Consider the following 57,557-nt stretch of genomic DNA (forward strand, 5'->3'; position numbering starts at 1 on the left):
TACGCTTAACTAAATATATTATCTATTTATGCTATAAGGCAGGATAGACTTGTTAAATAGGAAGTAACATGGCGAGGTGTGGATATGGGTAAAAAATTGAATTGTGCTTTTAAACCATATCCATTCGCATGGATTAATGAAACAGGAAAGCGATACGAAATTTCACTTGTTGTTCTAACAAAGGAAGATCAGATAGTCAAAATGACAACATTGCATAATTATATCGGTGATAAAAAGAGAACAAAGCTGAAATACAAGCAAAATTCCGATGATGTCCGGAGAATATGCAATTTCCTAAATTATGTCCTATTTGATAACCATTGGCTATACAATACAAGCAATATTGCGGACATCCCATTTTCGGCAGTAAAAAGCTATATTTCTGACTATTCTTCAATTAGAACGCGGTTCGGATATTATCCAAGTGCTCAATCGGTAGAGAAGGAGCGAAATGCAGTTTGCCTTTTTATGGCAAATATTTCTCAATACAGAAAAGATAAAAAGCAGCACTATTATGCTAAGCAGATCCAAGGCTATTCTCTTCAAAATAATAGCGTAATTCCGGTTTCGAAATGGCATGAAAATTTTATTTGGAATTATGAGATCCAGGCGGAGTATGTTGAGAATACTAAAAATAAGATTATCCGTGATATCCCACAGGATGCCATTCATGTGATTCTAAAGTGGATACGGCTTAAGGCACCAGATCTCTATTTTGCCGTCATTTTGCAGTTGTGTGCGGGGCTTAGGGAAGGTGAAGTAGTAAACATTCGTCGAGCGACAAGCTGCTATTACGGTGGGATTCAGTACACAAAAGAAAATGGTCAGTTAACTAGTTTTCAGGTCGATTTAACCTCTGAATATCAACTGCGTAGTGATGGGAAAGCAGTTGGAAATATTAAAAGGCATCGGCGTCAGTGTGTTTATCCGCCACTTCTTTTGATTGTCCAAAAGGCATATGAAAATCATTTGAAAATTGTTGATGATTCATCTCTTGAAACGGAAAAGCCAATGTTCGCAAATACTTATACGGACAAAACGATACATAAAAAATTGGCTCTTCAGAAACAGTCTTACTGTAACAGAATAGAACGGATTGTTGAAAAGTACGTTATACCAGAATTGCTAAAATCAAATAATATTGAGCTACATGCATTTGCATTATCTGTAAATGAAAACGGATGGGGACTTCACGCATTCAGGCATTGGTACACAGTGCAACTTGTATTAAATGGAGAAGATGCCAATTCAATAGCTTTCTTCCGTGGGGATAGTTCAACAAAAACAGCATTTTGGTATATTCAAAACAAGGGAGAATTGCTAAAACGCTATACCAAAGTAAATGATCAGATTTCTAATGAATTGCTTCAAACAATTTCGAGAATGGAGTTAACAAATGATTGATACTGTGGCGGTTAAAGATCTTGCTGAGCAATTTGGCATCAATAATGTAACACTCTTAAAAAGGCTTGACCGAAAAAATGTGCCAATTGTGAATGAATCAATATCAAAGGTTGATGCAGATAAAATCTTATACATAAAGCAAAACTTCACTTCTTTAAGCTCAATTATTGAACGATATTTTTTTGAACTTAAAGGTAAAGTAATATGGCCTGATTATACAGAAAAGCTGACTGTGTATGCGACCGGTTATCATTTTTGGGGAGCAGTATATATTAAAAACCCTGTTCATCGAAAAGATAAAAGTGAAGCATTTTATGTATTAAATACAAACATTGAGGTTGTAAAAAGAAATATTCGTGAACAAATTTTACTATATTCTGTTTTGCCTCATGAAAAGCTAAATTTTCTTATCAATGAGACAAAACTCAATACCTATTCTGATACTATAAATCTCATAAAAAAGCTTTTGCTTCAGATGGATAAGAAGAATCTAACAAATGTTGCAGAGGTCTCAAATTATCTTAGATACAAGCTACAAAAGGAATTTAGAGATTATAATGACGATGAAATGATTCAGCTAATGGCAGCCACAGAATCAGATTTATCCGGCCCAGCAAGAGCCTTCATAATTGATTTATACAATTTTGCTAAGGAACAGGGGAATTGCAAAAGCAACCTTTATTTTAACTACAATAAACATTTAAATGAACCCGTCACTTCTCAAATACACCCATATGACTTAAACACCTATTTTAGCATAGCATATATGACACTCAATAAATCTTATTGGGTCGAGAACAATATGCTTCAAAAGGCGGTTCATAGCGAATATGCAGCAAAAATTTGGCTATATCATTTAATGCATTATATTTGTGCTTGGCGAAGCAAAGACATTCTTAAACGTCTCCCTAGAATAGAAATCAATGATGATCCGAAAAATTTATTACAAAAGATTCTCGAAGAAAACTGCAGCGAAGCATACTTTAGAAATATTGCAGAACTAGTTTTTTATCAATTCCGATATAACGGATATCAAAAGCCGCTTAAAACAGCAGCTGGTGTAAACACTCCTTCTTTAAAATTTAATGTTCCTGAAAGTATAAAACCAGTGTTTGGAATGCTCGCCCTCATTTGTGAATGCCACAATAGAATCAATAATAAAAACATGGCACTTTGTGAGATAACTCGGCTAGAGGCAACGCAATGTATTAAGCTTTACGGAGAATCATATTGTAAGGTTTTAAGTGGCAAAGTATTTTCAAACCGTCGGGCAAACAAAAATTACATGAACATGCTATCCGAAAAAGCTGAAAAAACTGGCGTAGATGGGTATCTGTTGGCAGCATTCGTAAGAAGCCACACTGGCGGGATTGATAAAATTCCTGAAGTCACATCCAGATATCTGAAAGCCAAAATGGACGGCTACTCTCCAGACGAAATCGTGAAATGTCTGATGGAACGGGGAGTCTGCAGTTTTGTTCCATATATGTTATGTGCTGCAATAGAAGGTAACTCTTTTAAACAGAAGAGGATAACACAACAGACTTTAGAAATGAAAGCAATTGCTTTGTCTCCGGCACAAATAGAGAGTATTCTGAACACAGACGCTGAACTTGCGACAATTTGCCGTGAAAGAGTACAAGAAATCATAAAGTTGACAAGTTCTCAGAATGTTGATGAGATTGCAAAGAGAATGCTGTCGAACATTATTGACGGAGAATGCTACGGAAAGACAGAAGGCATATATTGTCTCTCAAAAGCATGCTACATGGGATGTCAGCAAAAGCAAAGAGAAAGCTGCATAGGTTGTGGATACGAGATGTATATTAAATCTCTATTGCTTGAATTGAGTATAGAAATTACGCGTCAAGAGACTCTGTCAGCTTCTGCAAAAACTACAGCTGAAAGAGTAAAGCACACCATGATTCTGAAAGGTAAACTTTATCCAGCGTCGCATGAAATTCTCAAAACTATTAAACATGTATATGGTCAAGATACGAGTGATTTTATAAGTATCCTAAAAAGGAGCGGGGAATATGGCGTTATTGGCGACCATTGAGTCTAGTCAATCAATTGAGCAACGCTATTATATTGAATGCCTGTCTAAAGATGAAATGGCGTTTGCTATGCGGCAATTTGAAGCCATGAGAGCCAATAATTCGCTTATAGGTAATTTTGATGAAGATGTTTGGTCAATAAATAATGAATCGATAAGTACAAATGTACATTTTAAATTTAATCAACTTGCAATAGCCCATCAGGAAAACACAACATATGATGAATTTGTTAAGCTCGTCAAATGCTATATCTGCCTTTGCTTTGGAAAATATACCGCGGTCATGTACCAAAGAATTACTAATGCAATAAGTAACGCTGTCAACGAAACAAATTGCTTTACTGTTCTTCCAAAAAATGTTTCATGTCTGCAGAAAATAGGTGTAGCAGATTTCATTGGGCTTCTTCCATGGGCAGACGACCAATTTATTTATCCGCTTGAAATAAAAGGATATGATGCCGTAAGGCGACGTAGCCTTTCCGAATATCAAAGTTATTTCCTATTCAACGACATTATGAACCATTTTTGGGCTTCTGCAACAGACCAAGAAAAGGATTGTTTTTACCCCCTTTATCTGTGGTGGAGTATAAGCATGATTATTCCTATTCGTGTTACAGAATTCACTGTTATCCCAAAATCATGCCTCACGAACAAGGACGGAAAATGGTACATAACGATCCGCAGAACCGCAATGAAAGGCAACAAAGGTATATCGCATAGATATAAGCTTGATTCTGACTACAAAAAATACACCTATGAAATCACATATAAAGCTGCTCTGGATATTCAGGATTTTCAGGAACGTGCGAAAAAGTACGAACCCGCAAAAATTGATAGTTTATTCTCTGATGATATGTTTTGCAAAACGGCTTCCTCTGTAATGAAAGCGAAGGTTCAATATTTCTATCCACACATGAGAGTTTCTCATTTTTATGTGTTGCTGGATTGTTTTTTTAAGTATGTTGTCCGTGGGAAATTTGGCTTTAATATTTTACCTCTGGACGAGGTCAATGCCTTAGATAAAGATGGTGAACAGCATGAACTCCCTCAAAAGAGTATTATTAACCTGAATCTTGGCGACACAAGACATATAGCATTGCAAAATCTACTTTTGAATGGATGCAATCTTTTAATGGCAAGAGAAATCTCCGGTCATGATACAATCGACATGATCTTCCATTACTCCGGAAACATGGAAAACCTCATTAAATGCCGTGCTTACAATTTGTTCAAGTTGTCACAGGATAAGAAGCACGCAGCCAATACAGTGGCATCGCTGCAGAATGGAACTGAAGAGAAAAATTTGTCGGCACTTATAGTATCAAGAACCAATACTAGTGGAATTGCAGTTGACAACGGTACCTGCTATTCGCCAAAGTTTACGAGCAATTATGACGCGACGGATTGCTATGCCGTCGGCGGGAATTGCAGTATTTGTTGCTATCATAAAGGCATTTCTGATATGGAACTTCTCAAAAAGCAGAGAGAAAGAGATTTCAAAAACAAAATAGCTCGTGTAAAAATATGGATGAATTCCGCAAAAAAGTTAAAAAGCAGTGAGCAAATTATGATTATCTCCGAGAATATGTCCACTGCAGCCGAAAACCTTGAAGCGATATATTTAAAAATCCTTGAAGGTGGCGGAACTATATGAGTAAAAAAGGGCAGGGTCGGCCTGCAAGTTTCACGACCGAAGAAATCAAAATGGTAATTAATCAGTATGTAGAATTTTCAGAGGGACGCTTATTGTTCACAGCATCGGATATCGCCCGCTTTGCACAAACAAAGCTTGGAATGAACAACTTTAAATACTATGTAATTCAAAGGAATGTGGAAGCAAAGCAATACCTTAAAGAAACCAACGAACGTATTAAACAAGCTGCTGGCGTTCCCTTAAAAAATACAACTGCTATATTTAAAACCCTTGACATTCCAGCTATGCTTCAAATGGACAAGTCAAGTCTTGGTAATGCGTTATCTGTCCTGAATATAGCGTTTGAAGAAATTACTGATAAACAGGCAAATACTATACAAGATAACTTTCAGTTAAACAAAAAGGTAACGGTGTTAAAAGGCGAATTGGCAGCGTTGCAAAGTGCTCTTTTCAATGAAAACGAGCTTCATCGTTCGGTCATGATGAGGCGTGATGATGAAGTATCTGCTCTAAAACAAAGAATTTCTGATTTGGAGCAAGCAGTTCATGTGGCTTGGGACAATGAAGCCGAATCTGTTCTAAAGCAACTCGGACTGCTTGAAAGTGACGGCACACCTATAAATTCACAAAAGACAATTGAGAGTCCCGATACCGATCTTGAACAGATCATAGGAGTTATTCCAGTTATTACAAAAGAACCTTCGACAGAATCAAACATAGTAGACCTTCGTAAAAATTTTCTGGAAAGGCTTGAGGATATCTAATGTCAAAGATGGTAAGTGAAATTCCTAAACTTGTGGATATTTGGGCAGAGGATTTGAATCCCGTGCCCGCTACAGATATGTCCGCCGGAACTAACACGAAAGTTTGGTGGAGATGCAAAGAAAAAGGGCACTTATATCAGCGAGGGCCGTATCAGGAGAACATTTGTCAGTCGTGTCCTATTTGCAAAAAGGAGTCTGTTGTTAGAGTAGCAGACAGACCTGACTTGATGGGAAAATGGGCTACAGAGGAAAATGCTGCCGCAGGCATGTACGCAAATATTGTAACAATAACCTCAAGAATAAAGACGTGGTGGAGGTGCAAAGCAGAAAAACATCTATATCAGCGTTCACCGCTTGATGAGGTACATAATAGAACAGGGTGCCCTATTTGTTCTGTAACAACGGTTTCTGACAAACCAGATTTGTTAGAGAAATGGGCTACTTCAGAAAATGCCCAGATTGGACTTTTTGCCGATAAAGTGAGTGCCATGTCCAATAAAAAAGCATGGTGGTCATGCAAAGCGAAAAGGCATTTATATCAAAGATCGGTTAACGATGAGAATAAACGTGGCTTCTTATGTCCTATATGTAAATCTGATGCTCAGAAATATTTATCCGACTATCCGGAATTATTGTCAGAATTTGCATATGATTTGAATAGTTGCAGCCCGGAAACAATTACAGCCGGGAGCGATGTTCCTGTCTTTTGGAGATGCAAAGATTGCGGCTATGTATGGAAGGCTCAACCTTATCATAGAATATCAGGCCACACAGGATGCCGACTTTGTCGTGGACATTTTTTTATTAAGGGCCATAATGACATTGCTTCTTTAAACCCTCCGAATTTTCGATACTGGGATTACGAAAGAAATGCTGCAAATGGTATTCACCCCGAAAACTTTTCTTCCAAATCACATCAACCTGCCTGGTGGACATGCAAAAATGGTCATCACGAGGAAGTAACGATAGCAAATTACTTAAATAGAGATTTTCCGTGCAAAGAGTGTAGGCGTATAGCCCTAGAAAATCATCGGAAAGACTCAGCATTGGTCAAGAAGTTGGCAAAAGAGAAAGAACCAAAACAAAAAGTTGTTATAAAGAAAGAAAGGCGAGTGACACCTCGTAAAATAAAAAAACCATTGCCTGACACTTTATTGTGCTTTTGGGATGCAGATGATAACCTGCAAAGAGGTTTCTTCTCTGATTCTGTAAATTATGCTAGGGTATATTCATGGAAATCTGATTGTGGTCACTCATGGCGTAGCGATCTAAGAAAAATGATTTTATTTCCGGAATGTCCAATTTGCAAAACGAAAAGGAATTCCATAGCCGCCATATTCCCATATCTCATTGATGTGTACGATGTAGAAAAAAATGACGGCGTACCTCCGGACATGGCAGAAGCAAAAGAGACGAAATATTATTGGTGGACTTGCCGAAAAGGGCATTCGTTTGTTGCTACATTGGGGTCAGTTGCATCACATAAAGAAACTGGTTGTATGTTCTGCGATAAAGAAAAGTCTTTCTATTCAATATAAAATGTGGAAAGCACTGGGATAATTTCTGTTTTGGTAACCTATTTGGTTCGAAGTGTAAACAAAATGCGTTAATTCCAATATATACTTATTGGACGGGCTGTCCGTGGCTCTGGAGTACCGGGACGGCGTATTCGTCAGCGGCGCCACCCGGGGCGACGGTCGGGTAGGGGAGGACGTGACGGAAAATCTGCGCACCGTCCGCTCCATCCCCATGACGCTGCCGGAAAAGCTGCCCCGGCTTATCGTCCGGGGCGAGGTCTACATGGCCCGCTCTGTGTTCGACCAGATCAACCAGCAGCGGGAGATCGAGGGCAAGCCCCTCATGGCCAATCCCCGGAACGCCGCCGCCGGCTCGTTGCGCCAACTGGACCCGAAAATCGCTGCGGAGCGGCGGCTGGACATCCAGGTTTTCAACCTGCAGTTGGCGGAGGGACGAGAATTCACCACCCACTCAGAGACGCTGGACTATCTGGAAGGCCAGCATTTCCGCGTCATTCCGCATCGGACGCTCCACACGATCGCACAATGTCAGCAGGAGATCATCGACATCAATGAGCGGCGCATGAGCTACCCCTATGACATGGACGGCGCAGTCATCAAGGTCAACAGCCTTGCCGAACGGGAACTGCTGGGCAGCACCGTGAAATACCCAAAGTGGGCCATTGCCTACAAGTATCCGCCGGAGCAAAAGCCAAGCGAGGTACTGGACATCGTGGTCCAAGTGGGACGAACTGGCGTACTGACGCCCCGGGCGGTGCTTTCCCCGGTCCATCTGGCGGGGACCACCGTCCAGAGTGCCACGCTGCATAATCAGGATTATATCGCCGAAAAGGACATCCGCATTGGGGACACCGTGCTGGTCCAGAAGGCAGGGGAGATCATCCCGGAAATTGTGGAGGTTGACCTTTCCAAACGGCGGCAGGGGGCTGTTCCCTACGAGCTGCCGAAGGTTTGCCCGGTCTGCGGTGCACCGGTGACACGGGACGTGGACGGCGCGGCGGTGCGTTGCACTGGTGCGGAGTGCCCGGCCCAGCTGCTGCGAAACATCACGCATTTCGCCAGCCGGGACGCCATGGATATCGACGGGCTTGGCCCCGCCGTACTCCAACAGCTGATCGAAACCGGATTGATCCGCTCCGCCGCCGATCTATACAGTCTGACGGAACAGGACTTTGCCCAGCTGGACCGAATGGGGGAGAAGTCCGCCGCCAACGCAGTGTCCGCCATCGAGAAGTCCAAGGGAAACGATCTTGGAAAGCTGCTGTACGCTCTGGGCATCCGGCAGGTGGGCGCAAAAGCGGGCCGGGTGCTGGCGCTGCACTTTAAGTCTTTGAACGCGCTGGAGTGTGCCTCCTTGGAGGAATTGACCGCCATCGACGACGTGGGCGGGGTCACAGCCGGGTTCATTCTGGACTGGCTGACAAGCCCCCAGTCTCAGGACCTTCTCAAAAAGCTCCGTCAGGCCGGGGTAAACATGACGTGTACGGAACAGGCGGTGGATGATCGCTTCGCGGGCAAGACGTTCGTCCTCACCGGCACGCTGACTCGGTTCGACCGCAAGACTGCCGAAGCCATGATCGAATCCATGGGCGGAAAGGCCTCTGGCTCCGTGTCAAAAAAGACCGCCTACGTGGTGGCGGGGGACACCGCCGGGAGCAAGCTTCAAAAGGCGCAGGAGCTGGGTGTCCCCATACTGACGGAGGATGAGTTCGCAAAAATGTTGGAATAAGGCCCTGAAGGTCTCCTGAGAGAGTAGGAAAAAGGCGGTATAGCTGTAAAGCTATACCGCCTTTCATATATTGAGCTGTAGCTATTTGTCGAAGGATGGGTTCATATAGTACACATTTTTCTCGTTCAACCGGTCCTTGGCGAGCCGCAGTCCCTCACCGAAGCGCTGGAAGTGGACGATCTCTCTGGCCCGCAGGAAGCGAATGGCGTCGGTGACATCCGGGTCGTCGCTCATGCGCAGAATGTTGTCATAGGTCAATCGGGCCTTTTGCTCTGCGGCCAGGTTCTCGGTCAGGTCCGCAATGGTGTCGCCGGTGACGGCAATGCCGTCCGCGCTCCAGGGGGAGCCGGAGGCGGCCGTGGGGTAAACCGAGGCGGTATGATCAATAAAGTAGGGGGCAAAGCCGCTCTCCTTGATGTCGTCCTCCGTGAGGTTCCTGGTAAGCTGGTGGACGATGGTTCCCACCATTTCCAGATGGCCCAGTTCCTCGGTGCCTGTATTGTTTCAGGTTTCGCCCATTCCGAATCCGAAGCAGAGTGATTGATCAGAAGGGAGGACTCGAATACTCGCCTCGCAAATTCATTTACTTCAACAGATTTTGTGCGTCGCTGGTGAGTGGAATAAGGTCGCTCTGGTCCAAAAGTGCCAGATTGAACTTTCGGTTCAGCGCCGCAAAATGGGCAATGCCAAAGCCGATTTTTTTCAAATAGGAGAAGACGCCAATCGCGCCGGTGGGATAGCTGCGTGCCTCCGTTCCGTAGATCGCGCAGAGGTCCGGCAAATCGCCGAATATTTCTTCCACGGTTGAGCCGTACTTTTGGAACAGGGGACGAACAGTTCCGTTTTTAATTTCATTTCCGATTCTGTCACCCGTCATAGCCGCCGCCATAGAAGCGCGGCACAGGCCCACGCTAGTCACCAGCCCATCCCCGAAGGCAAGCGCCTTGAATACCTGGTCTTCGCTGGAAAAGCCGCCGGTTATGGTAATCGCCGGAAGTGGCAAATTCTCGCGCCGGAGCTTTTTCGCCAAGCGCACCACTTGATTTTCAAGCATGATGGTGGGATAGGACCACTCGTTCATCATTTTTGACGGACTGTAGCCCGAACCGCCGCCCGCGCCGTCGAAGGTCACCATATCAACGCGGTTGGCGCTGGCCATTCTCAACACCCGCTCCAAATCAACCGGGTCATAGCCCGCCATTTTGAAGTAAATGTTTTTGGCACCCATGGAGCGAAGCAGTTCAATGTGCTTTGAAATCTTTTCTTCCGTCCACATGGGAAGTCTGCCGTATGTATAAAAATTGGGGCAGACACCGTTTTCATATGCTTTTTGCACCGCCGGGTCCTCCGGGTCGGGATGAACCAGATTCCCCAGTGCTTTCTTTTTCAGGGCGGTTTCAATATCTTTTACCTTTATCACAGGCTGGATACCCTTTGCCGACTGCCCGAACTTAATTTCAATCGCATCAAAGCCGTACTTTTGTAAAGCGATCTGAGGAACGCCCATCAGATCGTCATCGGGGTTGCACTGTAAAATCATTTGACCTTTGCCGCGATAGTATGGCTCATAGCTTTTTCTGATGGAGGCGAGAAGAGGGAAGTCCAAAACATGTCCATTCTTAATGACGTGCTCGGGGTCGTTATTTCTGGCGTGCTCACCGATTACACAGCTTACGCCCGCCATGGCCGCGCCAGCGAAATAGTCTTTCCAGTTGAGCTTAATCAGCGCCGGCAGAATCAGCGGCAAATCCATATCAATTTGATTATGCGTTCCGTAGGACGTGGATAAATCCATATTAAAAACCGTGGCCTGCTCCATATCCTCCGCAATTCCCCGCGCACCGAATACCCTTCCGTTGATATTAAAATGAGAGTAATCAACTGGATAATTTTTTTCAGAGGCAATCTGATTTTCACCGGTGGTTATGGGGTACACGGTTTGAGCACCCAGCACCGCCGAAAGCGCAATTTCACAGGTACCCGGGCAGTCTCTGGTACACATGGAGCACATTCCGGATGAGGAACAGGTCGTTTCGCTCTTGTTTTTTCCGCCGGTGAATGGGGAACTCAAATTTGGTGAATACGACATTTTAATACCTCCTCAAAATTATATGAATCAAATTGTATGCTCATTTTAGCGGCAGTACCATCCTGCAACGCTCCTATATACGGCTGAACTGTCATTTTTCCGATCATTTAACGGATAATAAGCTCCTCAGGAAACGCATTGACCCGCATCAGATTCCACATCTGGTCAATGTATGACAGCGTATAATAATTTTCGTAGTAGTGATAAAAGTAAGCACCCTTTGGCGTCATGGTATAGCAATCACCGTCTTTTTTGGCAAACCCCAGCATTCTTGCAAGCAACAGCTCAAAGCCGTAACAGTGCGTTAATTTTTCTCCAAAAAATTGCTTAAAAGCGGATGCATCAACCTTGGTCGTATAAGCCGTCCAGAAAAGATAGTAGAGCATTCGCTGGCGGGGTGTAAATTTCAGAGTCAGCGCGGTTGGAAGAAGCCCATTTTCAACTTGCTTGATATAATCGGGAATAGAAAACGTATTGATTTTAAACTGGTCCATCAACAGAGTCGTGGCGGAACAACCGAACCCCAAAAAATTCTCCCTTGTCATGGAGGAGTACTTTTTCACACTCGGCTTTGCAAACGTCCAGATGGAATCCCGCACATAGCCCTGCTGGTCACAATACTCTGTTATATCCGCCAGCAACTTCTTTTTTACTGCCTCCGGCATCTTTTCAAATTTTCGTTTTGTATAGGTGAAGTCAATAAACGGATAGATTGCGATATGGTTTGCTCCGTTGGCAAAGGCCGTGTCAATATCTTGCTTGACACGCTCAAGTGTTTGCCCCGGAAGCGCAAAGATAAAGTCCATTGAGACAGTTTCAAATGGAACGGACTGTAATTCCCAAAACATCTGCTGATAATCAATCTTTCCGCGCCCCAGGACATCCAGGTATTCATCCGAGAAGGACTGGATGCCGATACTGATTCGGGTGACGCCCGCTTTGTGTAGCATGCGAAGGGTTTCTTCCGTCACATCGCAGGGGTGCAGCTCCAGACCGATTCCCTCCGTGATTTCAAAATACTTCCCGACAGTTTCAACGATTCCTCCAATCTCATCTGCTACCAGAGCGGGACTTCCCCCGCCAAAATAGAGGGTTGTGACTTTTTTACGCTCCATGCCGTCCGCGCCAACCAGCTCAATTTCCCTTTTCAGCGTCGCGATGTAAGATTTCGCCAGCTCCTCACGGTAAACCACTTTGCAATATGGGCAAAAGTCGCACAGGCTGCGGCAAAAGGGAATGTGAATATATAACCCCAGATTTTCCGTATTCTGATAGGGAAGACTTCGATCGTTTGCATTCGTAAACCGGAAGGCCCGGAAAGAGCGGGTCAGCCAGCTACGGGTGAGTGAGGTAATGAAACTCATAGGGACTCCTTATATGTATTTAAAGTAGGTTCGGAGCATATCTGCGACTACTCACACATTTCCGTGTAGGGCAGCAGATTGTTTCAGCTCAGCTTTTTTTCAAGGCAGACAAGCTGCACTCCGGGAATTCCATTGAAAGCGCAGGGAACAACACCTATTTCGCTGTAACCAAGCTTTTTATAAAGTGCGCGTGCGGCGGTATTGATTTGATTTGTATCCATCCGTAAGTAGTGGCATCCATGCTTCAACGCAAGTTCTTCATAAAAGCGTACGAACTTACTGCCAATTCCATAGCCGGAAGAGTCCGGGTCAACTACCAGCGTGTGGAGGACCATAATCTCAGAATCGGGAGCATCATAGGTCCAATGGCCGTATGTGTATTCCGGCACCTGCTCCTGATTGATTCTGGCGGCCGCGAGAATGCACCCATCTTCCTCCAAAACAAACAACTCGTTTTTCATGAATGCATCCTGCGCGGTCTTTTCTGTAGGGTAGATATTCCTTTTCCAGCCAATATGAGCTTTTCCTTTTTCCTCTAGCTCCAAAATTTTATCATAAATCTTTACAACTTGTGAAATGTCATTTTTCGTTGCTCTTCGAATCATAAAACCTACTCCTCTACTCGTTCGGTATGCACTCGTGCTAAATAAGATTCGCCTCATTGCTGAGACTATTGCAATAAATGGCGGCTCCTGGAGCTCGGGCCTGTCATAGCCACTTCAAGAACCTTTTTCCTATGCAATAATATTAAGTGTATGACAAATTTTCAAATATATCAACCTACTGTTTAAAGGATTTAATAAAAATGCTCATCATCCTATTGGATCGTAAGCATTTTTATATAAATCCATTCTAACTGCTTCAAAAGTATAAATGGGATATAAAAAAATGTTTTAAAAACAGTTTCAATCATGGAATAAAAGCTCTACAGTTATAGATTTGATAACCTCCGCATACATCTGGACTACTGGATGTGATGCAGATGGGATTGGATTTCAGTTTATCATATTTTGAGCAACAACGGTTAATTGCAGCCATCAAATCTGGAATTTATCAAGAACTTTGTCAAGATGGACTGCTGCCAGAAGATCAGGCCGACCGGCTTATAGCTCGTACCCGGCTGCCCTTTGTGGAAGGAGGGTAAGTTCATGTTGGAGAATGAACCTAGTAAGCCGCTGCGTGTAGCAGCGTATGCCCGAGTTTCAACAGATCGTGACGATCAGGCAAACAGCTTTGAAAGCCAGGTGAATTACTTCAACGACTGGATTACACGCCAGGAAGGCTGGAATCTGGTCAATGTCTATGCCGATGAAGGTATTACGGGAACCAGCACTCAAAAACGGCAACAGTTCAATCAGATGATACTAGACGCCTTATCAGGCAGAATCGATGTCATTTTGACAAAAGAGGTTTCGCGTTTTGCCAGAAACACGCTGGACTCCATTGCTTATATAAGAAAACTGAAGGAACATGGAGTCATAGTGATATTTATGCTGGATGGCATAGATACCAGCCAGCCGGACGCGGAGCTTCGCTTAACAATCATGGCAGCTTTGGCACAAGAGGAAAGCAGAAAGACCTCTGAACGTGTCAAATGGGGACAAAAGCGGCGCATGGAGCAGGGTATTGTGTTTGGCCGGGATATGTTGGGGTATACTGTAAGAAATGGACGGTTAGAATTAGAGCCGGTGGGAGCGGAGACAGTCCGGCAGATCTTTCATAAATATACAATTGAAGGCAAAGGCAGCTATGTGATTGCCCGAGAATTAAAAGAGGCGGGCATAAAGCCCATGAATCCGGACGGAAGGATTCATTATGAAAATGACTGGTCAACTACGATAATTTTGCGGGTTCTGCGCAATGAAAAGTATGTAGGGGATCTGTGCCAAAAGAAAACCTGGACGAAAAACTTTCTTGACCATAAAAAGCGTTATAATCATGGAAATGAAGATACGGTTTATATCAAAAATCATCATCCTGAAATAGCAATTATCAGCAGGGAACTATGGGATGCAACACAAGCTGAGTTAAAACGCCGGGCACTCACGAAAGAACAGAAGTCAAAACACTCCAATCGTTACTGGTGCAGCGGGAAGATATGGTGCGGGGTTTGCGGGGAGCGCTTTGTAAGTAAACGGAAACCGTTGAAAGACGGAACGACCCATGTATCATGGAGATGCTTCAATCATACCAAAGCGGCCGCTTTCAAGTCGGCTGAATGCAAAAATAATTGCTCTGTAAACGAGAAAACTTTGCTCAGTATCATGAGATACATTCTGGAGTTTTTGGTTTCAAACAAAGAGCAAATTAAGCAGGAGTTATTAGCAGAAATTGAAGCCTTTGGAATTGAACATGCACCAGCCCCAACAGACACGACCGCATTGCAAATTACTCAGATTGAATCTCGCAAAAGTAAACTGATGGACAGTTTATTGGATGGGCTGATCAACAAAACAGAGTTCATCTTTAAAAATTCAGAACTTGATGCTAAATTAAATGCTTTAAAAGGCCATTTGGATTGTATGGAATCAAAGATTCAAACCAAGCAGCAGGGGATTGAAAAAATCAACCGTATTTCTGAAAAGATATCCTCGATTTTAGACTTTGCTTTCAAAGAAGGCAGCTGCGTCTTAAATTCTACAACATCTAAGATTGTTGTTTATCAGGACAAGCGCGTTGAAATTTATATGGTTGGAATCCCATGTAGTTTTATAGTGACGTATAAAACGAGCGGAAGATCAGAAACATATAAAACCACGATTACAGGTTTTGACATAAATCGTCTATAGATTGTGTATATAATTAAGAAAAATACTTACATTTCTAATGATATGGCTGTTGACATATTAGGAATGCTTTGTATAATATAGCTAATTAAAAACTAAGGAGGTTATTTATGATGGAAGAAGAAGTACAGGTTACAAAAAAGCGCGCTCCCAATAAGACGATTGAGGCGCGGAGAGAACTCATTGATCAGAAAATTCAATGGCATGAGAGATCCATTGAAGCTTTGAAAGCGCAAAGGGCAGAACTTGGCAAGCCGCGGTTGAGCAGAGCCGAAAAGATTCAAAAGCTGCTGGGGGAAAAAGTTGCTGCTGGAGTACTTTCTTTGGAAGATGCAAAGACACTGGGCTATAAAGGTGCATAACTCATCCTTGTCAATCCGTTCAAAAATATTTCATGTCCACCACCGATAACGGTGGTGGACATTTTTATTTGGAAGCACTTTTAATCTGACAGCATAGGGGATCATAGGCCGGATCTATGCGGATACACCGATGTCGGTCAGCAGCCCCTTCAGTTCGGGGTAGGGCATGGAGTATCGCTGGCTCAGATACCGCAGCGACGCGCCCAGCTCTCCGTGCGGTCCACCGTACTGACTGATGATGAGCGACGCCAGCTTCGGGTTCGTGTTTTTAATACTGACGGGATATTGCAGCTTTTTTTCATAGACAAACATCAGCTGTTCCCTCCTTCATCCCAGGGCCATGGGTCGTTCAACCAGATATAGCCGTCATCTTCCGTGATATCGGTTTGAAGCAAGGGACCGTACATCTTCTGGTACCTCTTCCGACCTTCCTGAGAAAGCTTAATATAGGACCAGTAGAGATTCAGAACCTCCTGGTCCTTCGGGTGAGTCGTGAGATAAAGCCCTAACTCGTCAATGGCAAAATCCAGTGCCATCAACTCCGCCATCGCGGTATTGGGGGTCTTCAGTTTATCGGTCATTGCCGCTTTAAAGGGCAGGTTCAGTCCTGGAAACAGAGTACCGGTCTGAAGCGCCACTGGATTTTCATAGCGAGGTGGGTTCTGCTCCTGCATGGGGACATAGGGAAACGCGAGCGGAGCACATTGACCGGGAAGACTCCCGGCGTTCTGTCCGCAGGAATTCATTTCGGGTTTCTCCATCTGCAAATAGACTCCTTCCTTTGCATAGGTAGCGCGCAACATCGCGCGCTCATACCATTGTATGCCGGAGAATATGAGCAGGTACATCTTGCGGGACTGAACAAAACGGTGTTATAATAACGTAAAGCGGCAAATATAGCACCGTCTTGCGCGGACATATTGGAAAAGCTGTCTGTCATATCCTTCACGGGAGGTGATGGCCATGGTTGTTCTGATGCGCAAGACCCATCTGGGCTTTTCCGCGCTGCTGCTGGCGGCAGTGGCGGGGATGGCATTGATCTTATGGCAGGGAAGGGTGGGCATTGCCGCATTCTCGTCTCTGACCGGTACGGAGCCGAGCCGTGTCGTGGTGGTGGACCCCGGCCACGGCGGGGAAGACGGCGGCGCTGTGGCGGCGGATGGCACGGTGGAAAGCGGTCTGAATTTGCAGATTGCCCTGCGGCTGAATACGCTTCTTCGATTATTAGGGCAGGTCACGGTGATGACCCGGACCGAAGATGTGTCCATCTATTCCGATGGGGCAGAGACGCTTCACCAGAAGAAGGTGTCCGATCTTAAAAACAGGGTGGCGTTGGTGAACGGCTTGGAGAATGCAGTCCTCGTCAGCATCCACCAAAACACGCTGCCCGGTTCGCCGCGGACTCATGGCGCACAGGTGTTCTATAACGGTGTGGAACCCGCGTCCGCCATTGCCTTGTCCATGCAAGAGCGGCTGAACAATAGCGTGAATACCGAAAACGGGAAAACGCCCAAGCGCATTTCGGATTCCATCTATCTCACCAAAAACGTAATGACCCCGGCCATTATTGTGGAGTGCGGGTTCCTCTCCAACGAGGGAGAAACAGCTCACCTGAAGGAGCCGGGGTATCAACTGCGGCTGGCGGCAGCGGTGGCTGCCGGATATTTTTCTGCGGAGGAAGCGCCATAAATGAAGGAAAAAACAGTGTTTTACTGCACAGAGTGCGGGAATGAGACGCCCAAGTGGGCGGGGAAGTGCCCCGCCTGCGGCGCGTGGAACACGGTGGTGGAACGACCGGCGGAGGCCGCACCGAAAAAGTCCAGGGGGATTGGAAAGGCGGCGGCCTCTGTGGTCCCCGCCGTTGGAAATTCACGCCGCGCCCGGCCTGTGACGGATTTAGAAACCGCGTCGGAGATTCGCTTTCCCACCGGCATGGGGGAGTTGGACCGGGTTCTGGGCGGCGGCGCCGTCAAGGGGTCTCTGGTGCTGGTGGGCGGAGCACCCGGTATTGGAAAATCTACGCTGATGCTGCAAATATGCAGTAAGCTGTGTGAATTTTCCAAGGTTCTGTATGTATCCGGCGAGGAATCGGAACACCAGCTGAAGCTCCGGGCAAAGCGACTGAATGTGGAGAGCGGACAGTTGTTCGTGATCTCCGAGACCTGTCTGGGGGATGTTTTGGAGACCGTGGCGGAAGAGCAGCCGGACATCCTCATCATTGACTCTATCCAGACCCTTTACAACGACGCGCTGGAATCTCCCGCCGGGAGCGTGGGGCAGGTGAAGGACTGCACCATGGCGCTGATGCAGCTGGCCAAGGGGCAGGAGATCACCGTTTTCGTCATCGGGCATGTGAACAAGGAGGGGTCTATCGCCGGGCCGAAGGTCCTTGAGCACATGGTCGATTGCGTGCTGTACTTCGAGGGGGACCAGCACAGCTCCTATCGCATCCTGCGGGCGGCAAAAAACCGCTTCGGCGCCACAAACGAGATCGGGGTTTTTGAGATGGAGGACGCCGGGCTGCACGAGGTGGAAAATCCCTCCGAAATGCTACTGGCGGGCCGTCCGGCTGACGCGCCGGGGACCTGTGTCACCTGTGTGATGGAGGGAGTGCGGCCCGTGCTGGCGGAGATACAGGCGCTGATCGCCCCCAGCGGCTACGGTACGCCCCGCCGCACCAGCAACGGCTTTGACTACAACCGGGCGGCCATGCTGATCGCAGTGCTGGAAAAGCGGGGCGGGCTGAAACTCTCCACTTGCGACACATATCTGAACATTATCGGAGGGCTGTGGCTGGACGAGCCTGCCGCCGATCTGGCCGCCGCCGTGGCGCTGGCATCCAGCTATCTTGACCAGCCGATTCCCGGCGACCTGGTAGCCATCGGGGAGGTGGGTCTGACGGGGGAAGTGCGCAGCGTAAGCCAGCTGAGCCAGCGGGTAAACGAGGTGCAGCGGCTTGGCTTTAAGCGATGCCTGATCCCGGAGCGCCGCTCTCAGACGATCCATGCGCCGGCGGGGCTGGAGTTAATTCCGGTGCGGAATATTGGGGAGGCCCTGCGCTCCGTGATGCGCAAACAGGGATGAAGTGTACGCAACCGCCACCGGTGGGCGGTACACCTGCCGCCGCCGCGCAGTCCAGATTACACAGTCCGTCTTTCTGGTACATGCAGGGAGAGGTACATGGAATGAGGCCCATAAAAATCAGTCCGTTTCCTTAAATTTTGTATATCTGCGGGCGGTTTGACCTTTCGCAGTAGGATGTGCCGGAACGGCTGAGTTTATGTCCTATGAAAAAACTGTGTTGCTCTGAGTAGGCGGGAACCGTTTCGGGGAAACGCTTTAAAAAGGCAGCTCTTTGAACAAAATAAAAATTTTGTTCAAAGAAGGGTAGGAGCAAATGCTTTTGAACGCTTTTTTAGCAATTCCGCTTGCCAAACCGGTTGCAGCAACACCAATGCTTCTGTTGGGCGGATTGCTGCCGCATATGTCTGTTCGCGGCAGCCGCTTTTTCTCTGCTCCGCCGTCTGGTCCTCAACGCTGCGGCGGGTTGAACCGGTTTCCAGCGATTTGAGCGGTTATCTATGAAGACTTCATCAATCTCAGACCGCTCCAGCGGCTGAAATTTTTTCGTTGGCGATCTCTAAATAAAATTGCAAAAATTGAGGGTGATTTTTTGAATGATTACCGTACCGAAGCGCCGCCGGTTTTGCGGGACTTTCTAGCGTACCATGAAACCATCAAAGCCCATTCCAGGCGGACCGTGGACGAGTATTTTCTGGATCTGCGAAACTTTTTTCGCTACATGAAGCAGATTCGGGACCCATCGCTGAAGGACAAGCGACTGGACGAAATCTCTATTTTGGATGTGGATCTTAACTTTGTTAAAACTGTGACACTTACAGATATTTACGGTTACATGACCTATCTTAGCCGCGACCGCGTCCAGCATCAGAATAGTTCTGCATCGGATTACGGACTGAATTCCGCGTCAAGAGCGCGAAAAATTGCAACTTTTCGCTCTTTTTATAACTATTTGACCAACAAAGTTCATTTGCTCTCCGAAAATCCCGTCAAGGACATCGACTCCCCAAAAACGATGAAATCATTGCCAAAATACCTGACTTTGGATCAAAGCATTCAGCTTTTAGGGTCTGTGGATGGAAAAAACCGCGAGCGGGACTACTGTATTTTGACACTGTTCTTAAACTGCGGCCTGCGGATCTCAGAGCTTGTGGGGCTGAATTTAAATGACATCCAGGACGAGGCCCTCCGGATTCTAGGCAAGGGCAACAAAGTCCGCATCGTCTATTTGAACGATGCCTGCAAGGATGCCCTGCGGCAGTATTTGGCGGTGCGTCGGCCCATTGTGGGCCGGGATTGCAATGCCATGTTCCTGTCGGAGCAGAACAAGCGTATCAGCCGCTCCGGTGTCCACGCACTGGTGAAAAAGCATCTGGGAGAAGCTGGACTGGACGCGGCGGAATACTCCGCTCACAAGCTCCGTCATACCGCAGCCACGTTGATGCTGCAAAACGGTGTTGACGTGAAAGCCGTTCAGGAGGTTTTGGGCCACGAGCATCTGAATACCACTGAAATCTACACCCATATTGATAATGAGGCGCTCCGCGTTGCAGCAAGGGCAAATCCATTGTCTAAGATAACCAATAAAAAAAATAAATAGAAATAAAAACGGGAGCTATACCTTCACTTGAAAGGGTAGCCCCTGTTCTTTTTTGGGGCCTCTCTTCCCTGCTCAAATTAGATAATATAGTGCTTTGCTGTTGTGATAACATATTGATCGTATAATTTTTTGCATGGTTTACCCTTTTCCCCGCATACTAAACTGGGGTGATAAAATGAAATATGAAGATCCGAAAATGGAAGCGTATTTTAAATCCCTTCCGGGTGCAGTCCAAAACTATATCAACCAATCCGGCATTGATATTTGCTCTCTGGGCGATCTTACCTTAATCGGTGAACACTTTACAAACAATCAAAGGGATGACACTTCCGCCACCAATCGGACTCCTTAACCTGCGCCGCCCCTAAAATTTTAGGGGCGGTCATTATCCATAATTACAGCGTTGAGGCCATCTTCAAAGATTCTTTACTCGTTTTATGCTTTTTCCCACATTCTCTCTTTGACCTCCCGGCCAAAGGGAGTATCCGCAAGACCGCCCAGAGCAGTCTCTCGGAACTCCGCCGGCATCCGCCGCCCCACCGCGCCCATGCAGTCAATCACCTGGTCTACAGGGATACGGCTCTCGATTCCCGCGATGGCCATGTCTGCGCAGCTGACGGCGTTCACCGCGCCGATCACGTTTCGCTTCACGCAGGGAACCTCCACCAATCCCGCCACCGGGTCGCAGACAAGGCCCATCAGATTTTTCAATGCCATCGCCACCGCGTGGCCGATTTGGGCGCAGGTGCCCCCCCGCATGGCCGTCAACGTCCCCGCAGCCATAGCGGAGGCGGTGCCGATTTCTGCCTGACACCCGCCGGAGGCTCCGGCGATACAAGCCCTGTAGCCCACCACAGCGCCGATGCCCGCCGCCACATACAACCCGCGGACAATGGCATCCTCGTCAAAATCTCCCCGGTGATACAACGGGATCAGCACCGCAGGCAGAACTCCGCAGGCCCCCGCCGTGGGTGCCGCCACAATTTTGCGCATACAGGCATTGGACTCGCCGGTACACAGCGCCGCGGCGATAACCTCCGTCAGATACTCGCCGGAAAGGGCTGCCCCCTCCGCCGCGTAACAGCGCATCTTTTTGCCGTCTCCCCCTACCAGACCACTGGCGGAACGGCGGTCGCCCCGATAAGTGTCGTCCGCCTCCAGCATAGCCCACCAGGAAGCTCTCATCTTCTCCATGGACTGCTCCGCCGTCACCTCCCGCTCTTCCATGTCGGTGTCCAGCACCACTTCCCAGAACTGCTTATTACCCGCCGCCGCCGCGTCAAAAATCTCCTGCATGGAATCCAGCGCCATTATGTGTCCTCCCTCTCGTAATACGTGACACGGGTCACATCTTTCAGTTCCTCGATCAGCGCCCGCACCAGCGGCGGTACCTTCTGGTCGGTCTCAATGACCATCAGCACACTGCCGCCCCGCTTGGCCCGGCAGAGATTCATGTTTGCAATGTTCAAATTCCCCTGCTCCAACTCCCGGGTCACCTCCGCCAGCTTGCCGGGTACGTCGGTGGAGTGGATAATCAGCGTGTTAAACGCGCCGGTGAAATTCACATCAATGCCATCCAGCCTATCCACTCGGATACGTCCGCCACCGGTGGACGCGGCCTGCATTTCAAGCGTCCGCCCCGTCTCGTCGGAGATGGTCAGCAGCGCCGTGTTGGGGTGGGCCTCCTTCAGCTCCACATTGTGGAAGGAATACGCAAATCCCTTCTGCTTCGCCAGTTCAAAGCTCCGGGGAATTCGCAGATCGTCCGGCTTCATACCAAGCAGCCCCGCCACCAGCGCCCGGTCCGTGCCATGACCGCGGCCGGTCTCCGCAAAAGAGCCGTGAAGCCCGATCTCCGCCGCCTTCGGCTCACTGCCAAGCAATGACCGGGCCATGTTGCCGATCCGCACCGCGCCCGCCGTGTGGGAACTCGATGGCCCCACCATGATGGGACCCAGAATATCAAAAATATCCAGCATATGACACTTCCCTTCTCCCCCTAAAAATTTTCTTTAAGCTTACAGCAAATTTTATCAGGTTTCAAGTTGTTTTTTTTTCTATACCTGCTAGAATAGGAAAAAAGCTATCCCAATTTGAAAGGAGCTGGTTCGATGCCCTCTCTGCTGATAAAAAATCTGTCCGCCGTGGTGACCTGCGACGACGGAGACCGGGTACTCAAAAACGCGGACCTCTACTGTGATAACGGCGTAATCTGGGCCATTGGGGAAGCGCTGCCCCAGACCGCCGACGAAGTGATCGACGGTTCGCACTTCTGGTGCTATCCCGGTCTTATCAACACCCATCACCACCTATACCAGACCTTTTCCCGAAACCTGCCTCAGGTCCAGAATCTGGAGCTGTTCGATTGGCTCACCGCCCTGTACGAAATCTGGAAGGGGCTGGACGGCGAAGTTGTCCGCCTTAGCACCCTGACGGGCTGCGGTGAGCTTTTGAAGCATGGCTGTACCACCGTATTCGACCATCACTACATCTTCCCCTCCGGGGCAGGCGACCTGATGGGCGTCCAATTTGCCGCGGCAGAGGAGCTAGGCGTCCGGTTTCACGCCTCCCGTGGCAGCATGGATCTCTCAAAAAAGGACGGTGGGCTGCCGCCTGACAGCGTGGTCCAGTCAGTGGACGAAATCATAAAGGACTCCGCCCTGTGCATCGAGGCATATCACGACTCCGCGTTCGGCTCCATGTGTCAGGTGGCGCTGGCTCCCTGCTCGCCCTTTTCCGTCTCGCCGGAGCTACTGCGCCAAAGCGCGGTTTTGGCCCGGCAATACGGCGTCCGGCTCCATACCCATTTGGCGGAGACGCGGGACGAGGAGCGTTTCACACTGGAGAGGTTTCATATGCGGCCGCTTGAATACATGGCGTCTCTGGGCTGGACCGGCCCGGACGTGTGGTATGCCCACGGCATCCATTTCAACGGCGAAGAACTGCGGGAGCTTGCCCGAACCGGCACGGGCGTTGCCCACTGCCCCATCTCCAACATGAAACTCAGCTCCGGCGTGGCAAGTATTCCGGAAATGCTGGAGCTGGGCGTTCCCGTGGGCCTGGCCGTGGACGGCTCCGCCAGCAACGACGGCTCGTCCCTGATGGAGGAACTGCGAGTTGCTTATCTTCTCCACCGGCTGCGCTCCAGCGCCGCCGCACCGTCGGGGTACGGCGTTTTAAAGCTGGCCACCCGTGGAAGCGCCCGGCTGCTGGGCCGGACGGATATCGGTTCCCTGGAGGTGGGCAAGTGCGCGGACTTCTTCCTGGTGGACTCCCGAAAACTTGAATTGGTGGGCGGCGGGTACGACCCCGCCTCCGTTCTGGCGACAGTGGGCCTCCGGGGTCCGGTGGACATGACGGTGGTCAACGGCAGGATCGTCGTCCGGGACGGGCGGCTGGTCACCGTGGATGAAGATTCAGTCGCCGCCGATGCCCGGCGGGTCTGCGGGGAATATCTTGCCCGGGTATAATTTCAGGCGATCCCCCGCAGTCCGTTCGGGCTGAGGGGGATCGCCTTACACTCAGTGTGTTTCCCGGTACTTCTCCATAAGCTGCGCAAACAGCTCTCCATTGCTGGGGGGCGTGTAGGTCATGGCGTTGGCTCCCGCACGAATGGTCTCGAGGATGCTCTCATCCGAGGGGCCGCCGGTGGCGATGATGGGGACCTCCGGGAACTGCCGGCGGATATGGGCCACGATCTCCGGGGTCCGGGCCGCGCCGGATACGTTGAGAAAATCGGCCCCGGCATCTATCCGTGCCCGGATGTCCGTATGTTCCGACACCACGGTGATCACCACCGGAATATCCACCTCTTCCTTGATCTGGCGAATGATCTCGTTGGTGGTGGGCGCATTCAGCACCACTCCATAGGCTCCCTGATGCTCCGCCTGAATCGCCAGCCGGATAGCCCGCGCGCCGGTAGTAATACCGCCCCCCACCCCCACGAACACCGGCACGTCCGATACGTTGATAATGGCCTGGGAAATCACCGGCTGGGGCGTGAAGGGATACACGGCGATGATGGCGTCGGCATTGATGTTTTTTATGATGGCAACATCCGTAGAAAAGGCCAGGGATTTGATGCGTCGGCCAAAAATGCGGATACCGCTGCACTCGCTGATACACTGAGGCAGCGTCACCGAGTGGCTGCGCAGTGTTCCGGTATAGATTGGAATGAATTTTGGCATGGAAGGCCTCCTTTCTGGCTCCACTGATATAATGGGAAAAAATAACAAATTTATGTATGTATTCTACCATGATCACAGTGCAAGCACAAGTAAAAGTGTACGAAAAAAATGCTTGTATTTCCTCCATCGGAGGTATATGGTAAATTTCAAGAGGAGGCGCGTTTATGGACCGTTTTTCCATCGTTGTGGGCGATATTACAGAGTCGGATGCGGAGGCCATCGTCAACGCTGCCAACGAATCTCTGTTGGGAGGCAGTGGCGTGGACGGAGCCATCCACCGGGCAGCGGGACCGGAGCTTTTGGCGGAGTGCCGTACGCTCCACGGCTGCCCCACCGGTGAGGCTAGGCTGACGAAGGGATACCGGCTGAAGGCAAGCTATGTCTTCCACACACCTGGCCCGGTCTGGCAGGGCGGACAATCCGGTGAAGCGGAAAAACTGGCCTCCTGCTATCGCTCCTGTCTCCAGCTTGCGGCAGAGAACGGCATTGGGTCCGTGGACTTTCCCTGTATCTCCACAGGGGTCTTCGGCTATCCGGCGGTTCAGGCCGCCGCGGTCTCTCTGCGGGCCATCATGGATTTCCTCCGGGATCATGACACGCCCCGACGGGTGCGGATGGTCTGCCGCACGGAGGACGTGGCCAAAATCTGGCGTCAGACGTACAATTTCTGGTTTGCTGAAACTAAGGATGACCGGCTGTGAGCCAAATCGCAAGAAGCGCCCGATTCTGGAAGTTCACCGGAATCGGGCGCTTTTTATTTCATCTGGGGACGGACATCGCGGAGCGTCACGCGTCGAACACGCCCAGAATCACAATGCCCAAGAGCACAGCAGCCACCGCCGCATAGTGCTTTCCGGAGAGCTTTTCCTTCAGAAAGACGCGGCTCCACAGCACGGAGGCCACGCAATAGGCGGAAATGATGGGCGCGGCCATCATCACGTGGTCCTCGTCACCGATGGCGTAGATATAGGCGAACTGGCCCGCCGTCTCACAAAGGGCGCCTACATACTTGGGCGCTTCCTGTCTGGGAATCAGAGGTTGCTTTTTTACCGGCACCACATAGATGAAGCACACCACAGCGCAGAAGAAAAACGTCAGCTCATAGGCCGCGTTGGCGGAGTCCTCATTCAGCGTCCGCAGCACCAGTGAATCCGCAAAGGTCCCCAGCGCGTCCAGCAGACAGTAAAGCACCGGCAGCACCAGCGCCAGCGCCGACTTTGCATACTTATAATTGGACGCCTCCTGCCGCAGGGACCGCAGACCGTTGTCCTCGCTGGCCTCCGCAGCGCCGAGACCCACCACACCCGCGCACACCAGCGCCACGGCGGCCAACTGCCAGCCGTTCACGCCGCCGATGCCGCTGGTAATCAGGATCAGCACGGCCACCAACGCGCCGGAGGAATTGCAGATGGGGGACGAGATAGAAAGCTCGATATATCGAAGGCCCACATACCCAAGCGTCATGGATAAAATGTACAGCGCGGAGACAGGCAGATACGTCAGCAGAATAGAAGCGGAAATCTCCGTTCCTCCCACAAAGATCTCATAGACCGCGTGGACGCCCATGACCAGACCCACGGCCATGACCATTTTCAAGTGGGCGTACTGATCCTGATCCCGGCAGCCGATTTTGGAAAAGAGGTCCGACCCGCTCCAGCAGAGCAGGGCGATAATTGAAAGCCAAAACCACATAAAACAATGCTCCTAAATAATAATATTCATGGGTTTTGACCCGGAGGCGGACACCGCGGGGAATACGTTTTGAATAATGCCATGTTTACAGCTTCACAATGCCGGCTTCCACCAGCTTTTGAAGACTCATGAGAATGCCCAGCTTTGCGTGGTACCATGTCAACCCGCCCTGAAAGTACACAGCGTAAGGCTCCCGAATCGGTCCGTCGGCTGACAGCTCGATGGAGCTGCCCTGCACAAACGCCCCGGCAGCCATAATGACGTCGGAATCGTATCCCGGCATAGCCCATGGCTCCGGGTTTACGTAGCTGTCTACGGGCGCGGCGGACTGGATACCCTTGCAGAAGGCCACCATGGCCTCTCTGCTCCCCAGTGTCACCGCCTGAATGATGTCGTGGCGATCCTCGGCGGCATTTGGGACGCAGGCAAAGCCCAGCTTTTCATAGACATTGGCGGCAAAGACCGCGCCTTTCAGCGCGCCGGACACCACCGTGGGCGACAGGAACAGCCCCTGATAAAACGCGGGCATCAACCCCAGATTGGCGCCCACCTCCTGTCCAAGGCCCGGGGCGGAGAGCCGGTAGGCGCACCGCTCCACGCACTCCCTCGTGCCGCAGATGTAACCGCCGATTGGTGCAAGACCGCCGCCTGGATTTTTGATGAGGCTACCCACCACCATGTCCGCTCCCAGATCAGAGGGTTCCAGCGTCTCCACAAACTCCCCGTAGCAATTGTCCACCATGCATTTCACGTCCGGCTTCACGGACTTGCAAAAGGCGATCAGCTCCCCGATCTGCTTCACCGAAAAGCTGGGACGGGTGGCATATCCTTTGGAGCGCTGGATGGTGATGAGCTTTGTGCGGCTGGTGATGGCGGCGCGGATGGCGGCGTAATCAAAAGTCCCGTCCTTCTTCAGGTCAGCCTGCGCATAGGTGACGCCATACTCCTTTAAAGAGCACTTGCTCTCCCGGATTCCGATGACCTCCTCCAGCGTGTCATAGGGCGCGCCCAACGGTGAAAGAAGTTCGTCCCCGGGTAGGAGATTGGCGGACAGAGCCACGGTCAGCGCGTGGGTTCCACAGGTGATCTGCGGGCGGACCAGAGCCGCCTCGGTGTGAAATACGTCGGCATACACCCGCTCCAGATTATCCCGGCCCTCGTCGTTGTAGCCATAGCCGGTGGTGGCGGCAAAGTGAGTGGCGTTCACCCTGTTTTTCTGCATGGCCATCAGCACCTTGCCCTGATTGTGCTCCGCAACGGCGTCGATGGCTGAAAACCGTTCCCGAAGAGCGGCCAGCACCGTCTCTCCGTATTCATACACAGCCCGGCCAACGCCCAGCTGCTCATACATGATCTTGTTGTTCAAGTCTCTCAATTCCTCTGCCGTCTCCGAATTTGCCGGGCGGTCCCGACGGAAACCAACGGCTTCCTCACTTTACCATATACATTAAAAAAACGCAAGGAAAATGGGGAGCAGTCATTGCGCGGCAGGCTCCATTCTGTCAAACAGCAGCTGTTGTAAAATGGAACAGTCCAGATTTGTGCAAATTGGAAAATTCAAGAAAATCCCAAAAAAATTAATGACAAACAATGTATTTTCTGATATTCTAAAATCTGTATATGTCTGCGGCATAAACCAGACTCATATTTTGAGAGCGGGGGGGCGCAGGATGTCTAAGCGAAGATTGACAAACAGTCAAATCGTGCAGATGAAGTATAAGGACATTATCAACGCCTGGATGAACATTCATCTTCTGATCATGTTCGGCATGATCCTCGTGGCCGTGGTCATGGAGTGTCTGGTATATTTTATGTTGGGTTCCTTTCATGTCCCTGTCACCACCGCCGCGCAGTATATGCGGCGGTATATGCTCACGCCGCTGTGCCTTAATCTGCTGCTGCTGTCCGTTGCCCTTCTTATCCGACGCAGCGCAAAACTCAGTGAAACCGTGCGCGCCGGGGCGGTTTCACTGTCTGCCGCGGGGATGGGGCTGGTCCTTTATACGGTGCATCGGATCTTTCCGGCCATGTCTCTGGCACTGATCGTACCGGTGATACTGACCATTTTCTATGGGCGGGTGAATCTGACTGCGCTCATCGGGGCCGTCTGTATCGTGGGGAAGCTGTTCTCCGACCTTTTTTTTAACTGGGATCCTGACGTAACTCCCTCCGGCCTGACTGGAGAGGCCGCAGTAGATCAGTTCGTCTGTCTTTTTTTGTTGGCTATTTGCAGCCTTGTCTCCATCCTGCTGGTGCGGATGTACCGGCAGCGAATTGATTCCAGCGTGAATGCCATGCTGGAGCAGCAACGTCTGCGAAAAAAAACGATCACCGACAGCCTCACCCGCGTGGGGAACCGGCGGGCATTGGAGGAGACCCTGCGAAAAATGGAGAGTCGGAACTGCGGGCAGTGGTTTTTCGCTATGATGGACATCGATCAGTTCAAGCATGTCAACGACCAGCTTGGCCACAGCCGCGGCGATCACTATTTGCAGTGTCTGGGCCGGATTTTGCTGTGCTATGAGGATGGCACGTTCCAGCCCTTTCGCTTCGGCGGCGATGAATTTTGCGCCATTATGCAGAAAAAGAGCTTAGAGGAAGCAATTGCCGTCTGCCACCGACTCCAGTCCGACTTTATCCACGCGGTGGAGGAAGACGCCAAGCTGATTTCCTCCGGCATCAGCATTGGGCTGACCGCCTGCGACTCCAGCGAAGACTCACAGTCGATTCTGAACCGGGCCGACGCAGCGCTGTACCAGGCAAAGAAGGTCCAGCGAGGCGGCGTCTCCCTCTGGGGGCCGGAGCAGGAAAAAGCCGAGTGCATCTGAGGGGCTTTTCAGAACATGCATTACAAACAAAGATACGCCGCCCGTTAGCTGCGGGCGGCGTATCTTTGTTATGCCTTCATATTTTTTTCATTTCTCAGACCCCGACAGCCTCCCGCTCCGGATCCATTCGTTCCGGCTCCGCCATGTCCGAGGGATTCTCCAACCGCTCCCGGCCCACCGCCAGCATCAGCTTGATGCGGTTTTCCTGATTGACACGGGTGGCGCTTGGATCGTAGTCGATGGGCGTAATGTTGGACGTGGGATACAGCTCCCGGATCTTATTCACCATGCCCTTGCCGCAGATGTGGTTAGGAAGGCACCCGAAGGGCTGGGCGCAGACGATGTTCTCATAGCCGGAGCGCACCAGCTCGATCATCTCGGCGGTGAGCAGCCACCCCTCCCCCATCTTATCCCCGTGGCCGATCACACCGTCAGCCAGCTTCGTCAGCTCTTTGAAGGACAAGGGCGCGTGATAGCCGTTCTTTTTCAGCGCGTCGATCATTACGCGTTCCGTCCCGGCCAGATAGTTCAAAATCAGACCCGACAGATGCTTTTCATAAAAACTCCCGCCGTACAGCCGCGCAGTCTCCGAGGGGTTGTAGGCACAGTACTGTACAAAGCCCATCAGCCCCGGCAGGTTTACCTCGCAGTCCTGGGATTCCAGAAACTTCTCCAGTTCGTTGTTGCCTAGAGGAGAGTACTTCACATAGATCTCCCCCACCACGCCCACCTTCACCTTCGGCGTCCGGTGGACGGGAATTGAGGCGAAGTCCGCGGCCATTTCAGGCATGGCGGAACGCACCTCACGGCTGGAGTAGCCCTTTCCCGCGCGAATGCGGTTGCAGATAACGTCCAGCCACTTTTCAAGCTTCGCATCCGCGTCGCCTCTATGCAGCTCATAGGGGACGGTCTGGGCCCGCAGAGTCACCAAAAGATCTCCGTAATAAATAGCCGCCAGCAGCTGGCGCATCAGCAGGAGCGTCATGGGAAAGCCGGAGTCCTTTTCAAGGCCGGAGAAATTCAGGCTGGCCACCGGTATCTGCCCGAAGCCGGCCCGCTCCAGCGCTTTGCGCAGCAGGTGAATATAGTTGGACGCCCGGCAGCCTCCGCCTGTCTGAGTGATGATGAGGGCGGTGTGATCCAGATCATATTGCCCCGACTCCAGTGCGTCCAGAAACTGGCCGATCACCAGCAGCGCGGGATAACAGGTGTCGTTGTGGACATACTTAAGTCCGTTTTCCGCCACTTGTGAGCCGCAGTTACCCAGCAGTTCGCAGGTGTAGCCCTGCTGCTCAAAGGCAGCTTCCAAAATCCGGAACTGAACCGGTGCCATGCTGGGGATCAGAATTTTGTGTGTTTTCTTCATCTCCGGGGTAAATTTGGGAAAATTCATTTCCATGGCTCAGTCCTCCTTCCGCCGCTTCTCGTCCTGCTCATCCAGTGCGGCAAACAAGCTTCTAAGACGGATGCGCACCGCGCCCAAATTTGTAATCTCATCGATCTTCAGTTGGGTATAGAGCTTTCCGCCGCTCTGCAAAATTTCCCGGGTCTCGTCGGTGGTGATGGCATCCACGCCGCATCCGAAGGACACCAACTGGACAAGGTCCATATCCTTCTGCGTGGTGCAATATTTTGCCGCCGCGTACAGCCGGGAGTGATAGGTCCACTGGTTCAGCACAGAGGTGGGGAACCGCTCTACCCGGTCGGAAATAGAATCCTCCGTCACTACCGCCGCGCCGAACTGCGTCAGCAGCGTGTCGATACCGTGGTTTACCTCCGGGTCCACGTGATAGGGCCGTCCCGCCAGAACGATGATGCGCCGTCCCTCCGCCCGGGCCTGATCGATGACACGGGCACCCTCTTTTCGGACTTGGGACATGTGGTGAGCGTACTCGGCATAGGCGGCGTCGGCGGCCTGCCGGATCTCCCCGCGGGAGATACCGGGAAAATGTTTGCCCAAAATCACGAACATCTTTCGTACAAAGTCCTTGGGGCGGTGAATACCGACGTAATCATAGATAAACTTGACGTCTCGGATCTCTGGGCAGTTTCCGGCGATGACCTCCGGATAATAGGCCACCACAGGGCAGTTATAGTGGTTGTTCCCCTTGCCTTCGTCGATGTTATAGGTCATACAGGGATAGAAGATGGCATCCAGGTCGAGTTTACATAAAAATTCAATGTGACCATGAACCAGCTTTGCCGGAAAGCAGGCCGTATCGCTGGGAATAGTGGCCTGCCCCTTCAGGTACAGGTCTCGGCTGCTCAGCGGGCTATGGTACACCGCAAAGCCAAGCTTGGTAAAAAACGCATGCCAGAACGGCAGTAGCTCATAGTTATTCAGGCACAGAGGCAGCCCGATCCTCCCTCTCTTCCCGGGAACAGGCTTATAACTCAGCAGAAGCTTGCGCTTAAACGCGTAGAGATTCCGTTCCCCCGTGTCCGCCTTACCGGTGACGGGGCGGTCGCAGCGGTTGCCGCTGAGAAAGGTGGAGCCGTCGGAAAAGGTGTTGACGGTGAGCTGGCAGTTGTTTCCGCAGCGGCCGCAGGTTTCGCTGCGCGTCTCCTGCGTGAAGGAGCGGAGATGCTCCGCGTCCAGAAGCATGCTCTGCTGCCCGGGCTCCGCCTTTCCTATTCCATACAATGCCGCGCCGTAAGCGCCCATCAGTCCCGCGATGTCGGGGCGGATAACCTCCACCCCCATTTCCTTTTCAAAGGCCCTCAGAACCGCTTCATTATAAAAGGTGCCGCCTTGAACCACGATATTCCGCCCCAGTTCTTCCGGAGAAGCGGCGCGAATCACCTTGTAGATGGCGTTTTTTACCACGCTGATGGAAAGCCCCGCCGAGATGCTCTCGATGGTGGCCCCGTCCTTCTGGGCCTGCTTTACACTGGAGTTCATAAACACCGTACACCGGCTCCCCAGATCCACCGGCCGCGCGGCAAACAGTCCCAGCTGGGCGAACTCCTTCACGTCCTTACCAAGGGCCTGCGCGAAGGTTTGCAGAAAGCTTCCGCAGCCGGAGGAGCACGCCTCATTCAAAAAGATGTTGCTGATGGCTCCATCCTCGATTTTGAAGCACTTCATGTCCTGTCCGCCAATGTCAATGATAAAATCGACGTTGGGCAGGAAGTGCCGCGCAGCGGTAAAGTGAGCCACGGTCTCCACCACGCCGAAATCCGCGTGGAACGCCGCTTTTGCCAGATCCTCGCCATATCCGGTGGTGGTGACGGAGGCGACCTGCAAAGCCGGATGCTCATCATACAGCCGCTGAATCACCTCCCGAATCAGGGAAATCGGATTGCCCTGATTCGGACGGTAATCCGTGAACAGCAGCCGAGCCTCCTGGTCGATCACCGCCACCTTCACAGTGGTGGAACCGGAGTCGATGCCGATGTGGACCGGAGCGGCATAGTCCGCACCGAAGGGAACGCGGGGCACCGCCGCCCGGGCGTGCCGCGCGCGAAACGCCTCGTATTCCCGCTGGTCGGCAAATAGCGGGGGCTGGGAGCGGTAGGTCTCCGACGCGCCCCGTTCCTGAAGCCGCCGGGCAACCTCCGCCAGGTCAAACTCCTGATCCGAGTAAAACGCCGCGCCCAGAGCAACGAACAGCAGACTGTTTTCCGGGCATTTTCCGACAACGTCCAGCGTCTTGTCAAAGCTCCTGCGCAGGCACCGGGAAAAGGTCAGCGGCCCGCCCAGATACAGGACGTTCCCCTTGATGGGCCGTCCCTGCGCCAGACCCGCGATGGTTTGATTCACCACCGCTTGATAAATGCTGGCGGCAATATCCTCCGACCGTCCGCCTTGATTGATGAGAGGCTGCACGTCGCTCTTGGCAAACACGCCGCATCGGGACGCGATGGTGTACGTCTTTTCCGCCCGCTGGGCGGCGGCGTCCAGCTCGTCGGCGGACATTTTCAAAAGGGTCGCCATTTGGTCAATGAACGCCCCGGTACCGCCGGCACAGGAGCCGTTCATGCGAACCTCCAGGCCGTTGGTCAGAAAGAGGATCTTGGCATCCTCGCCGCCAAGCTCGATCACCACGTCGGTGCCTGGGGCAACCCGATTCACTGCCACGCGAGTGGCAAATACCTCCTGAACGAACGGTACGGACACGCCCTCTGCCATGCCCATTCCGGCAGAGCCGGAGATTGCAAACAATGCCCGTCCACTAGGTACATACTGCTGCGCCGTACGGCGCAGCAGCTCTTCCGATTTCTCTAAAATATGACTGTAATGGCGCTCATATGTAGAGTAAACGATTTTATCATCATCGTCCAGCACCACGCATTTGATGGTGGTGGAACCGACATCCAATCCAACACGCAAGAGTATATTCCTCCTAAAAATGTCCGGGAGCGCAAAAAGTGCCGTGCACTCCAAGCTATAGACACGATTGATTTTACTCTCTTTCAGTTGAATATGCAATTGCAAAAATCGCCGCTTGCGTTAAGTGAGTGTTAAAATAGCTTCATAAAATCGTTTATCTTCCAAGAGATCAAGCCCTTGCGCGGGGTTGCGCGGTCTGCTATACTGGTCATGAGGTGACACGCTTTATGGAATCTGTTTTACTGCACTGCTGCTGTGCGCCCTGCTCCCTGTCCTGCGTCGAGCCCCTGCGGGCAGAGGGTATCGAGCCCACGGCCTTTTGGTATAACCCCAACATTCATCCCTGGAAGGAATATCAGGCCCGCCGGGATTGTCTGGCGGAGTACGCACCCACAATCAATATGAAGCTGATCGTCCGCGAGGAATACGGCCTCTGGGACTTTGTCCGCCATGTGGCGGACGACATCGACCACCGCTGCGCCTTCTGCTATGAGCACCGCGTGGAGGAGACCGCGAAGTTTGCCGCCGAGCATGGGTACGGGGCATTCACCTCCACCCTGTTGGCCTCCGTCTACCAAAACCACGACAAGATTGCCGAGGCGGCGGAGCGGTTTGCAAAACAGTATGGGGTCAGGTTCCTGTACCGGGACTTTCGCCCTAATTTCCGCACTGGGAACCAGCGGGCGCGGGAGCTTGGTTTTTACATGCAGAAGTATTGCGGCTGCGTCTTCTCCGAGGCCGACCGCTATCAAAAGCAGATCGACCGGGACCGCGAGAAATACGCGGAGACCCCTTATAAGAATATACCCATATCTCAGCCGGGAGAGGGTACGGTTTGAATGGGTAAGGTCAAGAGTTCGGTCTCTCTTTTCATCTCCGCCGGAGCTTCAGAAAATTTGCGATGCCATGCGGTCTAAGCCGCATGGCATCCGTCTTTCCTCCGTATCTCAACTTATTACCCCTGAATTTTGCAGATACCATTCGAGATCTCATCCGTACGCAGAGGTTCAAAACAGAACTGCTTTTTTATATCCGCTTTTTATAAATCTTCATCATCGCCAAAAATATGCTGCAAGCATAACTCCGATATTTTCTCTGGGAAACCGCTGATTTAATGGCGCATTGGGGCCACAATGTGATAAGTTAGAAGAAAAACGCAGGCATGGCGAAATAAGACAGCAAAGCTTTTAGTAAGTTTTGTATTATTCTTTTCAATTTTCTGCCGATGTAGTATCTATGTAGTATTTATACTGTGTAAAAGGAGAGACTGGGATGCTTAAAATTAAAAAGCTCATAGCCCAAAGATTTACAAAACCCAAGCAGAGGGGCACAGGAACCGAACAAAAAGCCAAGAAAGTTAAGCAGATACGAATAAACCTTAAACAAAAGGGGATCAAAGGGCAATTAGTCACATTTACAATGTGCTTTATTGTTTGCATTATTATTTTGCTCTCTCTTAGCTCGGTTTATTTGTCTTACAACTCCACAAAGCAGACTTTGGTCAAAAATCTTACCGCAACATCGGAATTGGTTTCCGAAAAAATTTCTCAGCAGGTTAATGAATATGCTGTAATAGCACAAGCGGCTTATTTGTATGTCGATAGTGTTGATATAACACAGGTCAGCGTTACAAAATATCTTCGAGACGCATGTAAGCAATATGGCCTTCTATCTATTGACATCGTCAACAAGGATGGTTTGTCTATCATCCAATACAAAAAATATAACGATGATTCTGTATTTCAACAGGCTACAAATGGAACCGCCACCTTATCAGACCCGATCATAAATGGCCAAGATGCCTCTTTTGAATATATATACCCTGTTAATGAACAACTTGTAGTGATCCAATTCCCATACGCTGTAATTGGGGACATGATTTCCGCTGTCAAAATTGGAGACACCGGCAGCACCTATATTTTGAATCACTTGGGCACAAAAGTTGCGCATAGTGATTTTTCACTGGTGCTAAGTCAGCAAAATAATATAAAAGATGCACAATCCAATCCTTCCCTATATAAAGAAGTTTCTGAATTGGAAACTAAAATGATTAGCGGTGAGACAGGATTTGGATTTTACACATGGAAAGGAGCCAAAGAGTTCGGGTCATATGCTCCTATTGCCGGAACCAATGGATGGTCTGTGAATGTCACGGCTTTGACATCCGAATTTATGTCGGGTGTAACGCTGACAATTTTCATTTCACTGATTCTGGGCATCGCGGCTGTTCTTCTCGCAACCTTGGCCGTTCTAAAAATTGCCGGAAACATCACCCGTCCAATCGAGCAAATTGCCAAGTCAGTAGAGCAGCTGTCTTCCGGCGATCTTGGAATTAAATTGGACATTACACGCCATGATGAAGTCGGTTTAATTGCGGATAAGGTCAACAACATGGCTCAAAAGTTCAGAGAATTAATCTATGATATTACGCAGTTCTTGAATGCGCTTTCGAAGGGAGACCTAACTGCTGGCAGCCAATGTGATTATCCGGGTGAATTTAATGCTATTCACACAGCGATGACAACGATTGCAGATGGATTAAACGAAACCATGTCCATCATCAGCATTGCAGCAGATCAGGTGAACAGCAGCTCCGAGCAAATCTCCGGTGCCTCCCAAGAACTCGCTTCAGGCACCGCAGAACAAGCTGCTTCCATAGAGCAGCTCAGCGCCTCCGTTACAAATATTTCCGAGCAGGCTGGAAAAGCATTAGACAGCGTAGATACAACGACAAAATTTGCACATCAGATTAGCGAAAAGATGGAGGTCAGCAATGCGCGTATGCAGGATTTGAACGCAGCAATGATCGAGATAAGTTCCTCCTCAGAAAAAATATCTTCCATCACGAAAGCAATTGAAGACATTGCATTCCAAACAAATATTTTGGCGCTCAATGCAGCAATTGAAGCAGCTCGTGCCGGAGAAGCCGGAAAGGGTTTTGCTGTAGTAGCTGACGAAGTTCGCAATTTGGCCGCTAAATCGGCGGAGGCTGCAAAACAGACCTCTGACTTGATTCAGAATTCTGTCAGCACAATTGAAAATGGCAAGGCTCTGTCGACACAGACCGCTGTGGCTTTGCAGGAGACGACGAATCAGTCTGAACTTATCGTAAAGGCAATTCAAAACATTCAGCTGGCAACGGAAGAACAGACTCAGGCCATTGAACAAATCACACAGGGCTTGTCGCAGGTTTCTTCTGTGGTACAGTCCAATGCTGCCACGGCTGAGGAGACCTCGGCATCCAGTGAAGAAATGGCCGCACAGGCAAATACCTTGCGGCAAGAAATTGAGAAATTCCACCTATGTAAGCATGAAACTATTTGACATGGTCTTTAGAGATTTTCAAGAATAACACAGCATCCCAAATGTCTGGAATAGCAGAATCCTGACAAACAGCATGAACATGCCGAGCAATGAAAAAATCTATGAGCAAACAGACATCAGGCGGCTGAAGGCCTCCTGATGTCTGTTTGCTCTAGCCAGTCCGGCGCAGCTTCCAGTGTATCGGACGAGCTGACTTTCGTAGCCGACCCGTAAAATTCAGCAACCAGTACAAATACTACCGGATATTTTAAAACCAATATGTGCAGCTTCTCCACGCTCAATCGCAAAACACAGGCATACTTGAATCCCCGGCGTAAGGGAGTTAAGGCAATCGTACTTTTGTTCAACGCTAAGGCAGGCTTGTAAATTTGGGTTTGTCTCTTCCCGGATTTGTTATAATACTATTCCAAGGAAGTGACAGCATGGGGACCTAGCAAGGAAATTTCACTATAATACTTGAGTGTCCAAAAATCATGTCTTTGGGTATTTGCTGTATGGTTTGGCAGGTGCCCTCACCATACACACTAAATTAAGGCGGCATGACCTTCGGGCCATGCCGCCTCTTACAAGCAAAATTAAAGCGCAAATGAATCGACTATTCTGCCGAAAAGGTCGCTTTAGCCGTTGCTCGCCTGGATCAGATCACGGGAACGGCCCGCTCGCAGGATATAACTATCTGTGTCATGCCCCAGCAGTTGCTTCAGCTGGCGAGAAAGAGCAATCACCTTGACGATGTCAATTCCCGTGGCAACTCCGGACTCCTCACACATATGGAGCACGTCCTCGGTGGAAATATTGCCGGCAGCACCGGGGACAAAGGGACAGCCGCCCAGCCCGCCGAAGGAGCTGTCAAACTGAGTCATCCCAGCCTCCATGGCGGCCATAATATTGGCCATGGCCAGCCCGCGGGTATTGTGGAAATGCAGCCACCAAGAGGCCTGCGGATACGTCTCCCGCACATGGGCGCACATATCGTAGACTTGGTTGGGAACCGCCATGCCGGATGCGTCTGACAGCGAAATCTCGGTAATTCCGACCTTCAAGTAGGCTTCAATGATAGCATCCACATCCTCCTGAGGAATGCGTCCCTCCCAGGGGGAGGCGAAGGGCATAGATATAGAACCGGAAATTTCGATTCCATGTTCCCCGGCGGCCTGAACGCAGGATGCAAATCCAGCGACGCTCTCCTCGGGGGTCATATTCAGATTTTTCAGATTATGCTGCCGACTGGCAGAGACATTAAGCTTGACCTTTTTGCAGCCGCAATCCACTGCACGCTGCACTCCACGCAGGTTCGGAATCAGTGCACGGAGTTCCACACCCGGCACATCCCCAATCAGCCGGTATACCTCGTCGGTATCTGCCATTTGAGGAACCGCCTTGGGGTGCATGAAGGAGCCAACCTCGATTACACGGAAGCCGGCATCGATCAGGCCGCGCAACAGCTCCAGCTTTTTCTGAGTGGAGAGCAGTACCTTTTCGTTTTGCAAACCGTCCCGCAATCCAACCTCGCACAGAGCCACTGATGACGGTAATTTCATGATTTATCCCTCCTAGCTTTACTTTTTTCTTTATATTAAGGGAGACGAGTCAAAGATTCCAATACATTTTTTTTATCATCACATAGATTTCCTTTATCAAGGCAATAATATTGAATCCACAAGCTCACCTTTTTACTCTCACGCAAAGGATACATTAAAAATGGTACTTGTTAAAACCCAATATTTTGGAATATGCGACAATTAGCTTATGCAAAATTTTAAGCAATAGGCAAAATAAAACAAACAAATCAACTGTTATTATGAAAATTATCGATTAATAAATAGAAAATAAGTATTAGACTAGATTGATAGTTTCAATATAAAATCTGGCTGTATCCAAACAGAAATTAGCAATATTGCCAAGCGCACATGAAAGGAGTCCATAATGAAGCAATTTTCGTTGGCATATCTTACGGTTCCGGGGATTAATCCCGTGGATCAGATTGCCTTAGCCAAAGATGCAGGTTTCGATTATGTCAGTTTGCGGACTATCCCCATGGGGCTTCCAGGTGAACCTCCCGTCTGCCTGGAACGGGATCCGGATTTGGCTTGCGCCATTCGTGACAAGCTCCGGGAAACGGGTATGAAGCTGCTGGACATCGAGCTGGTTCGTATTCGGGAAGATCTTCCTTCCGACTACCGTGGAGCTTTTGAACAGGGCGCCAAGCTGGGTGCGACCCAAGTACTGTCCAGCGTTTGGACGCAGGAGTACGCCTTCGCAGTTGACCGTCTGGGTATGATCTGTGAGCAGGCAAACGAGTTTGGGTTGACCATCAACCTTGAATTTCCAATCGTCTCCGGACTGACCACCTTAGCCGATACGGTGAAAATTCAGGACAAGGTAAATGCTCCGAACCTCAAGATTCTGATGGACATGATCTATGTTTATTGGGGCAAAGTCACACCGGAAGACATCCGTGCGCTGGAACCGGAACGGTTCGGCCTAATTCACCTGTGTGACTGCCCCAAGGAGATTAACACTGAGTTCATGCAGGTTGTCCGAGAGGGCCGCGCCTACTGTGGCGAGGGTGCGGTAGATCTGGCAGGGCTGCTGAAGGCGCTACCTGACAATCCCTGTTCCATTGAACTGCCCAATATCAAGCGCATTGCAGAGCTGGGCGCAGCCGGACATGCGGCCCGCTGTTTGGATACTGCCAAGGCATATTGCCTTCAGCACGGTCTGTAACCGCTTATCTGAAATATGGAAACGAGGTTGCTGTATGAAAATCGATATTAACACGAAAATGGTTACGCTGATTGGTACGCCTCTGGGTCAGTCCTTTGCCGCTCGGATGCAGAACGCCGGTTATGAAGCTGCCGGTCTGAACATGCTCTACTTTTATACCGAGGCGGACAAGGAGCATCTGGGTGAAATTGTAGGCGGACTGCGGTACATGAATTTTGCCGGTTTCGCCGTTACAAAACCCAACAAGGTTCGTGTACTGCGTTACCTCGACGAGCTAGATCCCCTGTGCCGAAAGATGGGCGCCAGCAATACGGTGGTCAAGACACCGGAAGGCAAGCTGATTGGTTACAACACCGACGGCATAGGCTTTTACACATCGCTTACCCAAGATGGCGGCATTGAGGTAGATCAGTCCGTGTTCTTCTGCTTCGGCGGCGGCGGCGCCGGACGGGCCATGTGTTCCGTCCTTGCCCACTACGGGGCTCGGAAAATTTATATCACCGATGCCTTTGAACCCTGTGCCAAATCGCTGACCGCAGACATCAATGAGAGTTTTGCCCCGGTGGCCGAATTTGTGCATTATGGAGACCTGTCCAAGCTGGCTGCCTGCGATGTGGTGCTGAACGCCAGCGGCATTGGTATGGGAGCTACCGTTGGGCAATCTCCGATGCCCCCCGAGTACATTCAGCCCAGCCAGTTCTATTTTGACGCCTGCTACAATCCAGACAAAACACAGTTCTTGCTCAACGCTGAGGAAAAAGGCTGCCGGGTTCTCAACGGCCTTGGCATGTCGCTCCATCAGGGTGCCGCGCAGATTGAGCTGTGGACTGGGCAAAAGGCGCCTGTGGAGGCCATGCGTCTGGAGCTGCTGGCCATCCTGGCCGAGCAGAGACAGTAATTCCTTTAAATTACAAGGAGGTAGAAAATGAAAGCAATCAAATGGCTGGATGACCACTTTGAAGAATCCCTTCTGGTTATTCTGCTGGTGGTGATTTTCAGCGTCAGTCTGATTCAGGTCATCATCCGAAATATCCCGCAGCTCGCCGCGTTGCAGTGGGCGGAAGAATTCTGCCGCTTCTGCTGGATCTGGAGCGTGTTCCTCTCCCTTCCTTACACCATCCGAAAGGGCAGTATGCTCCGTGTCAGCGTGCTGCTGGATCTGGTACCCGGAACCCTTCGCAAGGTCGTTAATATCTTGGTGGACCTGATTGTCACCGCCTCTATGGGTCTTCTGACCGTGTACTCCGTGTCGGTTCTCAAAGACGTGCTGAAAAGCGGCGAAGCTTCTCCAGCTATGCTGTGGCCCATGTGGATTGTATATATCGTCATGCTCATCGGCTTCGCACTTGGAACCGTCCGCGGCTTGCAGCAGGCGATCATCCATATGATTCACTTCCACGAAAAAGAACTGACCACCCTGGAGCAAACCATAAAGGACGCAGCCGAAGAGGCCGCGATGGCCAAGGGTGAGGAAGGGGAGAACGAATAATGGCAGCATTATTGGTATTTATCGTGTTCCTGGTGGCCATTGCGGTCTCCGTCCCCATCGGTATCAGCATGATCCTGGGCTCCGCCGCTCCCATCCTTCTGATGGACAAGGGCGGATCCATTGTTCAGCTGCTGAATAACGCATTCTCCGGTGCCAACTCCACCCCCATTCTGGCGGTCCCTCTGTTTATTCTGGGCGGCGTCATCATGGCTGAGGGCGGCATCTCCAAAAAGCTCTTCAACTTCTTTGCCTATTTTGTGGGCCGCCTTCCCGGCGGCGTCCCCTGCGCGGTGATTCTGACCTGCCTGTTCTACGGAGCCATCTCCGGCTCCGGACCGGCCACCACCGCCGCCGTGGGTTCCATGTGCATCCCCTTCATGGTCAGTCTGGGCTATGAGCGCCGGTGGAGTGCCGGATTGGTTGCCGTAGCCGGCGGCCTGGGCGTCATCATCCCGCCCTCCATTCCCTTTGTGCTCTATTCTTTGGCCACCGGCGTCTCCACCGGCGACCTGTTTCTTGGCGGCGTGTTCCCCGGCATTCTGATCGGCCTTTTCCTGATGGCCTATGCCGTTTATTACTGCATACGCAAGGGTGAGGATCGGACACTGATTGACCAGAAGATGACCGAACTGAAAGGCCAGGGCTTGGGGAAGCTGTTTCTGGATAGTTTCTGGGCGCTTCTGTGCCCTGTCATCGTTCTGGGCGGTATCTACACTGGCAAGTTCACCCCCACCGAGGCTGCTTGCGTTTCCGTATTTTACGCGCTGATTGTCTCTTTGTTTATTTACAAATCCATTCAGTTTAAAGATCTGATTCCTTTCCTGTGCAGTTCCGTCAAGACTTACGGCGGTCTGGCTTTTGTTCTGGCCTTTGCCACTGCCTTTGGACGCGTACTGTCTCTGACGAAAGCCACCAAGGTCGTGGAGAGCTTTATTCTGAACAACTTCCACTCCAGTTTCACGGTACTCTCCGTTCTGGTTCTGATCTTCCTGATTCTGGGTATGGTCATGGACACCGGCCCCGCCATTATCATTCTGGCTCCCGTACTGCTGCCCGCTGTGCAAAAGCTGGGCGTGGATCCGGTCCACTTCGGTGTAATTCTGGTGTGCTGCCTGTCTATCGGCCTTGCCACGCCTCCCTTCGGACTGGATCTGTTTGTGGCTGGCAACCTGTCGGAGGAACCCCCTATGGCCGTGGCACGGAGAGCCGTCCCCTTTATCATTGCGTTTCTGATTGCCCTGGCCTTGATTACCTATATTCCCTGGTTCAGCGTAGCCCTGGTAAACATGCTCTGATCGTCCCGTTTTGTTTGTCCCTCCCCGCCTCCGGCTTTCGGAGGCGGGGGACAAAATATAAAGCGCATTGGATTAAAAGAAGGAGGAAAAATCAATGAAAAAGTTTACAGCTCTGTTCCTGTCCCTGGCAATGGCACTGTCCTTAGCATCCTGTGGCAGCAAGCCCGCTGCTGGCTCCGCTTCCACCTCCGGCTCCGCTTCCACCTCTCAGGGTACCGATGATCCCTACGCCAAACTGGATCCCGTGGAACTGGTGGGTGCCGACTCCACAGGCAAGGGTGCTGCCGGCCAGCTCTTTGGTCAACTGGTGGCTTCCAAAGTGGCTGAAATAACCGGCGATAAGCTGACCATCGATTACCATCCCAACGGCGACTTGGGCGGCGATGCCGACCTGCTTCGCCAGATGCAGAGCAACGACATCCAGCTCGTAGTCTGCCAGACCGCTCCTGTGGTCTCCTTTGTTCCCCAGATGGCGGTTTTTGACCTCCCCATGGTCTTCTCCAAGTACGACGGCGATACCATTGACAAGGTGCTCAATGGCTCCGACTCTCAGTTCAAGACGCAGATATCCGACGCCTATGAAACCGCCGGCTTCCATCTGCTGGGCTTCCTGCAGAACGCTACCTATCGTCTGACCACCGCCAACAAGGATCTAAAGGATTTGGCTTCCTTTAAGGGGCTGCAGATCCGTACCATGGAAAATAACAACCACATGGCTTTCTGGACCGCCATTGGTGCTGAGCCTACTCCCCTGGCCTTCTCCGAGCTGTATTTTGCCTTGCAGAGCGGTGCTGTGGATGCGGAGGAAAATGCTGCCGACACCATCGTGGGCAACAACTTCAATGAGGTTCAGAAGTATCTGGCCTGCACCAACCACATCCTGTATGTTAACCAGATTTGCATCAACAAGGACGCCTATGATTCTCTGGATCCCGCTTATCAGGCTGCTCTGGACCAGGCTGTGTCCGAGGCTTTGAGCGAGATGCGTCCCCAGCTGGCTAAGATCGACACCGACAATAAGGCTGCTCTGGAGAAGGCCGGCATGACCATTATCCAGTATGATAACTCTTTCTTTGATGAAGTTTTGAATCTCCAGGGCGTGAAGGATCTGTACACCAAAATCGACGGCGACGTTGGCGGCCTGGGTACCACCCTTCAGAGCGCTTTGGCAGCGGGCTGATTTGGGATAGCATACATTCTTGCATGATGTGGCCGGGCTGGCGCCTTTTGGCGGCGACGGCCCGGCCGCTCATTTCATAGCACAGGAAGGAGTCCCTCCATGGATTCTGCACCAAACAACCGGGCTTTTTTCCCGTTGCTGCTCACCTTCTTCTTTTGGGGAAGTGTGTATGTTGCCGGGAAAATGATAGCCAAGGATATCCCACCTCAGTTATTGGCTTGCCTTCGGTGTACGGTGGCGATGGCTCCCTTGCTTCTGATGGCCCGCGGACATCTTAGCACAAAAATTGCCCCGAAGGATTGGAAATATTTTATTTTGGTGGGCTTCCTAGGCTATTTCCTTACAATCTCGCTGATTCAGTTGGGAATCTCCCTGACCGGCGCTTCCATGGCCTCCCTGATCAACTCGCTGACCCCGGTATCAGTTACAGTGATGGCTGCCTTGATTCTCAAGGAGCGGATCACACGGGCTAAGGTTCTCTGTCTTATCTTGGCACTGGCGGGAACCGCAGTCGTCACCAGCGGCGCAGGCGGTCAGAGTGATCTGTTGGGCATTGCCGTGGTGCTGATCTCCGTATTGTGTTGGGGAACAGCCTCGGTGTATATGCGCCGCCTTACAGCGAGCTATCCGGCCATTCTGGTCACAACGTACAGTATGGCAATCAGCCTGATCTTTCACATTCCGGCCGGGATCTTCAGTGCCCTTCATCAGTCAGTCGTCATTTCCCCCAAGGCTGTGGCTGTGGTGCTGTACTTAGGGTTGATTGGCTCAGGCCTGTCCCAGTTTACCTGGACGAAGTGCCTGTCCCTCCTTCCTGCCAGTACTTGCTCGCTGTTTTACCCCCTGCAGCCCACTTTTTCAGCGCTGCTGGGCGCACTATTTTTGGGGGAGCAATTTCGGCCCACCTTTTTTATCGGACTGCTGCTGATCTCCGTCGATGTGGTTCTGAGCACCCGGGAATCCAGTCGACAGGTTGCAAATAAGTTATAAAATTTTTTAAAAGTACCTGACAAATTGCTGTCCGTAAGCGATAATAGCAGGAGAGGATCACCGATCCCGTTTTATTGCGGAAGGAGCGACAGCCATGAACCTAAAACAGTTGCAGTACTTTCAGACCATCGCAGAGTTAGAACACTACACCCAGGCAGCGGAAAAGCTGTATGTCAGCCAGTCCACTCTCAGCCACGCCATTCAGGAACTGGAGGCGGAACTGAATGTGAAATTATTTACGCGAAACGGGCGTAACGTCAAGCTGACGAAATATGGTGAGCTGTTCCTCCCCCATGTTCAAAAAACCCTGGAATCTTTGGAGACAGGAATCTCCACTCTGCAGGAGTATATTAACCCCAACTCCGGCACAGTGACTCTGTCGGGCTTCCCCTCTCTGGCTCAGTTTCTGCCAGATCTTATTGTCCGCTATCTGTCTGAGACTAACCGAGTGGGCGTTCGCTTTCAATTTTCTCAGGACAGCTTCTATACCATTCAGGATCGTCTGCTGTCCGGAAAAACAGACTTGGCCTTTGCCACCTGGATTGACGACCCCCGGGTGGAGCACGTGAAGCTGGGCACCCATCCATTGGTCCTGCTGGTTCCCTTTGCGCACCGATTGGCCAGGTGTGAGAGCGCGAGTCTGAAGGATCTGGACCAGGAATCTTTCATTGATTTTGACAGCACCTCGCAGCTGCACTATCAAAACCGCGAGATGTTTGAGTCCCTGAATATCCATCCCAATATTTTGGCTGAGACGCCGCAGGATATCGTCATGTACGGTCTTGTGGCCGCAAATCACGGGGTAGCCATTACCCCCTATCCTCTGGGCGGCGCGCCTTATAACATCAAGATTCTCCCCATTTCTGACAACATCCCTCAGCGGGATTTGTACCTGATGTGGTGTAAAGACCGATATATTCCCCCTGCGGCTGAATACTTTCGGGATTTTATTATCCGCAGCGGCAAGGTGTTTGATCAATTCCGAGCCCGCAACGGCCCAAGCCTTGTCTGAACTGTGGAAGTGCGCGTTTGACCCGGCGGTCTAATATTTCGTTTATTAAACCCGGCTCTGCCCAGCAGAGCGCCGGATCTTTAGGAGGCAGCAACAATGAGCAAAAAATTAGTATCCGAACTGATGGTAGATTACCTGGAGCGCAGAGACGTGAAATATGTGTTCGGCCTGTGCGGACACACGGTCATCGGAATGCTGGATGCTTTGTCCCGCAGCACAAAGGTGACTTACGTCTCCAACCGCCATGAGTCTGTGGCCTCTACTGCCGCGGACGGCTACGCCCGTGTCACCCACAAGGCTTCCGTAGTTATGTGTCACCTGGGGCCCGGTCTGACCAACGTACTGACCGGCGTGGCAAATGCCGCCTTTGACTCTATCCCCATGGTGGTCATCGCGGGCGACGTGCCCAGCTACTACTTCGGCAAGCATCCCCATCAAGAGGTCAACATGCACGGCGACGCCACCCAGTATAAGATTTTGGAGCCCGTGGTCAAGCGTGCTTGGCGGGTGGACGATCCCGAGGCACTGCCCGATATCATGGACAAGGCATTCCGGTTGGCGGAGTCCGGCCGCCCGGGCCCGGTGCTCATTGATATGCCCATGGACATGTTTTCTCGGGAAATCGATGATGATCTGTGGTCCAGAACCTACAAGGATAGCCACATCACCATGCGTCCCGCGCTGGACCCGGCCGCTGCCAAGGCTATCGCCGCCAAGCTGGTTGAGGCGAAGAACCCAGTTCTTCATGCAGGCGGCGGCATTCTGCTGGCCCAGGCCTCTGACGAGCTGGCTGCGCTGGCCGAGTTCCTGGACATTCCCGTCTCCCGCACTCTGATGGGACAGGGCTGCCTGTCCGACCGTCACCCTCTGATGATCGGTCAGACCGGCTTCTGGGGCATGGAATTCACCCACTCTCTCACGGTCAACGCCGATGTGATTCTGGGTTTAGGCACACGCTTTGCCGAAGCGGACAGCTCCAGCTGGTATCAGGGCGTCACCTTCGACCCCGACAAGACCACCTTCCTCCAGATTGACATTGATCCCTCTGAAATAGGCCGCAATTATCCTGTGGAAATCGGCGCGGTGGGCGATTTGAAGCTGGGTCTGGCCCAGATTTTGGAAGAGGTCAAAAAGCTCTGCCCTCAGGGAAAGAGCCACCCCGAGTTGCGGGAAAAGATCGCTGTCGCCAAGGCCGCGTTTAAGAAATCCAACGAGGCTATCTCCAACGACAGCCGTTTCCCCATGACCCCGCAGCGCATCCTGAAGGACGTCGAAGCGGTATTTCCCGAGGACAGCCTCATCTTCACCGATGTGGGCTGGAACAAGAATGGTGTGGCGCAGCAGTTTGACATCACCGTTCCCGGCAGCATCCATCACTCCTCCGGCTTGGCCACCATGGGCTTCGGCGCTTCTGCCGTCCTGGGCGGCAAGCTGGCCGCTCCCGACCGCATCTGCCTGACCCTTACCGGCGACGGCGGCTTTGGTGTAAATCCCACCTGTCTGGCTACCGCCGTGGAGCAGGGTATCGCCTGCACCTGGGTGGTAATGAATAACTCCGCTTTCGGCACCATCGCCGGATTGGAGAACGCCAATTATAAGACCAAATTTGGAACTGTGTTCCAAACCCCAGACGGAAATGCGTACAGCCCCCGCTGGGCCGATGTAGCCAAGGCTTATGGCGTAGAGTCCGTTTGTGTCGGCACCGCTGATGAATTCAAGGGTGCCCTGGAGCAGGCTCTGGCCGCCAACAAGGCCGGCAGGCCCTTCCTGGTGGAGGCCCCCATGGAGAACATCGTCGTGCCAACTCCCGGCTGCTGGAACATCAACGATATATACAGTCCCACTGGACTGGTCCGGGACGGCAAACTGGTCCGCAAGGAAAACGGGTGCTATGTGGCCCCCAGCCACTCCAAATCCCACAACGCTAAGTAACTGACGCCTTGCTCGCAAAAATGTGGCGGGACCGTATCTCACAGATACCCGTCCCGCCACATTTTTCAAAGCAGTGATTATTCGGCCCCCGTGGGTCTCGGAGCCGGCGGAGTAGCATAATGCTCAAGGATATATTGCTTTACCCGCTGCGCAGCCGGCGAGAGCGGCAGATTTTTCGACCAGGAGAGGTAGACCGTCCGCACAAACGCCTGCTCCGAATCTTCAATGGGAATAACCGACACCTTCCCGTTTTCCATGGCCGGCACCCGGGGCAGAATGGATACTCCAAATCGCAGCGCCACATACTGCAGTGCAGCATTGCACTCCCGCACCTCGAATACAACACTGGGGATCACCCCCCGCTTGGAAAACTCTTGATCCACCAGTGTGCGCAAGTTGCTGGGCTTGTCCAACATGACCATTGGCTCCCGTGCAAACTGGTCGAAGGTGACGCTGTCCCGCCCCGCCAGGGGGTGGTTAGCGGGTACCGCCAAATAGAGCGGCTGACGCATAATCATCACCGATTCAATGCTTTCATCCAGATGCAAGCAAAAGGCCAGGTCCAACTCGCCATTCTTCAATTGCGTATAGATATCGAAGGAGGGCGCTTCAATAAACTGAAAACGAATCCCCCGATTTTCCTCCTGGCTGTATACTTCGGCCATTATAGATGGGATAAGCGAGGACGAGATGGAGTGGAAATACCCCAGGTTCACCACCTGCAGGGCAGTCCCCGCCATCTGGTGCAGCACATCCGCTCCCTCGTTCAGCAAGGCCAGCGCCTTTTCCACATAGGGCAGGAATTGCTCGCCGTACATGGTCAGACTGACCGTGCGATTTTGCTTGTTGAACAGTTTAACATCCAGCTCTTTTTCCAACTCACTGATGGAATAGCTTAAACTGGGTTGAGCAATATGCAGTTCTTTGGCCGCATGCGTATAGTGAAGCACCCGTGCCAATGTCTTAAAGTATTGCAGCTGAAGCAGTGTCATTCGTCTCTCTCCAAATCTTCACCCCTGCCGATGTCCTTTTAATATGTGTCGGGTTTTTTCTTATTATAACATAGAAGCAACTCGTCAAAACAAATAAAGATACTGCGCATTTTTGTGCATTATGCGCTTCTGCTTTGTTGTTCCTCTGATTCCTCATAGTCTCTTTCTATAAACGAAAAAGAAAGTTGGTATTGGACACAGCGATGCAGACGGGCTAAGATAAATCATAAGAATTCCTTCCCATGAAATTTTAATATAACCAAAAGGAGAATGTGATTATGTCTAAAGAAGTAACTGCGGAACAGATCCAGATGCTCGATGAAATGGTAGCCCGTGCCAAAGCTGCTGCCGACATCATCGCCACATACGATCAGGAGCGGGTTGACCGTCTTTGTCAGGCTGTCGCCGCAGCTGTGTGCGATATGAAGTTCTGGGGGCCCATGTGCGATGAGGCCGTGGACGAGACCAGACTGGGCGATAAGGTTACTAAGCGCAACAAACGCAACAAGGTCAAGTTGATTCTGCGTGACTGCCTGCGTCAGAAGAGCGTTGGCATTATCGAGGAGATTCCCGAGAAAGGCCTGGTGAAATATGCCAAGCCCGTAGGCGTGATCGCCACTCTGGTTCCCACCACCAATCCCTGCCTGACGCCTGCCGGTCAGGTGGTTTATGCCATAAAGGCCCGCGACGTTCTGATCTGCTCTCCCCATCCCCGTGCGAAGAATGTGACTAACAAGTGCATCAACGTTATTCGTGAGACACTGGTTCGCGAGGGTGCCCCCGCCGATATCATTCAGGGTATTGCTGAGCCTTCCATCGCCCTGACTCAGGAATTGATGAAGAAGGTCAATCTTGTGATTGCAACCGGTGGCCGTCCGATGGTTAAGTCCGCCTACTCCTCCGGCACTCCCGCTTACGGCTCCGGAGCCGGTAACGCCACCGTCATCATCGACGAAACCGCCAACACCCCCGAGCGTCAGGCTGAGGCCGCAATGAACTCCCGCATCTCCAAGTGCTCCGACTTTGGCTCCGGCTGCTCCTGCGACGGCAACCTGTTGATCCATGAGTCTGTTTATGATGGCTTCGTCGCAGCTCTTGTCAAGGAAGGCGCCTATCTGGCCAACGAGGAAGAGGCCGAGAAGCTCAAGGCCGTTATGTGGGACGAGATCGGTCACCGTCTGCCCAACACCGTGGCTATCAGCCCCCAGAAGCTGGCTGAGGCTGCCGGCTTCACTATCCCCGATGACCGTAAGTTCATTGCTGTCACCGGCGGTGGCAAGAATGACATCGGCAAGGAGCATTATTTCTCCAGCGAGAAGCTGACCACTCTGCTGTCTCTGTTTAAGTACGAAGGCGAGTTTGAAAACGCTCTGGATATGATGCGCGCTATTTTTGAAGTCGGAGGCAAGGGCCATTCCTGCGGCATCTACTCCTGGAACGATGAGCACATCCATCGTCTGGGCATGGCTGCTCCGGTCTCCCGCATCATGGTGCGTCAGCCCAACAACCGCGGCAACTCCGGCTCCTCTACCAACGGCATGCCCCCCACGTCTTCCATGGGCTGCGGCACTTGGGGCGGCAACATCGTCTCTGAGAACATTGCACTCAAGCATTATATGAACACCACTTGGGTGGCTCGTCCTCTGGCCGAGGATATGCCCTCCAACAAAGAGCTGTTCGGCGACTTCTTCAAAGAGGGTATGGACGAGGAATAAACGGCTGTACCGTGTTGGCTGTTTTGCTGCGCCAACGATAAACGGGACATGAGCCAACTGAATTCAAGTTCGCACCGCAGAACAAGCTGATGGGGCCATTTGATTCAATGCCACCACGAAAGGCGCCAAAACCTTCCGTGGTGGCATTTTCTATATTGACCGGAAAGGGACTATTAAGATGGACGAATTTAAGGGAAGTCAGAATTATGTGGCCTCGGAAGAACTGATGCGCGCGGTAAACATTGCCATGGTACTCCAGAAGCCGCTGCTGATCAAGGGAGAACCGGGCACGGGCAAAACCATGTTGGCCGAGGCCATTGCCACCACTCTGAAGAAAAAATTGATTATCTGGAACATCAAGTCCACCACCAAGGCGCAGGACGGACTGTATGTTTACGATGTGGTCCAGCGGCTGTACGACAGCCAGTTTGGCGGTGAAGGAGTCAATCACATTGAAAAATACGTCAAACTTGGTAAGCTGGGAGAGGCATTCACCGATCAGGAGCAAGTGATTTTGCTGATCGATGAAATTGACAAGGCGGATTTGGAGTTTCCCAATGACCTGCTTTGGGAGTTGGACCGCATGGAGTTTTATATTCCGGAGACAGGGCGCATCGTCAAGGCCAATCACCGCCCTGTAGTAATCATCACCTCCAATGCTGAAAAGGAACTGCCCGACGCCTTCCTGCGCCGGTGTGTGTTCCACTATATCGAATTCCCCGACAAGGAGCTGATGGCTCAAATTGTCCGGGTTCACTTCCCTCTTATCAACGAGAAGCTGCTCGATCAGGTGATTGAGGCCTTTTACAAGATCCGTAAGCTACCTCAGATCAAGAAGAAACCCTCTACCAGCGAAATTATCGACTGGATCCAGGCGCTGATTCACGAGGGTGTGGACCCCGACCGAATTGTTAGTGAGGTTCCCTACCTGGGTGTTGTTCTGAAAAAAAACGAGGACATGGACGCTCTGCGGCACAACTGGCGGTGAAGTATGTTCGAGGAGTTTCTTTACCTGCTGCGAAAAAGAGGTCTGAAGGTCTCGCTCACCGAGTGGGTGAGTCTGATGGAGGCCCTGGATAAGGGACTGCACAACTCCAACTTTACCGGATTTTATTACCTGTGCCGCTGTCTGCTGGTGAAGAACGAGGCCGACTTTGACTGCTTTGACCGCTGCTTTCTGGACTACTTCAAAGATGTCCCTTTCCATCAGGAGCTGTCTCAAGAACTATTGGACTGGCTTGAAAAGCCCAATTCCCCCACGGGGGAATATGACGAGCAGCAGGCAGAGCTGAACGATCAGCTCCGCCGCACTGAGATCGAGGCACTTTTTCAGGAACGGAAAAACGAGCAGCGGGAGCAGCATAACTGCGGTAATTATTGGATCGGTACCCATGGCATGTCAATTTATGGAAACACGGGCATGAGCCCCAAGGGAATCCGAGTAGGCAGTCAGGGTATGTACAAGCGCGCTTTCCGCGTGGCCGGAGAGCGAAGATTCCGGGACTTTCGTGAGGATAGCACCCTGGATATTCGACAGTTCCAGGTGGCCCTGCGGAAGCTGCGGCAATTCTCCGGGTTGGTGGATCTCCCTCGTACCCAGTTTGATGTAGACGATACCATTCAGGTCACCGCCCAGCAGGGCGGTATGTTAAAGGTGCGCTACAAGCGCCCTCGGGAAAACACAGTCAAAATATTGCTGCTGATGGACTCAGGCGGCTCTATGGAATATTACAGCTCACTATGTTCCGCGCTGTTCCAGGCAGTGAGCAAGTCTGGACATTTCAAGGAATTAAAGATCTACTATTTTCACAACTGTATTTACACTCGACTGTATAACGATCCCATTATCGACCCCAGGAACTCCATTCCCACCGACATGGCAATCTCCAATCTCTCAGAAGAATGGAAAGTAATCTTTGTCGGGGACGCTCAGATGAACCTCCGCGAGTTGGAGGGCCACTACTATGGACACGGAGAAGAAGGTCCCCGCTGTGGGCTTGATTGGCTGCATTTTTTTCGCCAGCGTTATCCTCATATTATCTGGCTCAACCCCAGCGACCGACCCAACTGGGGCGAAGAGTGGTCCCACAGTTACGATGCTATTGCTGAGCTTTTTCCCATGTTCCCCTTAACGGTGGACGGTTTGGAAGCAGGTATGAGGAAGCTGCTGGCACGTTGAGCCCGGCCGTGTTCATATCGGAGTCGTTGACAACAGCTTGATTTCTCGCTCATATCCGTCAATGATTTTGAATTGGTCAGGCCCTTCCCCCGCTCGCATCTTTTCGTTATTGCCAGTCAACATACTTGCAATCCGCTCGGCGAGAGCAGAAACGGCTTCCCTGCTCGCAGGCCATCATCTACCGCTAGCTGAGCAACCTCAATCAGGGATAGCGCCAACCGGAACCGTCGGCTATCCGGTCAGGGCGTGGCCGCGGCATAACACATTGCGTTGAATTGAAATTGCAGTTTCGTCGAGCGCATTGAAGCCGAAGAGCGGGACTGTTTAACAGGCAAAGGCAGACAGCAAATTTGCTGTCTGCCTTTGCTAAATACCCACAGTTCCGTTTATGTTCCTATTGGCTCGCGCCTACCATCGCCCTCTTTTTCATTTTAAGACCGTTCCATCGGCGTTGAACAGCGGCAGCGGAGCCAGATATTTGATGTCGTCCCGTTTTTGGGCGTCCCCCTCGGCAAAAACCGCGATGCGGCCCGCCACGGTTCCTCCGGCCAATGCCACCAGTGCCTCCATTGCCTGCATGGACCCGCCCGTGGAGATCACATCGTCCACCAGGAGTACCCGCCTTCCCCCAATCAGTTCCGCGTCGTCCCGGCCCAGATATAGCTTCTGCGTCCCGCTGGTTGTAATCGACTGGTCCTCCACATGGATGGGGTCTGGCATATATGCCTTGGGGCCCTTGCGGGCAATAAAATATCTGCCTGCGCCGGACTGGCGGGCCATCTCATGGATCAGGGGGATGCTCTTAGCCTCAGCCGTAAGCATATAATCATAGTCGGCTGCGGGAACCAGCTTCAGGAGCTCCCGGGCGCAGGCGACGGTGATCTCCGCGTCGCCAAAGCAGATGAACGCCCCAATATACAGATCGTCAGTCACCTTGCAGATGGGCAGTTCTCGTTCCAGCCCCGCAATCGTCGTCTTATAAGTGTGCCGCATGTCAAAACGCCTCCAAAAAAACAGTCAAATTTCTAATTTGTCGTTACTTCCCAAACATTTATATTATATAATTTCATGGAAAAATGTCAATCCAGAAAAGACAATCTTCCGCTAAAAGACGTAAATCTTGCATTTTTTATGGTGAAATGCACAAAAACCTGCATTGATTTTTTCGTTATACCAAAAGAAAATAGCCCGTATGAAGAAATGTAGGCTTGCTTCTATGCATAAGAAGTGCTAGAATGCCCTTAGTGACAAATGGAAGCTTTGGTTAATTTGTACAAAAAAACCGTTGTATAAAAATGAAGGAGGAAGTTTTTAATGAATGCATACCTCGCTAAGGTGCTCGAAAATGTGAAGGCCAAAAATGCCAACGAGCCTGAGTTCCTGCAGACAGTGGAGGAGGTTCTGACCTCTTTGGAGCCTGTGATTGACGCGCATCCCGAATATGAGAAAGCCTGCCTACTGGAGCGGATGGTCGAACCCGAGCGCACCGTGGAGTTCCGCGTTACTTGGCTGGACGATAAGGGCAACTATCAGGTCAACCGCGGCTACCGCGTACAGTATAACGGAGCGCTCGGCCCCTACAAGGGCGGTCTGCGCTTTGATCCCTCCGTTAACCTCTCTATCATCAAGTTTCTGGGCTTTGAGCAGGTTTACAAGGACGCTCTGACCGGTCTGCCCATCGGCGGCGCCAAGGGTGGTTCCGACTTCGATCCCCGCGGTCGCAGCGACGGCGAGGTCATGCGCTTCTGCCAGGCCTTTATGACCGAGCTGTATCGTCACATTGGTCAGGATATCGACTGCCCCGCTGGAGATCTGGGCTGCGGTGGCCGTGAGATCAATTATCTGTACGGCCAGTATCGCCGTCTGGTGGGTGCCTCCGAGTTTGGCGCTCTGAGCGGCAAGTCTGTCGCTACCGGCGGTTCTATTCTCCGTCCCGAGGCCACCGGCTACGGTGCTGTCTATTATCTGTGCGAAGTGCTCAAGCACGACGGTGAGGACATCAAGGATAAACGCATCGGCGTCTCCGGTTACGGCAATGTGGGCTGGGGCATCATGAAGAAGGCCGCAGAGCTCGGCGCCAAGGTCACCTATATGGCTGGCCCCGATGGCTATGTCCACGATCCCGACGGCATCACCACCGAGGAGAAGTTGAATTTCATCCTTGAGATGCGCGAGAAGGATCCCATGCACTGCAAGCCCTACGCTGACAAGTTCGGCTGCGAGTTCGTCGCCGGCACCAAGCACTGGGGCCACAAGGACGTGGATATCATCATGCCCGCCGCCACCCAGAACGACGTCAACATGGAGTGGGCCAAGAAGATTGCCGAGTCCGGTGTGAAGTATTATATTGAAGTCGCCAATATGCCCACCACCAACGACGCTCTGGAGTTCCTGAAGAAGCAGAAGCACATGGTGGTTGCTCCCTCCAAGGCTGTCAATGCCGGCGGCGTCTCCGTCTCCGAGTTGGAGATGGCTCAGAACGCCGAGCGTCTGTACTGGACCGCAGAGGAAGTGGATAAGAAGCTGCACGGCATCATGAAGAACATCTACGCCTCTTCCGTCGAAGTCGCTGAGCGCTACGGCTTGGGCTATGACTTGGTGGCCGGTGCCAACATCGCGGGCTTCCAGAGAGTGGCTGACGCCATGATGGCTCAGGGTATTTTCTAAGAACCAGATCTTTCGTTATAGTAACATCCGCGCCGTGCGGGACCAATTTGGTCACGCACGGCATTTTTGATTCTCCCCTGCAGCCGGTCAGGTTTGCTTGCTCCGCGTAGGAAACAGAAAAGCGCCCGTCAGATAGTCGGAAAGCGGCAGGAGCATCGCTGCGGAGAGCAGATTGAACGCCGTGTGGACGGCGGCAATTTCCATCGGGCCGATGGGACGGTTTCTAAATTTCACACCAAAGCTCAGCCACAGCGGCAGAAGCACCGCCGTCCCCAGCAGATTGAACCGTAGGTGAGCCAAAGCCGCACGCTTCGCGTTAGGCCCGCCGCCGATGGAAGCCAGCAGCACCGTAACACAGGTGCCGATATTTCCGCCCAGTACCAGCGGCACACCCACACTCCAGGGCACCGTCCCCGTGGCAGAGAAGGCCTGCAAAAGTCCAATGGCGGCACTGGAGCTCTGAAGAACGCCGGTGACCGCCGTTCCCACCAACACAGCCGGCAGCGGATGAATCGCCAACACCATCAAACGATGGAATGTTGCCGTCTCCGCCAGCGGTGCGGCCGAGGCAGCCATCCGCTCCATCCCGGTCAGCAATAGATACAGGCCCAGCAGTAGCCCACCCCAGGCCCGGCGTTTCGGCACCAGCAGGTAGAGCAACAAGCCCACACACGCCGCCGCTACCGTCAGTGCCGAGGCGGAAGCAGAGGCCCCCGTGCGAAGGCACAGAAGCCATGCCGTGGCGGTGGTCCCCACGTTGCTTCCAATCATCACTGGCACGATCTGCCGGAGGGTAAGAATTTCCGCGTCCGCCAGGGACACCGCCAGCACCGTGACTGCGGACGAGGACTGGACCACTGCCGTCACGGCAAACCCCAGCAGTGCTCCACGCTGACGGCTGTCCGTCACGCGGCGCAGCGCCCGTTCCGCCCGCCCGCCGCTCAGCTCCCGCAAGTGCTCTCCCAGCAGCGTCATTCCGAACAGAAATAGAACCATACCGCCAAGCATCGACCACAGACAATCCATGCCACTCCCCCCTTCTGAACGGAGGATATGAACGCAGGGCAAAAAAAAATACCGGAGCAGGCGCAATTCAAGCACTCCTACTCCCGTATTCTCATTATGCACTCAGGCCAGGAACCCCAGATGCTCCAGCAATATCTTTGTGCCCAGTAAAATCAGGATGACGCCTCCGGTAAGTTCCGCGCGGCGCTTGTAGCGCGTTCCAAAAAGATTTCCAACCGCCACGCCAATCAAAGACAATATAAACGTGATGCTTCCGATAATGGAGACAGCCGGAACGATCTCCACATTCAGAAACGCAAAGGTCACGCCCACCGCCAGCGCATCAATGCTGGTGGCCACCGCCAGCACCGTCAAGCGCTTCAGGTCAATGCGCTGATCCACAGCACACTTTGTCTCCTCTTCTTTCCCCAAACTCTCCCTCACCATATTCCCGCCGATTGCCAGCAGTAGCACAAAAGCCACCCAGTGATCCACACTTTGGATGTATCCGGCAAACCGAGACCCCAGAAGCCAGCCAAAAAATGGCATCAGCGCCTGAAACCCGCCGAAAAAAAGGGCAATCACAAATGCATATCGCCAGTTGAATTTTCGCATGCACAGTCCCTGACAGATCGCCACGGCGAAAGCGTCCATGGACAGCCCCACGCCAATCAGAAAAAGTTCAAATAGTCCCAAAGAAGTTTGCTCCTATCCTGAAAATTATAAAATCACGGGAATTTCCCGCCGGATTACCACGCTGTCCGGTGTCACCGCGCAGTCATATGCCCGCACATGCACGCCCGAGGCCACCGCTGCCCGCAGCGCCGCGCCGAAAGCAGGGTGTGTCGCGTCGTTGGGCGCCACATCTTCCATGCCCTCCATCTGTACCACAAAAAAAAGGGTAGCCTCCAGTCCCTGCCCAACCGCAGTCTGCAGCTCGTGGATGTGCCTGACGCCCCGTTCGGTGGGCGCGTCTGGAAATTGGGCGTGACCGTTTTCCTCTAGTGTTACCCCCTTGACCTCCACCAAATGCAACCCCCGTGCTGTTTCCAGACAAAAGTCAATGCGGGACGCGCCATAAACATACTCCGGCCTAACGGCAGTTATATCCGGCACAAAGCCACCCGCAGCCGCCCATTCCCGGAAGACGCAGTTAGGTGCCTGAGCATCCATGTTGATGAGAAGATTCCCTTTTTCCACGGCAATCAAATCATAGGCTGTTTTTCTGTCGGGGTTCTCAGCCCGTTCCAGATATACCGTTGCTCCGTGTACCAGCAGTTCCCGACAGCGACCTGTGTTTTTCACGTGGCATACCTGGCGGCCTCCCGCCGTATCTACCAGCGCAATGAAGCGATTTGGCCGCTCCACAAAATGACCGGAAAGGACGGTCCCATACCGCATCAGCGTCTCCTCCCCGCGCCGCTCAGCGCAAAACGTGAACTTAATTTATGCACAACTATAATAGCCGTGCAGTGAAAAAGAGGGCTACAGAAAATTAGTAAGACAGCGGCAAAATACTAGTTTTTGCAAAGTACAGAGCGGACAGTCAAAAAACTGTCCGCTCTGTGTTGGCGCTACCTGTC

At 51.4% G+C, this 57,557-nt stretch carries 47 protein-coding genes and 3 pseudogenes; 31 read left to right on the top strand and 19 right to left on the bottom strand.

What is annotated here, in order from left to right:
- Positions 1 to 84 precede the first annotated feature (84 nt).
- From ABWQ15_RS13640 to ligA, 6 genes and pseudogenes are all read left to right on the top strand, one after another.
- Positions 85 to 1,404: a site-specific integrase gene (locus ABWQ15_RS13640; protein WP_353909331.1), complete on the top strand. Its 1,320-nt coding sequence runs from the start codon at positions 85 to 87 to the stop codon at positions 1,402 to 1,404.
- Positions 1,397 to 3,463, top strand: coding sequence for a hypothetical protein (locus tag ABWQ15_RS13645; protein ID WP_353909332.1), 2,067 nt, complete (start codon positions 1,397 to 1,399; stop codon positions 3,461 to 3,463). The genes ABWQ15_RS13640 and ABWQ15_RS13645 overlap by 8 nt, the downstream gene beginning before the upstream one ends.
- Entirely contained in the window at positions 3,441 to 5,114 is a 1,674-nt protein-coding gene (locus tag ABWQ15_RS13650) for a hypothetical protein (protein WP_353909333.1), read from the top strand. The genes ABWQ15_RS13645 and ABWQ15_RS13650 overlap by 23 nt, the downstream gene beginning before the upstream one ends.
- The gene (locus ABWQ15_RS13655; RefSeq protein ID WP_353909334.1) at positions 5,111 to 5,878 is read left to right on the top strand and encodes a hypothetical protein; all 768 of its coding nucleotides are present in this window, start codon (positions 5,111 to 5,113) and stop codon (positions 5,876 to 5,878) included. The genes ABWQ15_RS13650 and ABWQ15_RS13655 overlap by 4 nt, the downstream gene beginning before the upstream one ends.
- Positions 5,878 to 7,416, top strand: a complete 1,539-nt coding sequence (locus ABWQ15_RS13660; RefSeq protein WP_353909335.1) for a zinc-ribbon domain-containing protein — start codon at positions 5,878 to 5,880, stop codon at positions 7,414 to 7,416. The genes ABWQ15_RS13655 and ABWQ15_RS13660 overlap by 1 nt, the downstream gene beginning before the upstream one ends.
- An 88-nt stretch (positions 7,417 to 7,504) precedes the next feature.
- A pseudogene (ligA, locus tag ABWQ15_RS13665) lies at positions 7,505 to 9,145 on the top strand (NAD-dependent DNA ligase LigA); the annotation flags it as partial.
- 81 nt (positions 9,146 to 9,226) lie between these two features.
- Here ligA and ABWQ15_RS13670 read toward each other — a convergent pair.
- From ABWQ15_RS13670 to ABWQ15_RS13685, 4 genes and pseudogenes are all read right to left on the bottom strand, one after another.
- Positions 9,227 to 9,640 (bottom strand): annotated as a pseudogene (locus ABWQ15_RS13670) (manganese catalase family protein); the annotation flags it as partial.
- Between the two features lie 88 nt (positions 9,641 to 9,728).
- On the bottom strand, positions 9,729 to 11,234 hold the full coding sequence (locus tag ABWQ15_RS13675; protein ID WP_353909336.1) for a glutamate synthase-related protein: 1,506 nt from the start codon (positions 11,232 to 11,234) through the stop codon (positions 9,729 to 9,731).
- Between the two features lie 107 nt (positions 11,235 to 11,341).
- On the bottom strand, positions 11,342 to 12,598 hold the full coding sequence (locus ABWQ15_RS13680; protein ID WP_353909337.1) for a coproporphyrinogen-III oxidase family protein: 1,257 nt from the start codon (positions 12,596 to 12,598) through the stop codon (positions 11,342 to 11,344).
- Between the two features lie 83 nt (positions 12,599 to 12,681).
- A complete protein-coding gene (locus ABWQ15_RS13685) occupies positions 12,682 to 13,203 on the bottom strand; it encodes a GNAT family N-acetyltransferase (protein WP_353909338.1) in 522 nt (173 codons plus the stop codon).
- Between the two features lie 377 nt (positions 13,204 to 13,580).
- On the opposite strand from ABWQ15_RS13685, the gene ABWQ15_RS13690 reads away from it, so the two are divergent.
- From ABWQ15_RS13690 to ABWQ15_RS13700, 3 genes are all read left to right on the top strand, one after another.
- Complete coding sequence (locus tag ABWQ15_RS13690; RefSeq protein ID WP_353909339.1) at positions 13,581 to 13,742, top strand: hypothetical protein; 162 nt, start codon at positions 13,581 to 13,583, stop codon at positions 13,740 to 13,742.
- 4 nt (positions 13,743 to 13,746) lie between these two features.
- On the top strand, positions 13,747 to 15,387 hold the full coding sequence (locus tag ABWQ15_RS13695; protein ID WP_353909340.1) for a recombinase family protein: 1,641 nt from the start codon (positions 13,747 to 13,749) through the stop codon (positions 15,385 to 15,387).
- A 107-nt stretch (positions 15,388 to 15,494) separates the two neighbouring features.
- Positions 15,495 to 15,746, top strand: coding sequence for a hypothetical protein (locus ABWQ15_RS13700; protein WP_353909341.1), 252 nt, complete (start codon positions 15,495 to 15,497; stop codon positions 15,744 to 15,746).
- A 126-nt stretch (positions 15,747 to 15,872) separates the two neighbouring features.
- On the opposite strand, the pseudogene ABWQ15_RS13705 reads toward ABWQ15_RS13700, so the two are convergent.
- Together ABWQ15_RS13705 and ABWQ15_RS13710 are read right to left on the bottom strand one after the other, a co-directional pair.
- Positions 15,873 to 16,058 (bottom strand): annotated as a pseudogene (locus tag ABWQ15_RS13705) (manganese catalase family protein); the annotation flags it as partial.
- Positions 16,058 to 16,507: a spore coat protein CotJB gene (locus tag ABWQ15_RS13710; protein WP_353909342.1), complete on the bottom strand. Its 450-nt coding sequence runs from the start codon at positions 16,505 to 16,507 to the stop codon at positions 16,058 to 16,060. The pseudogene ABWQ15_RS13705 and the gene ABWQ15_RS13710, both read right to left, overlap by 1 nt.
- Before the next feature lie 202 nt (positions 16,508 to 16,709).
- Here ABWQ15_RS13710 and ABWQ15_RS13715 point away from each other — a divergent pair, with 202 nt between their 5' ends.
- The 5 genes from ABWQ15_RS13715 (at position 16,710) to ABWQ15_RS13735 (ending at position 20,779) form a co-directional block, all read left to right on the top strand.
- Positions 16,710 to 17,435 carry an N-acetylmuramoyl-L-alanine amidase gene (locus ABWQ15_RS13715; RefSeq protein ID WP_353909343.1) on the top strand — a complete coding sequence of 242 codons (726 nt, stop codon included), beginning with the start codon at positions 16,710 to 16,712 and terminating at the stop codon, positions 17,433 to 17,435.
- Positions 17,436 to 18,830, top strand: a complete 1,395-nt coding sequence (gene radA, locus ABWQ15_RS13720; protein WP_353909344.1) for a DNA repair protein RadA — start codon at positions 17,436 to 17,438, stop codon at positions 18,828 to 18,830.
- 319 nt (positions 18,831 to 19,149) lie between these two features.
- The gene (locus ABWQ15_RS13725; RefSeq protein WP_353909345.1) at positions 19,150 to 19,317 is read left to right on the top strand and encodes a hypothetical protein; all 168 of its coding nucleotides are present in this window, start codon (positions 19,150 to 19,152) and stop codon (positions 19,315 to 19,317) included.
- Between the two features lie 102 nt (positions 19,318 to 19,419).
- Positions 19,420 to 20,427, top strand: coding sequence for a tyrosine recombinase XerC (locus ABWQ15_RS13730; protein ID WP_353909346.1), 1,008 nt, complete (start codon positions 19,420 to 19,422; stop codon positions 20,425 to 20,427).
- A 175-nt stretch (positions 20,428 to 20,602) separates the two neighbouring features.
- On the top strand, positions 20,603 to 20,779 hold the full coding sequence (locus ABWQ15_RS13735) for a hypothetical protein (protein WP_353909347.1): 177 nt from the start codon (positions 20,603 to 20,605) through the stop codon (positions 20,777 to 20,779).
- A gap of 83 nt (positions 20,780 to 20,862) precedes the next feature.
- On the opposite strand, the gene sdaAA is transcribed toward ABWQ15_RS13735, so the two are convergent.
- Both sdaAA and sdaAB read right to left on the bottom strand, forming a co-directional pair.
- A complete protein-coding gene (gene sdaAA, locus ABWQ15_RS13740; RefSeq protein ID WP_353909348.1) occupies positions 20,863 to 21,738 on the bottom strand; it encodes an L-serine ammonia-lyase, iron-sulfur-dependent, subunit alpha in 876 nt (291 codons plus the stop codon).
- Positions 21,738 to 22,406, bottom strand: coding sequence for an L-serine ammonia-lyase, iron-sulfur-dependent subunit beta (gene sdaAB / locus ABWQ15_RS13745; protein WP_353909349.1), 669 nt, complete (start codon positions 22,404 to 22,406; stop codon positions 21,738 to 21,740). Before sdaAB ends, sdaAA begins: the two co-directional genes overlap by 1 nt.
- Before the next feature lie 132 nt (positions 22,407 to 22,538).
- On the opposite strand from sdaAB, the gene ABWQ15_RS13750 reads away from it, so the two are divergent.
- On the top strand, positions 22,539 to 23,897 hold the full coding sequence (locus tag ABWQ15_RS13750; protein ID WP_353909350.1) for an 8-oxoguanine deaminase: 1,359 nt from the start codon (positions 22,539 to 22,541) through the stop codon (positions 23,895 to 23,897).
- 51 nt (positions 23,898 to 23,948) lie between these two features.
- On the opposite strand, the gene ABWQ15_RS13755 is transcribed toward ABWQ15_RS13750, so the two are convergent.
- The gene (locus tag ABWQ15_RS13755; RefSeq protein WP_353909351.1) at positions 23,949 to 24,614 is read right to left on the bottom strand and encodes a beta/alpha barrel domain-containing protein; all 666 of its coding nucleotides are present in this window, start codon (positions 24,612 to 24,614) and stop codon (positions 23,949 to 23,951) included.
- Between the two features lie 164 nt (positions 24,615 to 24,778).
- Here ABWQ15_RS13755 and ABWQ15_RS13760 point away from each other — a divergent pair, with 164 nt between their 5' ends.
- Positions 24,779 to 25,315, top strand: coding sequence for a macro domain-containing protein (locus ABWQ15_RS13760; protein WP_353909352.1), 537 nt, complete (start codon positions 24,779 to 24,781; stop codon positions 25,313 to 25,315).
- An 85-nt stretch (positions 25,316 to 25,400) separates the two neighbouring features.
- On the opposite strand, the gene ABWQ15_RS13765 is transcribed toward ABWQ15_RS13760, so the two are convergent.
- Together ABWQ15_RS13765 and ABWQ15_RS13770 are read right to left on the bottom strand one after the other, a co-directional pair.
- Positions 25,401 to 26,306: an EamA family transporter gene (locus ABWQ15_RS13765; RefSeq protein WP_353909353.1), complete on the bottom strand. Its 906-nt coding sequence runs from the start codon at positions 26,304 to 26,306 to the stop codon at positions 25,401 to 25,403.
- Between the two features lie 85 nt (positions 26,307 to 26,391).
- Positions 26,392 to 27,657, bottom strand: a complete 1,266-nt coding sequence (locus tag ABWQ15_RS13770; protein ID WP_353909376.1) for a methionine gamma-lyase family protein — start codon at positions 27,655 to 27,657, stop codon at positions 26,392 to 26,394.
- Positions 27,658 to 27,976: 319 nt separating this feature from the next.
- On the opposite strand from ABWQ15_RS13770, the gene ABWQ15_RS13775 reads away from it, so the two are divergent.
- Positions 27,977 to 29,134 carry a GGDEF domain-containing protein gene (locus tag ABWQ15_RS13775; RefSeq protein WP_353909354.1) on the top strand — a complete coding sequence of 386 codons (1,158 nt, stop codon included), beginning with the start codon at positions 27,977 to 27,979 and terminating at the stop codon, positions 29,132 to 29,134.
- 94 nt (positions 29,135 to 29,228) lie between these two features.
- Here the strand turns inward: ABWQ15_RS13775 and ABWQ15_RS13780 are convergent, their stop codons facing one another.
- Together ABWQ15_RS13780 and ABWQ15_RS13785 are read right to left on the bottom strand one after the other, a co-directional pair.
- Entirely contained in the window at positions 29,229 to 30,533 is a 1,305-nt protein-coding gene (locus ABWQ15_RS13780) for a 2-hydroxyglutaryl-CoA dehydratase (RefSeq protein ID WP_353909355.1), read from the bottom strand.
- 3 nt (positions 30,534 to 30,536) lie between these two features.
- Positions 30,537 to 33,467, bottom strand: coding sequence for an acyl-CoA dehydratase activase (locus ABWQ15_RS13785; protein ID WP_353909356.1), 2,931 nt, complete (start codon positions 33,465 to 33,467; stop codon positions 30,537 to 30,539).
- Positions 33,468 to 33,694: 227 nt separating this feature from the next.
- Here ABWQ15_RS13785 and ABWQ15_RS13790 point away from each other — a divergent pair, with 227 nt between their 5' ends.
- Positions 33,695 to 34,306 (top strand): epoxyqueuosine reductase QueH, encoded by a 612-nt coding sequence (locus ABWQ15_RS13790; protein WP_353909357.1) that lies wholly within the window; start codon positions 33,695 to 33,697, stop codon positions 34,304 to 34,306.
- Positions 34,307 to 34,739: 433 nt separating this feature from the next.
- Positions 34,740 to 36,791: a methyl-accepting chemotaxis protein gene (locus ABWQ15_RS13795; protein WP_353909358.1), complete on the top strand. Its 2,052-nt coding sequence runs from the start codon at positions 34,740 to 34,742 to the stop codon at positions 36,789 to 36,791.
- Positions 36,792 to 37,408: 617 nt separating this feature from the next.
- On the opposite strand, the gene ABWQ15_RS13800 is transcribed toward ABWQ15_RS13795, so the two are convergent.
- A complete protein-coding gene (locus ABWQ15_RS13800) occupies positions 37,409 to 38,332 on the bottom strand; it encodes a hydroxymethylglutaryl-CoA lyase (protein ID WP_353909359.1) in 924 nt (307 codons plus the stop codon).
- Positions 38,333 to 38,717: 385 nt separating this feature from the next.
- Here ABWQ15_RS13800 and ABWQ15_RS13805 point away from each other — a divergent pair, with 385 nt between their 5' ends.
- The 8 genes from ABWQ15_RS13805 (at position 38,718) to ABWQ15_RS13840 (ending at position 47,416) form a co-directional block, all read left to right on the top strand.
- Positions 38,718 to 39,518, top strand: coding sequence for a sugar phosphate isomerase/epimerase family protein (locus ABWQ15_RS13805; protein ID WP_353909360.1), 801 nt, complete (start codon positions 38,718 to 38,720; stop codon positions 39,516 to 39,518).
- Positions 39,519 to 39,552: 34 nt separating this feature from the next.
- Positions 39,553 to 40,416: a shikimate dehydrogenase family protein gene (locus ABWQ15_RS13810; RefSeq protein ID WP_353909361.1), complete on the top strand. Its 864-nt coding sequence runs from the start codon at positions 39,553 to 39,555 to the stop codon at positions 40,414 to 40,416.
- Between the two features lie 27 nt (positions 40,417 to 40,443).
- On the top strand, positions 40,444 to 41,007 hold the full coding sequence (locus ABWQ15_RS13815) for a TRAP transporter small permease (RefSeq protein ID WP_353909362.1): 564 nt from the start codon (positions 40,444 to 40,446) through the stop codon (positions 41,005 to 41,007).
- Positions 41,007 to 42,302: a TRAP transporter large permease gene (locus ABWQ15_RS13820; RefSeq protein ID WP_353909363.1), complete on the top strand. Its 1,296-nt coding sequence runs from the start codon at positions 41,007 to 41,009 to the stop codon at positions 42,300 to 42,302. The genes ABWQ15_RS13815 and ABWQ15_RS13820 overlap by 1 nt, the downstream gene beginning before the upstream one ends.
- A 94-nt stretch (positions 42,303 to 42,396) precedes the next feature.
- A complete protein-coding gene (locus ABWQ15_RS13825; RefSeq protein ID WP_353909364.1) occupies positions 42,397 to 43,482 on the top strand; it encodes a TRAP transporter substrate-binding protein in 1,086 nt (361 codons plus the stop codon).
- Between the two features lie 99 nt (positions 43,483 to 43,581).
- Positions 43,582 to 44,472, top strand: a complete 891-nt coding sequence (locus ABWQ15_RS13830; protein ID WP_353909365.1) for a DMT family transporter — start codon at positions 43,582 to 43,584, stop codon at positions 44,470 to 44,472.
- A gap of 94 nt (positions 44,473 to 44,566) precedes the next feature.
- Positions 44,567 to 45,484 carry a LysR family transcriptional regulator gene (locus ABWQ15_RS13835; RefSeq protein WP_353909366.1) on the top strand — a complete coding sequence of 306 codons (918 nt, stop codon included), beginning with the start codon at positions 44,567 to 44,569 and terminating at the stop codon, positions 45,482 to 45,484.
- A 96-nt stretch (positions 45,485 to 45,580) separates the two neighbouring features.
- Complete coding sequence (locus ABWQ15_RS13840; RefSeq protein WP_353909367.1) at positions 45,581 to 47,416, top strand: thiamine pyrophosphate-binding protein; 1,836 nt, start codon at positions 45,581 to 45,583, stop codon at positions 47,414 to 47,416.
- Between the two features lie 77 nt (positions 47,417 to 47,493).
- Here ABWQ15_RS13840 and ABWQ15_RS13845 read toward each other — a convergent pair whose 3' ends face one another.
- Positions 47,494 to 48,408, bottom strand: coding sequence for a LysR family transcriptional regulator (locus ABWQ15_RS13845; RefSeq protein ID WP_353909368.1), 915 nt, complete (start codon positions 48,406 to 48,408; stop codon positions 47,494 to 47,496).
- A 278-nt stretch (positions 48,409 to 48,686) separates the two neighbouring features.
- Here ABWQ15_RS13845 and ABWQ15_RS13850 point away from each other — a divergent pair, with 278 nt between their 5' ends.
- The 3 genes from ABWQ15_RS13850 to ABWQ15_RS13860 all read left to right on the top strand — a co-directional run bounded on the left by ABWQ15_RS13850 (position 48,687) and on the right by ABWQ15_RS13860 (position 52,302).
- Positions 48,687 to 50,123, top strand: a complete 1,437-nt coding sequence (locus ABWQ15_RS13850; protein ID WP_353909369.1) for an aldehyde dehydrogenase family protein — start codon at positions 48,687 to 48,689, stop codon at positions 50,121 to 50,123.
- 178 nt (positions 50,124 to 50,301) lie between these two features.
- Positions 50,302 to 51,111, top strand: coding sequence for an AAA family ATPase (locus tag ABWQ15_RS13855; RefSeq protein WP_353909370.1), 810 nt, complete (start codon positions 50,302 to 50,304; stop codon positions 51,109 to 51,111).
- Between the two features lie 3 nt (positions 51,112 to 51,114).
- Positions 51,115 to 52,302 (top strand): vWA domain-containing protein, encoded by a 1,188-nt coding sequence (locus tag ABWQ15_RS13860; RefSeq protein ID WP_353909371.1) that lies wholly within the window; start codon positions 51,115 to 51,117, stop codon positions 52,300 to 52,302.
- A gap of 426 nt (positions 52,303 to 52,728) precedes the next feature.
- Here ABWQ15_RS13860 and ABWQ15_RS13865 read toward each other — a convergent pair whose 3' ends face one another.
- Positions 52,729 to 53,295, bottom strand: a complete 567-nt coding sequence (locus ABWQ15_RS13865) for a phosphoribosyltransferase family protein (RefSeq protein WP_353909372.1) — start codon at positions 53,293 to 53,295, stop codon at positions 52,729 to 52,731.
- Positions 53,296 to 53,616: 321 nt separating this feature from the next.
- Between ABWQ15_RS13865 and gdhA the strand changes: the two genes are divergently transcribed.
- Positions 53,617 to 54,969 carry an NADP-specific glutamate dehydrogenase gene (gene gdhA / locus ABWQ15_RS13870; protein WP_353909373.1) on the top strand — a complete coding sequence of 451 codons (1,353 nt, stop codon included), beginning with the start codon at positions 53,617 to 53,619 and terminating at the stop codon, positions 54,967 to 54,969.
- 87 nt (positions 54,970 to 55,056) lie between these two features.
- Here the strand turns inward: gdhA and ABWQ15_RS13875 are convergent, their stop codons facing one another.
- The 3 genes from ABWQ15_RS13875 to sfsA all read right to left on the bottom strand — a co-directional run bounded on the left by ABWQ15_RS13875 (position 55,057) and on the right by sfsA (position 57,375).
- A complete protein-coding gene (locus tag ABWQ15_RS13875; protein ID WP_353909374.1) occupies positions 55,057 to 55,995 on the bottom strand; it encodes a Na/Pi cotransporter family protein in 939 nt (312 codons plus the stop codon).
- A gap of 102 nt (positions 55,996 to 56,097) precedes the next feature.
- A complete protein-coding gene (locus tag ABWQ15_RS13880; RefSeq protein ID WP_353909377.1) occupies positions 56,098 to 56,628 on the bottom strand; it encodes a manganese efflux pump MntP in 531 nt (176 codons plus the stop codon).
- A gap of 66 nt (positions 56,629 to 56,694) precedes the next feature.
- The gene (gene sfsA, locus ABWQ15_RS13885) at positions 56,695 to 57,375 is read right to left on the bottom strand and encodes a DNA/RNA nuclease SfsA (RefSeq protein WP_353909375.1); all 681 of its coding nucleotides are present in this window, start codon (positions 57,373 to 57,375) and stop codon (positions 56,695 to 56,697) included.
- Between the last annotated feature and the right edge of the window lie 182 nt (positions 57,376 to 57,557).

Origin of the sequence: Oscillibacter sp., from assembly GCF_040505565.1 — a bacterium.
In the GTDB taxonomy this organism is placed as follows: Bacteria; Bacillota; Clostridia; order Oscillospirales; family Oscillospiraceae; genus Oscillibacter.

Bases quoted from the DNA above. Each gene is read 5' to 3' on its own strand.
- ABWQ15_RS13690 (WP_353909339.1), top strand. From the start codon at position 13,581: ATGGGATTGGATTTCAGTTTATCATATTTTGAGCAACAACGGTTAATT.
- ABWQ15_RS13750 (WP_353909350.1), top strand. From the start codon at position 22,539: ATGCCCTCTCTGCTGATAAAAAATCTGTCCGCCGTGGTGACCTGCGAC.
- ABWQ15_RS13830 (WP_353909365.1), top strand. From the start codon at position 43,582: ATGGATTCTGCACCAAACAACCGGGCTTTTTTCCCGTTGCTGCTCACC.
- gdhA (WP_353909373.1), top strand. From the start codon at position 53,617: ATGAATGCATACCTCGCTAAGGTGCTCGAAAATGTGAAGGCCAAAAAT.
- ABWQ15_RS13855 (WP_353909370.1), top strand. From the start codon at position 50,302: ATGGACGAATTTAAGGGAAGTCAGAATTATGTGGCCTCGGAAGAACTG.
- ABWQ15_RS13660 (WP_353909335.1), top strand. From the start codon at position 5,878: ATGTCAAAGATGGTAAGTGAAATTCCTAAACTTGTGGATATTTGGGCA.
- ABWQ15_RS13645 (WP_353909332.1), top strand. From the start codon at position 1,397: ATGATTGATACTGTGGCGGTTAAAGATCTTGCTGAGCAATTTGGCATC.
- ABWQ15_RS13655 (WP_353909334.1), top strand. From the start codon at position 5,111: ATGAGTAAAAAAGGGCAGGGTCGGCCTGCAAGTTTCACGACCGAAGAA.
- ABWQ15_RS13800 (WP_353909359.1), bottom strand. From the start codon at position 38,332: ATGAAATTACCGTCATCAGTGGCTCTGTGCGAGGTTGGATTGCGGGAC.
- ABWQ15_RS13755 (WP_353909351.1), bottom strand. From the start codon at position 24,614: ATGCCAAAATTCATTCCAATCTATACCGGAACACTGCGCAGCCACTCG.
- ABWQ15_RS13710 (WP_353909342.1), bottom strand. From the start codon at position 16,507: ATGGAGAAACCCGAAATGAATTCCTGCGGACAGAACGCCGGGAGTCTT.
- ABWQ15_RS13780 (WP_353909355.1), bottom strand. From the start codon at position 30,533: ATGGAAATGAATTTTCCCAAATTTACCCCGGAGATGAAGAAAACACAC.
- sdaAA (WP_353909348.1), bottom strand. From the start codon at position 21,738: ATGGCGCTGGATTCCATGCAGGAGATTTTTGACGCGGCGGCGGCGGGT.
- ABWQ15_RS13695 (WP_353909340.1), top strand. From the start codon at position 13,747: ATGTTGGAGAATGAACCTAGTAAGCCGCTGCGTGTAGCAGCGTATGCC.
- ABWQ15_RS13820 (WP_353909363.1), top strand. From the start codon at position 41,007: ATGGCAGCATTATTGGTATTTATCGTGTTCCTGGTGGCCATTGCGGTC.
- ABWQ15_RS13810 (WP_353909361.1), top strand. From the start codon at position 39,553: ATGAAAATCGATATTAACACGAAAATGGTTACGCTGATTGGTACGCCT.
- ABWQ15_RS13880 (WP_353909377.1), bottom strand. From the start codon at position 56,628: ATGGACGCTTTCGCCGTGGCGATCTGTCAGGGACTGTGCATGCGAAAA.
- ABWQ15_RS13760 (WP_353909352.1), top strand. From the start codon at position 24,779: ATGGACCGTTTTTCCATCGTTGTGGGCGATATTACAGAGTCGGATGCG.
- ABWQ15_RS13790 (WP_353909357.1), top strand. From the start codon at position 33,695: ATGGAATCTGTTTTACTGCACTGCTGCTGTGCGCCCTGCTCCCTGTCC.
- ABWQ15_RS13865 (WP_353909372.1), bottom strand. From the start codon at position 53,295: ATGCGGCACACTTATAAGACGACGATTGCGGGGCTGGAACGAGAACTG.
- ABWQ15_RS13825 (WP_353909364.1), top strand. From the start codon at position 42,397: ATGAAAAAGTTTACAGCTCTGTTCCTGTCCCTGGCAATGGCACTGTCC.
- ABWQ15_RS13840 (WP_353909367.1), top strand. From the start codon at position 45,581: ATGAGCAAAAAATTAGTATCCGAACTGATGGTAGATTACCTGGAGCGC.
- sdaAB (WP_353909349.1), bottom strand. From the start codon at position 22,406: ATGCTGGATATTTTTGATATTCTGGGTCCCATCATGGTGGGGCCATCG.
- ABWQ15_RS13715 (WP_353909343.1), top strand. From the start codon at position 16,710: ATGGTTGTTCTGATGCGCAAGACCCATCTGGGCTTTTCCGCGCTGCTG.
- ABWQ15_RS13860 (WP_353909371.1), top strand. From the start codon at position 51,115: ATGTTCGAGGAGTTTCTTTACCTGCTGCGAAAAAGAGGTCTGAAGGTC.
- ABWQ15_RS13850 (WP_353909369.1), top strand. From the start codon at position 48,687: ATGTCTAAAGAAGTAACTGCGGAACAGATCCAGATGCTCGATGAAATG.
- ABWQ15_RS13795 (WP_353909358.1), top strand. From the start codon at position 34,740: ATGCTTAAAATTAAAAAGCTCATAGCCCAAAGATTTACAAAACCCAAG.
- ABWQ15_RS13685 (WP_353909338.1), bottom strand. From the start codon at position 13,203: ATGATTCGAAGAGCAACGAAAAATGACATTTCACAAGTTGTAAAGATT.
- ABWQ15_RS13700 (WP_353909341.1), top strand. From the start codon at position 15,495: ATGATGGAAGAAGAAGTACAGGTTACAAAAAAGCGCGCTCCCAATAAG.
- ABWQ15_RS13805 (WP_353909360.1), top strand. From the start codon at position 38,718: ATGAAGCAATTTTCGTTGGCATATCTTACGGTTCCGGGGATTAATCCC.
- ABWQ15_RS13765 (WP_353909353.1), bottom strand. From the start codon at position 26,306: ATGTGGTTTTGGCTTTCAATTATCGCCCTGCTCTGCTGGAGCGGGTCG.
- ABWQ15_RS13835 (WP_353909366.1), top strand. From the start codon at position 44,567: ATGAACCTAAAACAGTTGCAGTACTTTCAGACCATCGCAGAGTTAGAA.
- radA (WP_353909344.1), top strand. From the start codon at position 17,436: ATGAAGGAAAAAACAGTGTTTTACTGCACAGAGTGCGGGAATGAGACG.
- ABWQ15_RS13650 (WP_353909333.1), top strand. From the start codon at position 3,441: ATGGCGTTATTGGCGACCATTGAGTCTAGTCAATCAATTGAGCAACGC.
- ABWQ15_RS13770 (WP_353909376.1), bottom strand. From the start codon at position 27,657: ATGTATGAGCAGCTGGGCGTTGGCCGGGCTGTGTATGAATACGGAGAG.
- ABWQ15_RS13815 (WP_353909362.1), top strand. From the start codon at position 40,444: ATGAAAGCAATCAAATGGCTGGATGACCACTTTGAAGAATCCCTTCTG.
- sfsA (WP_353909375.1), bottom strand. From the start codon at position 57,375: ATGCGGTATGGGACCGTCCTTTCCGGTCATTTTGTGGAGCGGCCAAAT.
- ABWQ15_RS13775 (WP_353909354.1), top strand. From the start codon at position 27,977: ATGTCTAAGCGAAGATTGACAAACAGTCAAATCGTGCAGATGAAGTAT.
- ABWQ15_RS13875 (WP_353909374.1), bottom strand. From the start codon at position 55,995: ATGGATTGTCTGTGGTCGATGCTTGGCGGTATGGTTCTATTTCTGTTC.
- ABWQ15_RS13675 (WP_353909336.1), bottom strand. From the start codon at position 11,234: ATGTCGTATTCACCAAATTTGAGTTCCCCATTCACCGGCGGAAAAAAC.
- ABWQ15_RS13735 (WP_353909347.1), top strand. From the start codon at position 20,603: ATGAAATATGAAGATCCGAAAATGGAAGCGTATTTTAAATCCCTTCCG.
- ABWQ15_RS13640 (WP_353909331.1), top strand. From the start codon at position 85: ATGGGTAAAAAATTGAATTGTGCTTTTAAACCATATCCATTCGCATGG.
- ABWQ15_RS13680 (WP_353909337.1), bottom strand. From the start codon at position 12,598: ATGAGTTTCATTACCTCACTCACCCGTAGCTGGCTGACCCGCTCTTTC.
- ABWQ15_RS13845 (WP_353909368.1), bottom strand. From the start codon at position 48,408: ATGACACTGCTTCAGCTGCAATACTTTAAGACATTGGCACGGGTGCTT.